General features: G+C 64.7%; 49 protein-coding genes and 5 pseudogenes (1 of these 54 only partly in view). 25 read left to right on the top strand and 29 right to left on the bottom strand.

Annotation, left to right across the window (positions count from 1 at the left end; all coding sequences use genetic code 11):
• Window positions 1–713 carry the 3' portion of an NHL repeat-containing protein gene (locus SALMUC_RS22760; RefSeq protein WP_020041060.1) on the top strand. 133 nt of this gene lie to the left of the window's left edge, so only the last 713 of its 846 coding nucleotides appear in the window; its start codon lies off the left edge, out of view; it ends in the stop codon at window positions 711–713.
• 264 nt (window positions 714–977) lie between these two features.
• Here SALMUC_RS22760 and SALMUC_RS22755 read toward each other — a convergent pair whose 3' ends face one another.
• From SALMUC_RS22755 to SALMUC_RS28515, 7 genes are all read right to left on the bottom strand, one after another.
• Window positions 978–1,610: a phosphoribosyltransferase family protein gene (locus SALMUC_RS22755; protein ID WP_020041059.1), complete on the bottom strand. Its 633-nt coding sequence runs from the start codon at window positions 1,608–1,610 to the stop codon at window positions 978–980.
• Complete coding sequence (locus tag SALMUC_RS22750; protein WP_020041058.1) at window positions 1,607–2,287, bottom strand: energy-coupling factor transporter transmembrane component T family protein; 681 nt, start codon at window positions 2,285–2,287, stop codon at window positions 1,607–1,609. The genes SALMUC_RS22755 and SALMUC_RS22750 overlap by 4 nt, the downstream gene beginning before the upstream one ends.
• Complete coding sequence (locus tag SALMUC_RS22745) at window positions 2,287–3,819, bottom strand: ABC transporter ATP-binding protein (RefSeq protein ID WP_020041057.1); 1,533 nt, start codon at window positions 3,817–3,819, stop codon at window positions 2,287–2,289. The genes SALMUC_RS22750 and SALMUC_RS22745 overlap by 1 nt, the downstream gene beginning before the upstream one ends.
• Window positions 3,820–3,828: 9 nt before the next feature.
• On the bottom strand, window positions 3,829–4,395 hold the full coding sequence (locus SALMUC_RS22740) for a hypothetical protein (protein WP_020041056.1): 567 nt from the start codon (window positions 4,393–4,395) through the stop codon (window positions 3,829–3,831).
• Between the two features lie 419 nt (window positions 4,396–4,814).
• On the bottom strand, window positions 4,815–5,348 hold the full coding sequence (locus SALMUC_RS22735; RefSeq protein WP_020041054.1) for a DUF2236 domain-containing protein: 534 nt from the start codon (window positions 5,346–5,348) through the stop codon (window positions 4,815–4,817).
• 313 nt (window positions 5,349–5,661) lie between these two features.
• On the bottom strand, window positions 5,662–5,955 hold the full coding sequence (locus SALMUC_RS22730) for a nucleotidyltransferase domain-containing protein (RefSeq protein WP_020041053.1): 294 nt from the start codon (window positions 5,953–5,955) through the stop codon (window positions 5,662–5,664).
• 81 nt (window positions 5,956–6,036) lie between these two features.
• Window positions 6,037–7,155, bottom strand: coding sequence for an AAA family ATPase (locus SALMUC_RS28515; RefSeq protein ID WP_020041052.1), 1,119 nt, complete (start codon window positions 7,153–7,155; stop codon window positions 6,037–6,039).
• A 748-nt stretch (window positions 7,156–7,903) separates the two neighbouring features.
• On the opposite strand from SALMUC_RS28515, the gene SALMUC_RS22720 reads away from it, so the two are divergent.
• Window positions 7,904–8,305 (top strand): MbcA/ParS/Xre antitoxin family protein, encoded by a 402-nt coding sequence (locus SALMUC_RS22720; protein WP_020041051.1) that lies wholly within the window; start codon window positions 7,904–7,906, stop codon window positions 8,303–8,305.
• Window positions 8,306–8,535: 230 nt separating this feature from the next.
• Here SALMUC_RS22720 and SALMUC_RS22715 read toward each other — a convergent pair whose 3' ends face one another.
• Entirely contained in the window at window positions 8,536–9,132 is a 597-nt protein-coding gene (locus SALMUC_RS22715) for a plasmid pRiA4b ORF-3 family protein (RefSeq protein ID WP_020041050.1), read from the bottom strand.
• A pseudogene (locus tag SALMUC_RS22710) lies at window positions 9,129–9,386 on the bottom strand (transposase domain-containing protein); the annotation flags it as partial. The pseudogene SALMUC_RS22710 and the gene SALMUC_RS22715, both read right to left, overlap by 4 nt.
• A 258-nt stretch (window positions 9,387–9,644) precedes the next feature.
• On the opposite strand from SALMUC_RS22710, the pseudogene SALMUC_RS22705 reads away from it, so the two are divergent.
• Window positions 9,645–10,834, top strand: a pseudogene (locus tag SALMUC_RS22705) (IS110 family RNA-guided transposase).
• Here the strand turns inward: SALMUC_RS22705 and tnpC are convergent.
• The 5 genes and pseudogenes from tnpC to SALMUC_RS22680 all read right to left on the bottom strand — a co-directional run.
• A pseudogene (tnpC, locus tag SALMUC_RS29265) lies at window positions 10,814–12,244 on the bottom strand (IS66 family transposase); the annotation flags it as partial. The pseudogenes SALMUC_RS22705 and tnpC sit on opposite strands and share 21 nt — an antisense overlap.
• 60 nt (window positions 12,245–12,304) lie before the next feature.
• Complete coding sequence (gene tnpB / locus SALMUC_RS22695) at window positions 12,305–12,655, bottom strand: IS66 family insertion sequence element accessory protein TnpB (RefSeq protein ID WP_020041047.1); 351 nt, start codon at window positions 12,653–12,655, stop codon at window positions 12,305–12,307.
• The gene (gene tnpA, locus SALMUC_RS22690; RefSeq protein ID WP_020041046.1) at window positions 12,652–13,053 is read right to left on the bottom strand and encodes an IS66-like element accessory protein TnpA; all 402 of its coding nucleotides are present in this window, start codon (window positions 13,051–13,053) and stop codon (window positions 12,652–12,654) included. The genes tnpB and tnpA overlap by 4 nt, the downstream gene beginning before the upstream one ends.
• A gap of 262 nt (window positions 13,054–13,315) precedes the next feature.
• Complete coding sequence (locus SALMUC_RS28505; RefSeq protein WP_020041045.1) at window positions 13,316–14,131, bottom strand: metallophosphoesterase; 816 nt, start codon at window positions 14,129–14,131, stop codon at window positions 13,316–13,318.
• Window positions 14,132–14,926: 795 nt separating this feature from the next.
• The gene (locus SALMUC_RS22680; RefSeq protein ID WP_020041043.1) at window positions 14,927–16,087 is read right to left on the bottom strand and encodes an MFS transporter; all 1,161 of its coding nucleotides are present in this window, start codon (window positions 16,085–16,087) and stop codon (window positions 14,927–14,929) included.
• 89 nt (window positions 16,088–16,176) lie between these two features.
• Between SALMUC_RS22680 and SALMUC_RS22675 the strand changes: the two genes are divergently transcribed.
• From SALMUC_RS22675 to istB, 4 genes are all read left to right on the top strand, one after another.
• The gene (locus SALMUC_RS22675) at window positions 16,177–17,514 is read left to right on the top strand and encodes an aminotransferase-like domain-containing protein (RefSeq protein WP_020041042.1); all 1,338 of its coding nucleotides are present in this window, start codon (window positions 16,177–16,179) and stop codon (window positions 17,512–17,514) included.
• On the top strand, window positions 17,511–18,422 hold the full coding sequence (locus SALMUC_RS22670; RefSeq protein WP_020041041.1) for a dihydrodipicolinate synthase family protein: 912 nt from the start codon (window positions 17,511–17,513) through the stop codon (window positions 18,420–18,422). The genes SALMUC_RS22675 and SALMUC_RS22670 overlap by 4 nt, the downstream gene beginning before the upstream one ends.
• A gap of 121 nt (window positions 18,423–18,543) precedes the next feature.
• The gene (gene istA, locus SALMUC_RS22665) at window positions 18,544–20,031 is read left to right on the top strand and encodes an IS21 family transposase (protein WP_021120852.1); all 1,488 of its coding nucleotides are present in this window, start codon (window positions 18,544–18,546) and stop codon (window positions 20,029–20,031) included.
• Window positions 20,028–20,792: an IS21-like element helper ATPase IstB gene (gene istB / locus SALMUC_RS22660; protein ID WP_020041039.1), complete on the top strand. Its 765-nt coding sequence runs from the start codon at window positions 20,028–20,030 to the stop codon at window positions 20,790–20,792. The genes istA (SALMUC_RS22665) and istB overlap by 4 nt, the downstream gene beginning before the upstream one ends.
• 429 nt (window positions 20,793–21,221) lie before the next feature.
• Here the strand turns inward: istB and SALMUC_RS22655 are convergent, their stop codons facing one another.
• From SALMUC_RS22655 to SALMUC_RS22645, 3 genes are all read right to left on the bottom strand, one after another.
• Window positions 21,222–21,752 (bottom strand): hypothetical protein, encoded by a 531-nt coding sequence (locus SALMUC_RS22655; RefSeq protein ID WP_156883625.1) that lies wholly within the window; start codon window positions 21,750–21,752, stop codon window positions 21,222–21,224.
• Entirely contained in the window at window positions 21,752–22,852 is a 1,101-nt protein-coding gene (locus SALMUC_RS22650; protein WP_020041037.1) for a DUF3500 domain-containing protein, read from the bottom strand. Before SALMUC_RS22650 ends, SALMUC_RS22655 begins: the two co-directional genes overlap by 1 nt.
• A gap of 66 nt (window positions 22,853–22,918) precedes the next feature.
• On the bottom strand, window positions 22,919–23,512 hold the full coding sequence (locus SALMUC_RS22645) for a cytochrome b (RefSeq protein ID WP_051155992.1): 594 nt from the start codon (window positions 23,510–23,512) through the stop codon (window positions 22,919–22,921).
• An 89-nt stretch (window positions 23,513–23,601) separates the two neighbouring features.
• Here SALMUC_RS22645 and SALMUC_RS22640 point away from each other — a divergent pair, with 89 nt between their 5' ends.
• Window positions 23,602–24,138, top strand: a complete 537-nt coding sequence (locus SALMUC_RS22640; RefSeq protein ID WP_020041035.1) for a MarR family winged helix-turn-helix transcriptional regulator — start codon at window positions 23,602–23,604, stop codon at window positions 24,136–24,138.
• Window positions 24,139–24,163: 25 nt separating this feature from the next.
• Here the strand turns inward: SALMUC_RS22640 and SALMUC_RS22635 are convergent, their stop codons facing one another.
• Window positions 24,164–24,919: a class II aldolase/adducin family protein gene (locus SALMUC_RS22635; protein ID WP_020041034.1), complete on the bottom strand. Its 756-nt coding sequence runs from the start codon at window positions 24,917–24,919 to the stop codon at window positions 24,164–24,166.
• A complete protein-coding gene (locus SALMUC_RS22630) occupies window positions 24,916–26,046 on the bottom strand; it encodes a TauD/TfdA family dioxygenase (protein WP_021120848.1) in 1,131 nt (376 codons plus the stop codon). The genes SALMUC_RS22635 and SALMUC_RS22630 overlap by 4 nt, the downstream gene beginning before the upstream one ends.
• 113 nt (window positions 26,047–26,159) lie before the next feature.
• Between SALMUC_RS22630 and SALMUC_RS22625 the strand changes: the two genes are divergently transcribed.
• Window positions 26,160–27,080: a LysR substrate-binding domain-containing protein gene (locus SALMUC_RS22625; protein ID WP_020041032.1), complete on the top strand. Its 921-nt coding sequence runs from the start codon at window positions 26,160–26,162 to the stop codon at window positions 27,078–27,080.
• A gap of 351 nt (window positions 27,081–27,431) precedes the next feature.
• On the opposite strand, the gene SALMUC_RS22620 is transcribed toward SALMUC_RS22625, so the two are convergent.
• From SALMUC_RS22620 to SALMUC_RS22605, 4 genes and pseudogenes are all read right to left on the bottom strand, one after another.
• Complete coding sequence (locus SALMUC_RS22620; RefSeq protein WP_020041031.1) at window positions 27,432–28,082, bottom strand: class I SAM-dependent DNA methyltransferase; 651 nt, start codon at window positions 28,080–28,082, stop codon at window positions 27,432–27,434.
• 746 nt (window positions 28,083–28,828) lie between these two features.
• Window positions 28,829–30,026, bottom strand: a pseudogene (locus SALMUC_RS22615) (IS91 family transposase).
• A gap of 562 nt (window positions 30,027–30,588) precedes the next feature.
• Window positions 30,589–31,446, bottom strand: a complete 858-nt coding sequence (locus SALMUC_RS22610; RefSeq protein ID WP_020041029.1) for an SMP-30/gluconolactonase/LRE family protein — start codon at window positions 31,444–31,446, stop codon at window positions 30,589–30,591.
• Window positions 31,446–32,348 (bottom strand): SDR family NAD(P)-dependent oxidoreductase, encoded by a 903-nt coding sequence (locus SALMUC_RS22605; RefSeq protein WP_020041028.1) that lies wholly within the window; start codon window positions 32,346–32,348, stop codon window positions 31,446–31,448. The genes SALMUC_RS22610 and SALMUC_RS22605 overlap by 1 nt, the downstream gene beginning before the upstream one ends.
• Before the next feature lie 102 nt (window positions 32,349–32,450).
• Here SALMUC_RS22605 and SALMUC_RS22600 point away from each other — a divergent pair, with 102 nt between their 5' ends.
• The 3 genes from SALMUC_RS22600 (at window position 32,451) to SALMUC_RS22590 (ending at window position 35,109) form a co-directional block, all read left to right on the top strand.
• A complete protein-coding gene (locus tag SALMUC_RS22600; RefSeq protein ID WP_198014657.1) occupies window positions 32,451–33,305 on the top strand; it encodes a LysR family transcriptional regulator in 855 nt (284 codons plus the stop codon).
• A 216-nt stretch (window positions 33,306–33,521) separates the two neighbouring features.
• Window positions 33,522–34,145 (top strand): LysE family translocator, encoded by a 624-nt coding sequence (locus tag SALMUC_RS22595; protein WP_020041026.1) that lies wholly within the window; start codon window positions 33,522–33,524, stop codon window positions 34,143–34,145.
• A 166-nt stretch (window positions 34,146–34,311) separates the two neighbouring features.
• Entirely contained in the window at window positions 34,312–35,109 is a 798-nt protein-coding gene (locus SALMUC_RS22590) for a metallophosphoesterase (protein WP_020041025.1), read from the top strand.
• A 307-nt stretch (window positions 35,110–35,416) separates the two neighbouring features.
• Here SALMUC_RS22590 and SALMUC_RS22585 read toward each other — a convergent pair whose 3' ends face one another.
• Entirely contained in the window at window positions 35,417–35,752 is a 336-nt protein-coding gene (locus SALMUC_RS22585; protein ID WP_020041024.1) for a YegP family protein, read from the bottom strand.
• Window positions 35,753–36,073: 321 nt separating this feature from the next.
• Here SALMUC_RS22585 and SALMUC_RS22580 point away from each other — a divergent pair, with 321 nt between their 5' ends.
• The 11 genes from SALMUC_RS22580 (at window position 36,074) to SALMUC_RS22530 (ending at window position 49,152) form a co-directional block, all read left to right on the top strand.
• Complete coding sequence (locus tag SALMUC_RS22580) at window positions 36,074–36,358, top strand: hypothetical protein (protein ID WP_156883624.1); 285 nt, start codon at window positions 36,074–36,076, stop codon at window positions 36,356–36,358.
• A complete protein-coding gene (hxsB, locus tag SALMUC_RS22575) occupies window positions 36,355–37,767 on the top strand; it encodes a His-Xaa-Ser system radical SAM maturase HxsB (protein ID WP_020041022.1) in 1,413 nt (470 codons plus the stop codon). Before SALMUC_RS22580 ends, hxsB begins: the two co-directional genes overlap by 4 nt.
• Window positions 37,764–38,843: a His-Xaa-Ser system radical SAM maturase HxsC gene (gene hxsC, locus SALMUC_RS22570; RefSeq protein ID WP_020041021.1), complete on the top strand. Its 1,080-nt coding sequence runs from the start codon at window positions 37,764–37,766 to the stop codon at window positions 38,841–38,843. The genes hxsB and hxsC overlap by 4 nt, the downstream gene beginning before the upstream one ends.
• The gene (locus tag SALMUC_RS22565) at window positions 38,840–39,367 is read left to right on the top strand and encodes a peptidoglycan-binding protein (RefSeq protein WP_020041020.1); all 528 of its coding nucleotides are present in this window, start codon (window positions 38,840–38,842) and stop codon (window positions 39,365–39,367) included. Before hxsC ends, SALMUC_RS22565 begins: the two co-directional genes overlap by 4 nt.
• Window positions 39,342–39,740, top strand: coding sequence for a TIGR03982 family His-Xaa-Ser system protein (locus SALMUC_RS22560; protein ID WP_198014655.1), 399 nt, complete (start codon window positions 39,342–39,344; stop codon window positions 39,738–39,740). The genes SALMUC_RS22565 and SALMUC_RS22560 overlap by 26 nt, the downstream gene beginning before the upstream one ends.
• 40 nt (window positions 39,741–39,780) lie before the next feature.
• The gene (locus tag SALMUC_RS22555; protein WP_020041018.1) at window positions 39,781–40,950 is read left to right on the top strand and encodes a His-Xaa-Ser system-associated MauG-like protein; all 1,170 of its coding nucleotides are present in this window, start codon (window positions 39,781–39,783) and stop codon (window positions 40,948–40,950) included.
• A 20-nt stretch (window positions 40,951–40,970) separates the two neighbouring features.
• Complete coding sequence (locus tag SALMUC_RS22550) at window positions 40,971–42,524, top strand: cytochrome-c peroxidase (RefSeq protein ID WP_156883623.1); 1,554 nt, start codon at window positions 40,971–40,973, stop codon at window positions 42,522–42,524.
• Between the two features lie 997 nt (window positions 42,525–43,521).
• A complete protein-coding gene (locus SALMUC_RS22545) occupies window positions 43,522–44,199 on the top strand; it encodes a hypothetical protein (protein ID WP_020041016.1) in 678 nt (225 codons plus the stop codon).
• Window positions 44,199–46,346 (top strand): Mu transposase C-terminal domain-containing protein, encoded by a 2,148-nt coding sequence (locus SALMUC_RS22540; protein ID WP_020041015.1) that lies wholly within the window; start codon window positions 44,199–44,201, stop codon window positions 46,344–46,346. Before SALMUC_RS22545 ends, SALMUC_RS22540 begins: the two co-directional genes overlap by 1 nt.
• Before the next feature lie 3 nt (window positions 46,347–46,349).
• On the top strand, window positions 46,350–47,321 hold the full coding sequence (locus SALMUC_RS22535; RefSeq protein WP_021120842.1) for a TniB family NTP-binding protein: 972 nt from the start codon (window positions 46,350–46,352) through the stop codon (window positions 47,319–47,321).
• Window positions 47,314–49,152, top strand: a complete 1,839-nt coding sequence (locus tag SALMUC_RS22530) for a TniQ family protein (RefSeq protein ID WP_020041013.1) — start codon at window positions 47,314–47,316, stop codon at window positions 49,150–49,152. The genes SALMUC_RS22535 and SALMUC_RS22530 overlap by 8 nt, the downstream gene beginning before the upstream one ends.
• A gap of 603 nt (window positions 49,153–49,755) precedes the next feature.
• On the opposite strand, the gene SALMUC_RS22525 is transcribed toward SALMUC_RS22530, so the two are convergent.
• From SALMUC_RS22525 to SALMUC_RS22515, 3 genes are all read right to left on the bottom strand, one after another.
• Window positions 49,756–50,154 carry a hypothetical protein gene (locus SALMUC_RS22525; protein WP_156883622.1) on the bottom strand — a complete coding sequence of 133 codons (399 nt, stop codon included), beginning with the start codon at window positions 50,152–50,154 and terminating at the stop codon, window positions 49,756–49,758.
• The gene (locus SALMUC_RS22520; RefSeq protein WP_020041011.1) at window positions 50,144–50,494 is read right to left on the bottom strand and encodes a hypothetical protein; all 351 of its coding nucleotides are present in this window, start codon (window positions 50,492–50,494) and stop codon (window positions 50,144–50,146) included. The genes SALMUC_RS22525 and SALMUC_RS22520 overlap by 11 nt, the downstream gene beginning before the upstream one ends.
• A gap of 313 nt (window positions 50,495–50,807) precedes the next feature.
• A complete protein-coding gene (locus tag SALMUC_RS22515; protein ID WP_020041010.1) occupies window positions 50,808–51,221 on the bottom strand; it encodes a hypothetical protein in 414 nt (137 codons plus the stop codon).
• 229 nt (window positions 51,222–51,450) lie between these two features.
• Between SALMUC_RS22515 and SALMUC_RS31745 the strand changes: the two are divergent.
• Window positions 51,451–52,503: pseudogene (locus SALMUC_RS31745) on the top strand (UvrD-helicase domain-containing protein); the annotation flags it as partial.
• Here the strand turns inward: SALMUC_RS31745 and SALMUC_RS31740 are convergent.
• The gene (locus tag SALMUC_RS31740; protein ID WP_342663051.1) at window positions 52,468–53,445 is read right to left on the bottom strand and encodes an ATP-binding protein; all 978 of its coding nucleotides are present in this window, start codon (window positions 53,443–53,445) and stop codon (window positions 52,468–52,470) included. The pseudogene SALMUC_RS31745 and the gene SALMUC_RS31740 overlap by 36 nt on opposite strands.
• Window positions 53,446–53,477: 32 nt before the next feature.
• Window positions 53,478–54,779 carry an IS21 family transposase gene (gene istA / locus SALMUC_RS22505; RefSeq protein WP_084514063.1) on the bottom strand — a complete coding sequence of 434 codons (1,302 nt, stop codon included), beginning with the start codon at window positions 54,777–54,779 and terminating at the stop codon, window positions 53,478–53,480.
• A gap of 202 nt (window positions 54,780–54,981) precedes the next feature.
• Here istA (SALMUC_RS22505) and SALMUC_RS22500 point away from each other — a divergent pair.
• A partial coding sequence (locus SALMUC_RS22500) for an IS5/IS1182 family transposase (protein ID WP_037372424.1) occupies window positions 54,982–55,316 on the top strand: 335 nt, incomplete at its 3' end.

The raw sequence follows: 55,316 nt of genomic DNA, 5'->3' as shown, positions 1-55,316 counted from the left end.
TGATTGTGAGCAATGTGGTCGGCCAGCCCGATGGTCTCGACGGGGAGGGTTATCTGTCGTTAGTCGGGTATGACGGGAGCGTGATCGACCCCGTCTGGGTGAGCCACATGAATGCACCGAAAGGTATGGCACTCCTCGGCAGTCATGTGCTGGTCGCCGACATGGACACCTTGCGTGTCATCGACGCAATCACAGGCGAAGTGGTCGAGGCTCACTCGCCGGACGGCGCCGTGTTCCTGAACGACATCACGGTTGCTGGAGACGTCGCCTTCGTGACCGACATGATGACGCATACGATCTGGCGCTATAAAGGGGGCGAGATGAGCCCTTGGCTCACAGAGCCGGCTCTCTCGCATCCGAACGGAATTCTTTCCGATGGCGGACGGCTTATCGTGGCCTCGTGGGGGCAGGGGCTAGCTCAGGATTTCACTACCGAGAGGCCGGGCGGGCTCCTTTCGGTGTCGCTTACCGATCAGGCAATTTCGCAGATTGCACCGGACCTCGGTAACATCGATGGCATCGCCGGCTTTGGAGAAGTTCTCGTCGTGAGCGATTGGATCACGGGGGAACTGCACATGGTCGATCCCAAAACCGGTGCCGCCGAAACTGTCGCGACGTTGTCAGCGGGGCTTGCTGACATCTCGGCATTGGACGGAATCGTCTACTTGCCAAACATGATGTCGGGAAAGGTCGGAGCGCTCAACCTGAGGTGAAACAGTCCAGGTTGGGTGGACTCGGGTCGCAGGGCGATGACTCCGTGGCGACCAGTGTCGGCGACTTGCCCGATCGGCGCCACACTCATCTGCCGAGAGGTTCACCGGACCTCGAAATCAGTTCTCGTGTCTGGCTTCCGAAGAATCGGATGCGGATCATTTCGCACTAGGGCTCCGGGGACGGAGAATGCAGACTGACGCTCCCGGTGACCCGATTCCCGGTGGCGACGACAAACAGCCAACTCGAAGGCTCGGCCGCCTCACCTACCGGAAGGTGGCCGGATCGGGCTCCCAGCCGTTGGGCCCGCGTGAGAATTGCGGGATATGCGCCAGCGGGACGATCAGCTCGGCATCCGCGCCGAGCGTCTCTTCCCAGTCGCGGGCCTCGGTCAGGATCACGCCGGCGGCGACGACGGTTCCGCCGGCCTGCCGGACCAGCTCGATCGAGCCCTTCAGGCTCGAGCCCGACGCGACCACATCGTCGACCACGGCGACGCGCCGCCCCTCAAGCAGCGGGACGGCCCTGCGGTCTAGCAGGAGACGCTGGTCGCCGGTCGAGGTGATTGATGTGATCGTCTGCGTCAGCGCATCGCCGAGATGGATCTTCGGCGATTTCTGCAGGATCACGTAGTTGTCCAGCCCCAGCGCCCGCGTCGTCTCGATCGCTACCGGGATGCCCAGGGTGGCCGTGCCGACGATGATCTCAGGATCATGGGGGCGCAGCTTTTCGGCCAGGCGTGCGCCGACATGCTCGCCGAAGCGGACGCCCACATCGATGATCATCAGCAGCGCGATGGCCAGATCCTCGGAGATCGGGACAATCGGCAGGTCGATCTCCCGCCCGTCGACATCGACATTCCAGGTCTGGTCGGACGCGGCTGGCAGAGGCAGTTTCATGGATCATTCTCCTGGACGTGTCGGGGCGAGGGGGAGTCAACCAGCAGCCCGACTTCGCGCCATGTCGTGCGCTTTCGGCCCAGGTCGAAGCCGCCGAGTTCGAGAGTGAGGGAAATCGCATGGGCCATTCGGATCGCCTGGACCAGCAGGGGCACCCCCCGGGCCAGCGCGAAGCGCAGCCTCTGCAGGAAGCCGACCTCGTCGATCTCCATCCCGCGGGCGCGCTGTGCGTCGGCAATCCGCGCGAAATCCTCCTGCAGCATCGGGATCACGCCGAACAGCAGCGAGAGGGTCAGGGTTGCGATCGGCGGCAGCCGGGCGGCACTGCAGGCGGCAAGGATCGCGCCGGGCGAGGTGGTGGCCATGATGAAGAAGAACGCCGCTGTCGTGGTGACGAGGCGCGAGGCCAGCTTGATCCCGGTGGTCAGCGCCTCGGACACCGGCACGCCCTGAATCGAGAGGTTGACCAGCCAGCTGGCCATGACAAGCAGGACCAGCAGCGCGGCCCCCCGCAGGTAGCCGCGCAGCCCCGGCGTCCCCACAAGCCAAAGGGTGATCAGGACGAGGGCCGAGAGCGCTGCACCCGCCCACCACTCGGGAATGAGCCAGGCAAGCGTCGACAGGACCAGCCCGACGCCGATCTTGAGGAAGAAGTTCGCACGGTGGATCGCTGTCATCAGGCGCGCTCCGGAACCGGTGCAGGCGTTCCGGGGGCGGGCGCGGGCCAGTTCAGGGCCCCGAAGCCGGGGCTTGACCAGCCGTCCCGCGTAGGTCCGTCGAAGGTGATCCGTCCCGCGTCGAGCACCAGCAGGCGTGGGCAAAGGGAGTCGATCATCTCGAGGTCGTGGGAGACCATCAGCACCGCGCGCTCGTTCTCGCGCGCGGTTCGGAGGAACCGCTCCAGGTGCGCCCGGCCGGCGATGTCCCGGCCCAGCAGCGGTTCGTCCAGGACGGCGACCGGCGCGCCGGCCGCCTCGGCGCAGACCAGACCCAGAACGGCCTGTTGTCGCGCGGAGAGCGCGAATGGGTTGGTCTCGGCATGATCCGCCAGCCCGTAGCGGGCCAGCACTTCCGAGCATCGAGCCGCGACGTCCGGGTCACGGGCCATGCCGCTCTTTGCGGTCATGGCAAAGGCGATCTCTTCAGCCACACTCATGTTGAACAGGATGCGGCGCATTTCCTGGGGGAGGTAGGCGATCGAGCGGGCGCGCCGCGCCGGGCTCCACTCTCCGGCGTCCTGTCCACCAAGGATGATGCGCCCATGCCGCGCCTGCGCAAGGCGGAGCAAGGTGCGGATCAGCGTCGTCTTGCCGGCGCCGTTGCGCCCGACAAGGCCGACGACCTCGCCCGCCCGGAGCGAGAAGCCAACATCTCTGAGCACGGGCTGCCCGTCATTGCGGGCGAGCATGCTCGCCAGGCCCGCCACTCCAAAAACCTCGGCGCCCGGCTCCGGGGCGGGCGGTGGCGACGGCGCGTGTCGTGGCGGCAGGATGCCGGCGGCGCGCCAGCGGTCGTCCTCGGGCCAGAGCGTCGCGGCCCGCTCAGGGGCGTTTGTGGTACCGCCGGAGAGCAGCGTGACGATGTCCGTGCAGGACCTGAGTGATCCGGGGTCTTGTGCGCTCATCAGCAGTGCGGCGTTCCGCAGTTCGGGCCCGTTCAACACGGCGACAAGCCGGGCACGTGCTTCCGGGTCGAGGCCGGTCGTCGGCTCATCGAGGACAACGAGGTCCGGACGCGTTGCCAGCGCCGCGGCAAGTGCCGCCATGCGGCGTTCCCCGCCGGACAGGGTCAGGACACGCCGGCCCGAGAGAGGGCGGAGTTTAAGGCCGTCGATCAGCTCACCCATCCGTTCGCGGAGCCGCGCGGGTGGCACGGCACGGTTCTCGAGCGGAAAGGCGATCAGGTCCTCGAGCGACAGGTCCCAGAGCTGATCCTCCACCGACTGCGCCACATAGCCCACCCGACCGAAGATTGCCTCGGCATCGGCGGTGGCGGTCGCCGCGCCACCGATCCGGACCTGCCCGGAGATGCGCTCGGGCGTGATGAGGCGCGGGATGATCCCGGTCGCGAGGTGCAGGAGCGTGGTCTTGCCGCTGCCCGCCGCCCCGCAGACGAGGTGGCGCGTGCCCGAAGAAACGTCGAGACTGGCCCGTTCAAGGGCATCGCCGCCGCGGGCATAGGCCACGGCAGCGTTTTCGATGGTGAGCATGACCGGCCTTCAGAAGCGTGTGAAACCCGACGGATGCGCCGCGTCGAGGATGCGCAAGGCGGGCTTCACCAGCACCGGCGTTCCGATCAGCATCGGCACGATGTCCGACAGACCGAGGTAGAGAAGCGCCCAGAAGTAGGGGAATATGCCGAGGACGGCGAGGCTGGCCGAGACGACCGCGACCATGACCAGCCCGGTGACCAGGCAGACGACGGCGATCCGGAGAAGCGTGTTGCGATCGAATGTCGTGGTGCGCGGGTTGAACATCCAGCCGGGCACCGCGCCGGTCAGCCCGACCATGATGCCGTCGACGATCAGCGAATGCGCAGGGATGAAGGTGCCGGCCAACAGCGACCAGACGATTGTGCCCAGGTAGCCGCAGATGAAGCCGCTCTTCCAGCCGAGCAGGATGCCGATGAGCGGCGGAAGAAACGCGAAGATGCGCCACTGGATCACGCCGGGGACCAGCTGGATGGGGTTGGCATAGGCCCAGAGAACCCCCGTCGCCGCCGCCGCGACGATTGCCAGCACGATCGGGAAAAGCCTCGATCCTTGGGTGATTGTTGCATCCTGCATGGCAGCGCTCCATCCGTAGGTTGTTGCCTATAGGCTGGGTCTTCGGTCGCTCCCGCGTCAAAATTGTCAGAGGTCGACCGGGGCCCGCAGGTGTCGTCGCCGCGAATTTCAGCGCGAATGGTCTGCGGTCGCCCGATTCGTGATCGTCCAACGCGTTCTGACGCCGTTGGGTATGTCGCGAGCTTGATCGAGGCGGCGCGTGGTCTGGTGGACAGACGCAGATAGTGCCTGCCCTGACGATGGCAGTGGAAGCAATCAGGCGCGTTCAGGACTCAAGGCGACTCTGGCGAGCGTCATCGGTGTGGCACGGAAGTCCCAAGGCGGCCGCGATGCCATTCATGATCTCGAGTGCGGCGAAGACATTGTCGGCTGGCGCGACCTCCTCGCCCAAGTTCCTCGACGCTGTGCGTGAAGTTACACTACGCTGCCAGCACCTCGCAGCAGCATTGACTCGTGAGATCGGCCCCATCGATCGGACACAGCACGGATTCCCGCCGGCAGATCTGGATCGAGCTCTCCACGACGATCTCGCGCGTCGTGGTCCCGTCCGCATGATCGATCTCCTCGATCGGCATCAGCAGGAACTCGTAGCGGATCACCGGACCATCCTCGCAGTGGGTCACCCAGCGCAGGCCCCCCGTGCTCCAGACTTGAGCCCAATTGCTGAGCTTGGCGATGACGTCCTCTACGCCCAGGCCTAGATGATCGTGGGTCGCGTCCGGGATCGAGACGATCATGAGGGCCGCAACCGGCCCATTGGCGGGCAGGGGTACATCGATGGAGGCGAGGACCTCGGCCCATGCGAACCTGGCGCTCTCCGGATCCGGCGCGATTTCGTCGAAGTAGGACCAGAGATCGTGGGGCGTGGTGAGCGGCTCGATGTCCACTTCGACGGGACGGTTCCACGAGTAGGGGTCGTCGGTGGCGGGGTTCCAGCGGGTATCTTCTTTCATCAGGGGCCTCCTATTGGCTGGCTTCAGATAGAATCCATATGGGACGCACCGATGCGCGGGTCTCGCCGAAACCCGTCGTAGCTGGAACTCAATTGTGGATAATCGACCCGCTGTTGGAAGTCCCGGAAGCTGGGGACCCTGATGCCGACGATCGTTCCGTGGGAGTTGAGCGGAGGTCCAGGAGCAGGCCTCGAGCACCTCGGCGGTCGTGCTCGGTTTGGCCATGGGATCCTCCATCGCTAGTCGTGACTCGCGGTGCGTTTTCCCGTGTCGAGGCGGACCCCCTCCCTCGCCACGGCGTAGGAGAGGGTGTTCACCACTGACCGGGCCCGAGGAATTCTGCGCGTCGCACTGCGAATAGGTCGGCATTAGCGCCGGACCGTCGACGAAGCTTGTAGAGCGTCATCGGATCATCGGCCTCCGGCGGCGCGCCGTCGGGAAGGATTGCCAGGAGGTCGTAGTCGCTCTCCTCGCGATGATTCCCGCGCGCTCTGCTGCCGAACAGATAGATTTCGAGAGCGCCGAGCTCTGCCTCGCAGAGGCCGACGAGGCGCTCGACTTCCCGTGCGAGGTCGAGCCCCACTTCGTATGGCGGATCCTGTCCCATCGCGCTCCTCCCGCAAGTTGATCGACCGGCTGCCTGCTGTGCCTGGCACGCCTTCGGGCGCACGCGGTGGCGTTCTCTGGATCAGTGCAGGACGCGCCCCGAAGGCCGCGAGACATCCTCGAGGATGCGCCGGATGATCCGCAGGCTCATCTTGCCGCAAGCGGCCATTCGCATGACCTCGCGGCGCACCAGCGCGAAGGTTTCGACGTCGAGCTGCGGAACGTCCCGGGCCATGGCGTCGACCATCATCCCAGCCACCTCCGGGGTCACCTCGGGCATGAGGAAGATGCGGCAGCGGTCGCGCAGCACCGCAGGGATCTCTTCCAGCACGTTCGCGGTGAGCACCCAGTTCACGCGGGACAGATTGAAGGTGACCCGCAGGGCAGGGCACTCGAAGACCCTGGCAGTCGAGGGCTCCAGCAGAGTCAGCAGGGCCGTGATCAGCGAGCTCGGGTTGCCGCTGGTCGAGTAGATCGTGCCCGCCTTGTCGATCTCGTCGACAACCATCAGCGGGTTGGCGACCTTGCGATCGAGCACGGTCTCGGTCGGCACGCCGCTCTGGCGGCTCGACCAGCCCTTCTCGGTGCCGGCCAACCGGTGTGCGGAGGTGCCGGAGCCGACATCGATCTGGCGAACCGGTGTGCCGGCCAGTTCGCCGAGCTTGCGGGCGTAGTGCGACTTGCCGCAGCCGGGCGGACCGACCAGGATCATCGGCGACACCGCGAGACCAGCGATCCCGGCACTTGCTGTCGCGCGCATGGCCTTCATGAGGTGCGTGCCCACCTCGGACATCCAGGGGCTCTCGGCATGCAGCGCCGCTGCCAGCTCGTCGGCGTGATGCCCGGTTCGAGGGCCGTGGAGCGCACCACCGCTTCGAGCCAGGCGCTTGACTTGCAGAAAATCCTCATGATCCAGGCGCGACAGCCCCAGTTCGGCCACGCGGCGACGATAGGCCGTCTTGCCGAGGAAGCTGGGGCGATACTCTTCTCCGGAGCGCAGCGCGCCGCGGTTCGGGTTGAGATTGCGCTTGAGCTTCAGGGCGAAGGCCTGGAACCGGGCGATGTAGGCGTCCTGCGAGTCCAGGTTCAGGTCCGGTGCGAGGACCGGAAAGCGTGGCGGAACGTGGCCGTGCCAGTCGAAAGGTCGCGTTGCGATCGACGATGCCTCGTCGGCGCGAGGGGTGATGTTGTCGTCGTACATGTCGTGCTCCGAGGCGAGGGGGCGGTCGTACGGGGCTGCCTTGGAGCGTAGCGCTCCCGGATCGGTCGAGCATGTCTGGCAGGGAAGCCGAAATGGCCGCACGGATCATCCGCAGCCCCGGGCGTCGGGGTCAGTAGGTATTAGATACCTGGCGTATGAGGCGGCGTACGGTCACGAGGAGGTCCTTTCGACACTGCGAGCTAGGCCGAACCGCGACAGCGGGTCAAGCGCGATCCGCCGGCTTCCTTGTCGAAAAGGCAAACCGGCTTCGCGGCTCTAAAATTTTCGCACATGCGAATGTTGACGGAAGTGCAGGCAGGGCTTGGAGATGCCTAAGCGGCGGTGGAGCTTTTCGCACAATTACGCTGTAGGGACGGCGGCACGGCGTGGGAGCGATCGCCCCGCCAGCGGAAGGAAGCGATAGGACGATCCGCATGAATGGGCTTGGATGGGCACCACGAAGACGAGGTCTTGTCGTCCGATTCGAGGGTCATCAAGTGGGCGAATGGAATGCCGGAACTCGACGTTCACACCCGAGCTGGTGGGCAGCGCATACGGGCGGAGTGGTGCCCCGCCGGTAACGGGGCGCGACCGCGTCGGCAAGTCCGCGGGCACGGCAAGGCGTGCGGCGCTGCCCTGAGACACGTTCGAGCCCGGACGATGGCTAAGCCGGTGAGGCGCCCATGGTGGTGCTCCATGAGCCCGGGAAGCCCCATTGAACCGAGCAAGCGTCACGAGGGGCGTAGGCATGACCGATGAAGCCAGTCCTGCGGGCGAAGCGCCCAAGCTCACCGAGGAAGAGGCACGGGCCGCAACCCGCACCATCTTCCGTCTGTTCATGGTCTGGGACCTTTCGGAGAAGGAGAGCCGCGAAGTTCTCGGTGGGCTCACCGAGCGTGAGTTTCAAAGCCTGCAGGAAGGCGAACTGGTTCCGACGACCGGTGACTTGGCCGAGCGCCTTGGCCTACTGCTGGGCATTCATCGGTGCCTGAGGCTGTTGTTTCGGTCGGCGGCTCGGAGAAAGAGGTGGATCCGCGCTCCGAACCGGGGTCTGGGTGGTGAGACGGCGCTCGCCGTCATGTCGCGGTCGGACATCTCCGGGATGTGGAACCTGGAGAGGTACCTCGAAGCCGTCGTTCAGCAGGGCTAGCCACTACCTCACCTCCTATCACGTCATAGCCGGTCGCCGCTGGTATTGAGCCGTCTCGCGAGAGGCATCCATTCATACCTCGCGAGATGAATTATCGACCTCGGGATAATTCATGATAATTCAAACTTTTCGGGGGCATAGAGGCTCTCTCTGGCGGGTTATCTCCTGACGCTGAACTGCCTGGTAAGTAAGCATGCGGGCTGGACCGCGGACGTGGAGCGGTCTGGCGCTTAGGTGCCGGGTGCTTTGGGCTTGCGGGCCCGTGGCGCCCACTTCTTTGCCAGCAGCGCCAGCCGGTGCTCAATCCGGTCTATTCGCGGATCGTTGGGATCGAAGGGGCCTCCAGCCCAGCGGATCATGTCGTCGTGCTGCTCGTGGTCGGGTTCGGCTATCGCTTCGAGGAACTCCTCGTAGCCCCAGGCGCCGCCGACATCTTCCGGAGGACAGGCGCCTGTCGCCTTGAGAAGGCGGGGATACGAGGTGTCGGCGGCGTCATCATCGAACCGTTCGATGCGGATCACGTGGTCCCAGTCGTCGCCATAGTCGTAGATGTATTGCAGTGTCCTGCTTCCGGTGTCCGTCATGACATCCTGAAGCGTCGTCTTCTTCGCCGGCAGCGGGCCATCGAAGAAGCCCTCGGGGTCGGGTTCGCCCCAACCGATCCCCTCCGCGCGGAACTCGTAGAGATGGCTATCCGTCCAGCCCATGGCGGCCTGCACGGCTTCGTGCAGCCGGTCGAGCCTGATCTTCAGGGGGACCTCGATCTGGCGCACGACCTGTGGCTCGACGTCGTTGAGCGTGATCCGGAGACGGGCGATCTGGGTCATGCGGCCCTCCTGTCTTCGGATGAAGCCGAGCGCCAGTGCCAGGGAAGCAGATCCGGCACCTGCGAGGCGGTCATCTCGGGCAGCCGGGCGAGAACATCGGCCAGCCATGCCTGGGGATCGATGTCGTTCATCTTCGCGGTGACGATCAGGGAATACATGAAGGCGGCACGATCGCCGCCGCGCTCGGAGCCGGCGAAGAGCCATGACTTGCGACCGAGGGCGATGCCGCGCAGTGCTCGTTCCGCCGCGTTGTTATCGGGCATGCTGTCTATGGCGCTTCGATCCAGCGGTCCGTTCTTTCCTCTGTCGTGGTAGAGGGGTGCTGCGGGACAGGGGCGCTGGAGTGCGAAGACCCGGGCAGGCCGAATTGACTTTGAGCTGCGAGCTCGCGTTGTTATCTGGCCGCCCCTGCGACCAGCCCGTGTGCGCCGAGAGCGCGTATCCGTAGATGTCGCACAGCCCGAGCACTCCCCTGACAACGACTGGGAGAGCGAGGAATGAGATCGATCGGAATGGACGTTCACCGGAGCTTCGCGCAGGTCGCGGTCCTCTCGGACGGGGCGGTGACGGAAAACTTCAGGGTCGACCTGGAACATGACGCTGTCGTGGCCTTCGGCCGCACCCTGCGGCCCGATGACGAGGTCGTGCTGGAAGCCACGGAAAACACGGCGGCGATCGTGCGACTGCTGACGCCGTTCGTCGCGCGGGTGGTGATCGCCAACCCGCTTCAGGTGAAGGCGATCGCGCATGCGCGGGTGAAGACCGACAAGGTCGACGCCGCGATCCTGGCGCAGCTGCACGCCGCGGGCTTCCTGCCGGAGGTCTGGGCGGCCGACGACGCCACTCTGGCATTGCGGCGCCTGGTGTCCGAGCGGGTGGCTGTGGTCCGATCGATCCGGCGAGCCAAGAGCCGTGTTCACGCAGTGCTGCATGCCAACCTGATTCCGAAGTACGAGGGCCATCTCTTCGGCAAGGGCGGCCGGCGCTGGCTGGAGAAGGCGCCGCTGCCGAAGTCCGAGCGCGATCTGCTCAGACGGCACCTCGACGAGCTGGATTGGCTCAGGGCGCGGCTCGAGGGCCTTGAGCGCGACCTCATCGCCTTCGCTCTGGACGATGCGCGGACCCGCAAGCTGATGAGCGTGGCGGGCATCAGCGCCGTCATCGCCACCGCCGTCGTGGCATCCATCGGCGACATCGAGCGCTTCGCCACGCCGCAGAAGCTGGCGAGCTACTTCGGCCTGACGCCGAGAGTACGGCAGTCCGGCGCCGGCCGAGCCATCCACGGTCGCATCTCCAGCATGGGAACGCGACGGCCCGCACCATGCTGGTCGAGGCGGCGTGGTCGGCGGCGAGCGCTCCGGGGCCACTGAGGGCGTTCTTCCTGCGCATGAAGGACCGGAAGGGAGCGAACGTCGCCGCCGTCGCGACGGCGCGCAAGATCGCCACGCTGATTTGGCATCTTCTCAAGAAGGACGAGCCCTACCGCTGGGCGCGACCGGCCTTCGTCGGGATGAAGATGCGCAAGCTGGCCCTGCGCGCCGGGGCGCCCAAACAGCACGGCAACAAGCCCGGTCCGGGGCGCGACTATTGGATCAAGGAGATCCGCCATCGAGAGATGGAGCTCGTCGCCAATGCCGAAGAATCCTATGCAAGGATGGTCGAAGCATGGAAGGACAAGCCGCCAAAGCCAAAGCCGTCGTGAGAATGGTCGAGAAAGGGGCTTCTCAACATCATCCGTCGTCAGACAGACCCGGCCATCCTCGAGGAAGCGGGTAAAGGCCTCCCAGCGGTCCGCCTTGAACATGTAGGCGATCGCCTTGGCCACTGGATTGTGCTTCGACATCGTGTCGCGCTCGCTCTGCATCCAGTCGCGCAAGTCCTCCACCAGTGGGCGTGACCGGTGGTGTCGGACTTCCAGCCGCGAGCCCGCATCCAGACCGTTGATCTCACGCTCGATGTCGAAGATGGCATCGATCCGCTTCACGGCTTCCAATGCGACGGGCGAGATGTCGTGGTCCGGCTTCCTCTTGCGGGCCTTCTCCTTGATGTCAGCAAGTTCGAAGAACTTCCGGCGGGCATGGCTCCAACACAGCGCGCTGCTCACCGGACCGGGATCGCGATTGCCACGATAGAGATCGTTGTATCCGCCATAGGCATCGGCTTGCAGGATACCCTGCCATCCCGCGAGATGCCGGTTCGGATGGGCCATCTCCCGGTCGCACGAAAAGTGGAACAGGGCTGCGGGCGGCGCGCCGCCCGCGAAGGGGCGATCGTCGCGGACATAGGTCCAGAGCCGCGCCGTGCGCGTCCCGCCCTTTGCCAGCAGCGGCACCGTGGTGTCGTCCCCGTGCAGCCGCTCGGCGCGCAGGACGTGGTCGCGGATCAGCGCATGGACGGGCTCGAGCGCAGCGGTGCAGGCACCGACCTGGTCGGCCAGGGTCGAGAGGCTGAGCTCGACACCTTCCCGGGCATAGCGCTCGGCCTGCCGGTTCAGGGGCTGATGCTGGCCGAACTTCTCGAACAGGATCGTCGCCAGAAGGTTCGGCCCGGCCCATCCGCGCGGGGTCGCGTGGAAGGGCGCCGGCGGCTGGCTGATCGCCTCGCAGGCGCGGCAGGTGACCTTCTCGCGAACGGTCTGGACCACCTTCCACTGCCGCGGAATGACCTCCAGCGTCTCGGTGATGTCCTCGCCCAGCTTCGCGAGACGCTCGGAGCCGCAGCACGAACAGGCCGATGGCGCCTCGATCACCACCCGCTCCCGTGGGAGATGTTCCGGGAAGGGCTTGCGGGCCGGACGGCGGCGCTGGAAGCCCGCAACAGGCGTGGACTGTGCCGCAACCTCCGCGGCGAGTTCGTCCTCGGTGGCGGCCGCCTCGAGCTCCTCGAGCTGCAACTCCATCTGATCGATCAGGCGAGCGCGGCGTTCCGAGCGATGGCCGTATTGCTCCCGCCGTAGCTTGGCGATCTCGAGCCTGAGATGCTTGATCATCGCCTCGGAGGTCGAGACCACCGCGCGGGCCTGCGCCAGCTCACTCTCGGCGGTCTCGGCACGGGCCTCCGAGGCCGCGAGCGCGGCACGCAATCTGGCGATCTCCGAAGCGGCATCCGGCATGGCAGAGACCTACCATGCGGCACTCTTGATGCCCATGAAAATAAGGCCTGCGAGGCTGATTTATCCGGCCTTCGCAGGGCGTTGTGTCCAACGCGGATTGCGCCAGTCGATCCCCTCCAGGAGATAGCCGAGCTGGGCCGCGGAGACCTGCACCGCTTCGCCGCTGCGGCTGACGGGCCAGATGAATTTGCCCGCCTCCAGCCGCTTGGTGTAGAGCGACATGCCGACCCCGTCGTGCCAGAGCAGCTTGACCAGGTCGCCCTTGCGGCCGCGGAAGCAGAAGATCTCGCCGGCATGCGGGTCGCGCCCGAGACCCTCCTGAACCTGCAACGCCAGCGTGTTCATACCACGGCGCATATCCGTCACCCCGCCCGCGATCCACACGCGCACCCCCGCCGGAAAGGCGATCATGGCCCGTCCACCACCGGCAGCAACCGGGCCAACGTCTCCGGCACTACATCGACCGGCACTACGAGGCGCCGCCCGTTCACCAGCACGATCTCCATGGTGCCCTGCGAAACCGGCGAGTGCGAGCCTTCGGCGGCCGCGCCGCGAGGCTCTGCTGCAAGCGCAAGCGGCGTAAACGCCGGGCCCACGCCTCCCAACTCCCCCTCCCGGTATTGCCGTCGCCAGGTCGTCAGCAAGGAGCGCGAGACACCGTGGCGCCGCGCCGTGGCACTCGCCTGCCGGTGGCCGAGAAAGCTCTCCTCGACGATCCGGAGCTTGTCATCGTCGCTCCAATAGCGGCGGCGCACCCCATCGGCAGCGGATAGGACTTCGATCTCGGGTTCGAACGTAAGGTCGGCCATAAGGTCGGACCTATCACTGCCCTCAGAGCCGCGTCAGGCGGCTCTCACCGGAGCATTACCCTGGTAACCTCGTCTCTTCGAGCGATACAGCGTTGTGCTCCGCGAGGTACTTCAAGTGGAGGGGGCTCGCTTCCGGGCGCTGGGACGCTCCTGCTCGCCGCGACACACGCTTCGTCGCCGATTCAGTCAAGGAAGGTGCCATTGGAGCATGAAGGCGTTCAGCGACCTCCCTTCCGGTTAGAGTTCGAAAAATCTTCTGACGTTAATTTCCGTCGCTTCCCTGAGCGACATGAAGACGGTGATACCATCCAGCAAACTCGACTGCCGCGACCTGTGGCACCGCCGCGGCCCCGGCGTCGACGCAGATGGCGGCATGTTCCGTCACCACGTCGAGGTATCGCTCAGCTTGCTCCTTGTCCTCGAACAGTCGGGTGATGGCCGGCGAATGTCCATGGACCACGAGGCGCAGACCCAGGTGCTCCCATCCGCCCTCCCAGCTTAGGAAGGGCTGCCGGATCCATGCCCAGTGGGTGTCGCCTACCTCGAAGCGCGGCGCGGCGAGGAACTCGTTACGGTCCATGTGAGGATGCAGGCCGGCATGCACGAACAGACAGCCGTTGCGCACGAGATGGGTGGGTCCTGTCCGCATCAACTCCTCGAACCCCAAGGGGAGGGCCGCCCGAAACGCCCTGAGCCTTTCCGGGATATCGAGTGCCTCGCGCGGATCGACCTGCTTCAGGGCGGTGTTCCCGCCGTTGGCGAGCCAGTTCCGGAGCATGAAGGGATCGAAGTCGAGTGCGCTGACCATCATGAGTTCGTGGTTCCCGGGCAGGAGCGTTCCATAATCAAAACGGTCGAGCGCCTCCCAGGCGCGCTGGATCGATCCCAGGCTGTCGGGTCCCCGGTCCGTCAGGTCGCCGGCGAAGATGATCTCGCGCACGCGGCCGTAGACCGGAAGATCTTCGAGGTGATCGAGAAGCTGGTTGAGGGTCGTTGCCCGTCCATGGACGTCGCCGATGGCGAAGGTATGCCGCAGGAATTCCGCGCCGTTGTTGGGCCGCCAGTCGGTCGTGATCATGGCGCGAGGCTGCCTGAGGAGTCGGAACCGAGCAAGGCAGCGACAGAGGGCGAAGCCGGGATCCACCGAGCCTCGTCATAGGACAGGACCCTTGCCTGAGCGGCAGGAGTCGGGACGGTACTGCCGTTCGCTGCGGCATGCTCGAAAGTCCGTTTATGTCGCCCCCCTCCGCGCCGGCGCCATGACGAATCAAGTGATACGGCACCCCACGACAGTGTGCGCGCGAGCAGAACGAAGGCCGAGAGCGTAGCCAATCCCAAGGCCCAAGGACGGATCGCACCACGTTCGAACCGCTGGACAAGTGGGCAGAACCCAAAAAGCGCTACCACCGCGACCGTCAAACCGACGGCGAGCAATACGATCAGGGCTAGAATCACGGGAAGCATGTCAGTGCCGACGATCAGACGCGCGACAGAGGCCGCGATGATTGCGCCGATGACGCGGCCGGGAAGTCCCGGGGCCAGATTAGGAGCGCACGACCGCATCGCGCCTACCCATGAACGCCCCGAGACCGATAACGAGCCCGAGGAGGAGGATCTTCCCCGGAAGAAACTCGGGGGCGAAGATCACAAAAGTTGGCGCGGCGATCATCCCGAAGCCTGCGCCAGACAGCCTCTGGAGTACAGTGCCGCAAAGAACCGATGCGGCGCATGCGGTCCATGCGCCGAAGTGAGGGAAAAGATGACCGGCAGCTTCAATCATTAGATCTCGGAGTGTTGGAGATTGGCAAACGACGGAGGACGCGCGGGGTACCTAACTGCACCGACCCGACGCGTGGCGGAATAAGCGAAGAACTCATGTCGGCTGCTCCACTGGTGCGGTCGATCTCGCCGTCAAGAAACCGGCCAACGCAATAGAGCCGACGATGAGCAGACCGAGGAAGACAGCCATTGCCGGGACCAGCCCCATGGTTTCGGCAAGCACGCCGCTCCCGATGACCGGCAGGGAAAACCCGGCATAGGCGTAGACGAAAAGTCCCGCGGTGGCGCGGGACCTGTCCTGGCCTGCGCGGTCCGAGACCTCTGAGAGCGCGGCGAGGAAGACGAAGCCGTAGCTGGCCGCGCTCGAAAGGGCCGTTCCGATCAGGACGGGTGCAATCGCTTGCATCCAGCTCCCGAAGAGGATGAGGCCAAAGCCCGACGGGATGAGGGCAAGTCCCAGTGCGAGCGATGCCTTGTCGCTCAGGCGCTTGGCGACAGGCTGGCACAGAAAGCCGACGAAGATCGCGAGGAAGATCACCGGACCGGTCCATCCAAACAGGCCGTGCATCGCGAGTTCGAGCGGGACGACGGCAATGATCATGCCCGTGGCCGACCAGGCGAGCGCGAGCGTTGCTCCGAAAATCCACGTGCCTCGCGGAAAGACGGGAAGACGCACGAGGGCACCGCCTTGCGCCTGCGCACCTTTTGGCGCGCAGATCATGCAGACCGCCAAGAGTGGTGCCAGGACGAAGAGGATCGCGAAGCTCGCGGGAAAGAACGACGGGCCGGTCAGCGACAAGCTCATCCCGGTGGCGAGCGCACCGCCGCCGAAGCCGAGCGAGGTCGCCGATGTGACCGCCAAGGCCGCGCTGCGGCTCCGGTCAGCGCCCATCAGTTCGACCATGAACGCTGTCCCTGCTGTGGTGGCGAGGCCTGTCCCGACCCCGAGGAGCATGCGGGCGACGACGAGCGTGGTCCAGGAGGGCGAGACGACAAGCAGGGCAGTCGCCGCCGCGCCGAGAAGGAGCGCCATCGCCAGTGGAATGCGCCGTCCGATACGGTCCGACAGCCCGCCGAGACAGAGCAGCGTCGGCATCAGGCCTGCCACATAGGCCGCGAAGGCGATCGTGACCGCGGCTGGCCCTCGCCCGCTGGCCGCGGCGTAGGCGTCGTAGAGCGGCGCCTGCAGGTTGACCGCGTAGGTGACGAGAAAGAGCGAGACGGCAAGGCAGAGCGCGGCGGCGGGGCGGGACATGGGCGATCTTTCGGCTGGTTGCTAGCCGCTCGTTGACACCCGACACGATTCAATACAATATTTTTATTGTACTAGATACAGTTGGCCCCATGCCCCGCACACAGTTCATCGACCTCGCCGACAGGGTTGCGGCACAGATCGCCGACGGGACTCTGCCGCCCGGCGCGAAGCTGCCGCCACACCGCGCCTTTGCCGAACGGCACGGCGTCGCGCTCGCGACCGCGACGCGCGCCTATCGGGAGCTCGAGCGCCGCAATCTGATCGTCGGAGAGCGCGGCCGCGGTATGTTCGTGCGGGACGCCTCTGTCCCTGCGGGCGTCGGCGTGGAGCAGGCGGCCTCGGACGGCCTCATCGATCTCGTTTTCAACATGCCGGGGAGCGCCGCCGACGCGGACATGCTGCGCGCAGGGCTGAAGCGGCTCGCTGCGGGCGGTGATCTCGACGCGATGCTGCGCTACCAGCCGCATGACGGCCGGCCACACGAGCGGAAAGTCCTTGCAGACTGGGCGTCCGCGCGCCTCGGACCGGTAGCGCCAGAGACCCTGCTGGTCACCTCGGGGGCGCAGCACGCGCTGTCACTGATTATGTTGGGCTTGTTCGGTCCCGGCGACGCGGTCGGGACGGATCCGCTCACCTATGCGGGGATCAAATCGGTCGCTGCCCTGCGAGGCACGTCGCTGGTCCCTGTCGAGGGCGATGCGGGCGTGATGGACCCGGACGCACTCGATCACGCGTGCCGGTCGCACGGATTGCGCGCCGTCTACCTGATGCCGACGGTGCAGAACCCTCTCGGCGCGGTCATGAACGAGGCCACGCGGCGCCGGATCGTCGAGGTGACCCGGCGCCGCGACCTACTGATCATAGAAGACAGCGCCTACGCCTTCCTCGAGACCGATCCGCCCCCGAGCCTTCGCGAGCTTGCTCCGGAGCGGACGATCCATGTTGGTGGAGTCTCCAAGAGCCTCGGAACGGGGCTACGCGTCGGCTTTCTGATCGCGCCCGAGACGCAGCTTGGCCGGCTGACCGGCGCCATCCGGGCGACCACATGGAATACGCCCGCGCTGATCACCGCACTTGTCACCGCCTGGATCGAGGATGGGACGCTGGGGGCGAGCGAAGATACACGGCGGCGCGACGGGGCCGAGCGCCAGCGCCTCTGCCGGGAGACGCTCGCCGATCTCGCCCTCGTCGCCCATCGCAACGCGGGCTTCGCCTGGATGCCGCTGCCCACGGGGCGCCGCGCCGACCCGCTGGTGGCCCGGCTTCGAGAGTGCGGCGTCGCCGTGTCCCCCGGCGCCCCCTACGCCGTCGGAGATCCGCCGCAGGCCATTCGCCTCGCCTTCGGTGGCGTGCCCCTCTCTGATCTCACTGCGGCCCTGACGACGATCCGCCGAGAACTGACCCACGCGCAGGAGACGCTACCATGACCCTCTTTCACGGCCTCTCGGCCTTTCCGATCACACCGGCCGATTCCGAGGGCCGCGTCGATGCCGAAGCGCTCGGCCGTGTGCTGGATCGCCTCGTCGCCGCAGGCGTGGACTCCGTGGGCCTTCTGGGCAGCACCGGCGGCTACATGTATCTCAGCCGCGCCGAGCGGCGACGGGCCATCGACACGGGCGGCCGGCTGGCGGGCGCGATCCCGTTGATCGTCGGCGTCGGCGCGCTTCGTACCGACGCGGCCGCGGCGCTGGCGCGGGATGCAAGAGACGCCGGAGCGGACGGGCTGTTGCTCGCCCCCGTCTCCTACACGCCGCTGACGGAGGACGAGGTCTTCGCGCATGCTCGCGCCGTGGCGGAGGCCGGGGAGCTGCCGCTCTGCCTCTACAACAATCCCTCGACCACGCATTTCACCTTCACGCCGGACCTGATCGAGCGATTGTCGCGGTTGGACCACGTCGCGGCGGTCAAGATGCCCCTGCCCGCGGATCGCACCATCGCCGACGAGCTGGACGACCTCCGCGGCCGTGTGCCGCGCGACTTTGCCATCGGCTACAGCGGCGACTGGGGCTGCACAGAGGCACTTCTGGCCGGCGCGGACGCCTGGTTCAGCGTCCTCGGCGGCATCCTCCCGGGTCCGGCCATGCAGATCACGGAGGTGGCCCGGAGTGGCGACGCCGAGGCGGCAATGGCTATGGACGCACGGCTCGCACCGCTCTGGGATCTCTTCCGCGCGTTCGGAAGCCTCCGCGTGGTCTACGCCATGGCGCACGAGATCGGCCTCACCGACGCTCTTCCTCCGCGCCCCGTTCTTCCGTTGTCGCCTGCCGATAGCGTAAAGGTCCGCGTGGCCCTGCAGGCCATCGACGGAGTTGATGGTCCGTCCCCGGTGGTATGAATGTGAGAACGGCGGTGAGAAAGTCGGCCACGGTAGCGGCGGGGTGACCCTGCTGCGGGCGGCGTAAAAGTCGTCCACCTTTACCCTTTCTGGCGGCAGGGAGGGCGGGAGGATTTTCACCGTGGACTTGTATCGGAAGGTGCGACTGGCCTGTGCCGAGGGGATGAGCCAGCGAGAGGCGGCCCGGCATTTCAACGTCTCGCGCGACACCGTAGCCAAGATGATGGCGTTCTCGGTACCGCCTGGTTACCGGCGAACGGCCCCGGTGAAGCGGCCGAAGCTGGATGCCTTCACGGGCATCATCGACGGCTGGCTGGAGAACGATCGCGGGGGCCATCGCAAGCAACGGCATACAGCCAAGCGGGTGTTCGAGCGGCTCCGCGATGAGCACGGGTTCACCGGCGGCTACACCATCGTCAAGGATTACATGCGGGAGCGGGAACGGCACGGCCGCGAACTGTTCGTGCCCTTGGCGCATCCGCCCGGCCATGCTCAGGCCGACTTCGGCGAGGCGGTGGTCATCATCGGCGGGGTCGAACAGAAGGCGCATTTCTTCGTCCTGGACCTGCCGCACAGCGATGCCTGCTTCGTGCGGGCTTATCCCGCGGCGACAGCGGAAGCCTGGGTCGATGGCCACGTCCACGCCTTCGCGTTCTTCGGCAAGGTGCCCGCGTCGGTCCTCTACGACAACGACCGCTGCCTGGTTGCGAAGATCCTGCCGGACGGCACGCGTCAGCGAGCCACTCTCTTCAGCGGGTTCCTGTCCCACTACCTGTTCCGCGACCGCTACGGCCGCCCCGGCAAGGGGAACGACAAGGGCAACGTGGAGGGATTGGTCGGCTATTCCCGCCGCAACTTCATGGTGCCGGTCCCGCGGTTCGCGATGTGGGACGCATTCAACGTCCGCCTTGAGGGTCAGTGCCGCAGGCGTCAGGCGGACGTGCTCCGCGGCCAGTCAGAGACCATCGGGGAACGGCTCGCGCGGGATCTGGCCGCAATGTCCGACCTTCCGGCGTCGCCGTTCGAAGCCTGCGATCAGGCTACGGGGCGGGTCAGCTCCCAAGCGCTGGTGCGCTACAAGACCAACGATTACTCGGTGCCGGTCGCTTACGGCCACCGCGACGTCTGGGTCAGGGGCTATGTCGACGAGGTCGTGATCGGCTGCGGTGGCGAACTCATCGCACGCCATCCCCGCTGCTACGACCGCGAGGACATGGTCTTCGATCCGGTCCACTACCTTCCGCTGATCGAGCGGAAGATCAACGCCCTGGATCAGGCAGCTCCCTTGGCCGAGTGGGATCTGCCACCCGAGTTCGCAACCCTGCGCCGCCTGATGGAAGCGCGGATGGTCAAGGCCGGGCGCCGGGAATACGTCCAGGTCCTGCGCCTGCTCGAGACCTTCGACATCGACGATCTCCACGCGGCGGTGAAGAAGGCGCTGCAATTGGGCGCGGTCGGCTTCGATGCCGTGAAGCACCTCGTTCTCTGCCATGTCGAGAAACGGCCGCCGAAGCTGGACCTCGATATCTATCCCTACCTGCCACGCGCAACTGTCGGGACCACCTCGGCGGCCAGCTACATGTCCCTGCTGTCGCGGGATGTGGCATGACCGACACCCCGAAGATCCTGCTCGCGGATCATCTGAAGACGCTGAAGCTCCCCACCTTCCTGCGGGAATATGAGAAGCTGGGCCGCCAGTGCGCGGCCGAGGGGGTGGACCATGTCCAGTTCCTGGCCCGTCTGGTCGAGCTGGAGCTGATCGATCGTGAACGGCGAATGGTGGAGCGCCGCATCAAGGCCGCGAAGTTCCCGGCGACCAAGAGCCTCGACAGCTTCGACTTCAAGGCGATCCCCAAGCTGAACAAGATGCAGGTGCTGGAACTCGCTCGCTGCGAATGGATCGACCGGCGCGAGAATGTCATCGCCCTCGGCCCGAGCGGCACGGGCAAGACGCATGTGGCCCTCGGGCTCGGGCTGGCCGCCTGCCAGAAGGGCATGGCAGTCGGCTTCACCACCGCCGCCGCACTCGTCAACGAGCTGATGGAAGCGCGCGATGAACGCCGCCTCCTGCGCGTCCAGAAACAGATGGCCGGCGTCAAGCTGCTGATCATCGACGAGTTGGGCTTCGTGCCGCTGTCCAAGACCGGCGCCGAACTCCTGTTCGAGTTGATCTCGCAGCGTTACGAGCGTGGCGCCACGATGATCACCAGTAATCTGCCATTCGACGAATGGACCGAAACCTTCGGAACCGAGCGCCTCACTGGCGCTCTCCTCGACCGGCTGACCCACCACGTCAACATCATCGAGATGAACGGCGAGAGCTACAGGCTTGCCCAGAGCCGCGCCCGAAAGGCAGAAGCCCCAACCTGATCATCCACAACGGGATTGGCCCTGCGGGCCAATGCGCCATGGCACGCGCCAGCTATCTGGGGAGCGCGCGCGCCATGGCGCCTCGCGCCCCGCCACTGGCCTGGTATTGCGCCGCCACGTGGCCGGTTTTTGCTCCGCCGTTGACATTTGGCCTTCGCGACCGCAAGACCGCGACCGCGAACATCCCCCGGGAAAATCTCAGCCCGATCGTCTCGGTTCCCCTCGGGGGCCGGTCAGTCCACCATGTGCTCAAGACGCTCAAGGCGCATGGGGTCGCGGCCTCCGTCCGGGGAGAGAACTTGCGGCTTTCCCCACACTTCTACAATGATCAAAGCGACGTTCTGACCTGTGTCGACGCCGTCTATCGGGCCCTTCGATAAGCAAGGATGCACCCTGCCGCGCGGTTGTGCCGTAGGTATCGTCGACTGGTCACCGTGCCACTGCCGGGATCGAGACCGTCAGCGCGTTGGGCGCTCGCTCGATCCGGGGCGATGCGCCGTCCGCGAGGTTCTCGAAATAAAAGGGCTGGATGAACCAGTCTTCCGAGAACTCGGAATAGCTGACCTCGACCGACAGCGTGGCGAACGACTCCGTTGGCAGCACCAGGTTCGACCGTGCAGTCATTTCAAGCCTGCCCGCGTCCTGGCTGATGGCGGTCGCGTCCGGCACTATCGCCTCGCTCTCTGCCAGGGCGACCTCCTCACCGTTCACCGACAGCAAGGTCGCGTCGACAAGAGCCTGCGCGAATGCGGCACGTTCCGCTTCGTCCAGTGCGCTGTCGCCATCAAGGTCGAGATGGGCGAGAAGATGACCGGCCTGCTCGGCAGGCGGCACAATGATCCAAGTCAGTTCCGCCATGTCGCGGCCCAGGGAAAGATGCAGCTGCTGCTCCACCGTTCCGTGAGGGTGGGCGTCGGCGAGCGCCGGAAAGAGCGCCGCGGCGAAAAGGTAGTATTTCATCATTCTGCTCCGACCCAGGCGCTTCCGTAATCGTTCGTCGGGTCCCGGTACATGTTGTGCGTGTGCTCGGTCCCATCGCTCCCCATGCTCTGCGGGGAGTATTCAAGCATGATCGTCGGGCCGACCACGCGAAGGTAGGCGGCCCCGAAGGGCTCTTGAGGCCCCCACCACCCGAATGTCGTCTGGTCCAAGGTCTCGCGGACTTTGTCCATCACGGCACCGGCGTCGCGGTCGTTGAACTGGCCGATCCGCGCCTCGATGACGGCCAAAAGCGCCTCCTGCTGGGCATCGGAGAGGTCCGCGCCCGAGATGCCTTCAGCTGCGATGGTGGTCCCGTGCGCTCCGGGACCGAGTAGGAGCTGGGCCGGCTGATCGCTCACAATGGCGGAGTCGCGCTGGTCCTCATCGAGCGTGGCGAGGAAATCCCGGGACGCCTGGACCTCCTCCCGAGTGATGTAGACGGTTTCGCCATCGTAATCGACGGTCAACGGCTGCCCGCCTGTCAGCATGGGCGAAAACGAAGCTTGGCCGCCTGCGAAGGTCGCGTTGATGGCGAGGTGGTGGCCGCCATATTGCAGCATCCACGGCGCGTCGGTCTCGGGCTGCCCGAGGATCGATACGTAATAGAGGTCTTCCCCAAACTCGAGCGTGTCGCCGTTGCCGATGGGGCCGCCGTCGGTCAGCTGGCCGTCAGCGTGGCGCTGCAATGTCTCGTTGCGGACGCCGTCGGCGCTCAGCACCTGAGCCAACAAAGAGTCGAGAGCGGCGCGTTGATCTTCGCTCATATCCTCTCGGCTCAACCCCGCACGCGGGGAAAGGCTGTCTGGCAGGTTCGACCAGCGCGCGCGCTGGGTGTTGTCGTCGAAGGCGAATATCACCGACTCTCGCTGGTCCGCTTCGAGCGTGTCCAGAAAATCCTGCGCGGCCGTCACGATGGCCTCGGCGGTGGCGTTTGCAGGTGCCAGCTCCGCCACGTCGGCGAGGGGCAGCGCGACCGTTTCGCCGGCGGGTGGTTCAATAGGCTGGGCGCTGGCGGTCACGGCCGAGATGGCCAGTGCGCCGGCCAAGGCGGAAGCGGTTAGATGCAGTTTACAGGTCATTTCTGGTTTCCGGATGTCGGTATGGAAGCAGAGCGGCGGAGTGCCGTCCGCAATGAGAACAAGGCATCAGGCGCGGATGCGGCCTGATGTCATGCGGGCCAGCGTGGCATCGTGATCGATGAAATGGTGCTTCAGCGCCGCTCCGATATGGAGTGCCAGCATAGCAAAAACCGCGAAGGGAAGTTGCGCGTGAACCGCTTCGGCGGCGGTCTCGAGCCAGCCGATCTCGCCTAGGGATGGCAGCAGGGTCACGCCCCAGATGCTCAGCGCGCGGCCCGAGGATACGGTCATCAGGATCCCCGAAAGCGGCATCGCGAGGATCGCGGCGAGCAGCCCAACATGGACCGCTTTCGACGCCGCGATTTGCCAGGCGGGTGTTTTGGAGGCGGGCGGCGGGAAGCCTTTCGCAATGCGCCAGCCGACACGCCAGAGGCCGTAGGCGATGGTCGCGACGCCCAGTGCCTTGTGCCAGCCCATCAGCGCGCCGACGCTTTCGCGCGGCAATCCGCCATAAGCCATCACGAGGCCTAGGCCGAGTGCGCCGATGAACAGGGTGGCAGTGAGCCAATGGTTGAAACGGGAGACGCAACCGTAGGAACTGGGCGCGCTTCGGCGGGACGGAGAGGAGCCTTGGCGGGGCGAAGAGGAAGAGAAGGTCATTGGCGTGCATCCTTGGCGGCATTTTATCTTTCTGGAAAGATATATGGGTGCTATTTATCTTCCTTGCAAGATAAACTTTGCTTGCTACCATGACGGACATGAAAACGGATGCCTTGGACAAGATATCGGAGATGCTGGCGCTCCAGCGAGAGAACTGGCCTGGCATGGCTGCGGAGCATGCGGGCGTGAACATAGCGGTCCAACGGCTTTCACGGTTGCTCGAGCGTGCGGCGCAGGTGGGGCTGGGGCCATTCGATCTGAGCCTGACGGAGTTCGAGCTGCTGTGTGCGCTGCGCTCTCAGCCCCCGCCGCACCGTCTGACGCCCTCTGCGCTTTATGACGCGATGCTGATCTCCTCGGGCGGGTTGACGAAGGTGCTTGGCAAGCTCGAGGAGCGCGACCTGATTGCGCGTCCGTCCAGCACCGGCGACCGGCGCTCAAGGCCGGTCGCCTTGACCGCATTGGGCACCGACCTGGTCGAGCGCGCGATGGCGGCCGTGCAGCGCGTCGAGCGTCCCATGATGACCGCCATGGGCGACGCCCTGGGTGAAGGGGCCAGCCCATGCGACGTGCTGGTGTCGTTGGCGCTCAGTGCCGAGGTCGCCGGACTGGACGAGACGGACTGATCCGCCTCGCGTGCGCGGCACGATGCTATCCGCGCCAGTCGGGCTCCTCCCGGTCGAGTGTCGATTTGAGGTATTCGAAATGGCGCACGCCCATGCCCCGGTAGGCGCGCCACCCTTCGGCAGTGTTCATGGCGATGGTATCGTCCAGGATCGAAAGCGGCTGTCCAGTCGAGCGGGCCAGGACCAAGGTCTGTGCGGCCTTCTCGAAGAAGTAGAGGTCCTCGAACGCATCCGCCACGCTTTCGCCAGTGATGGTGACGCCGTGATTGCCCATGACCAGAACGGATTTGTCACCGAGTGCCTTGACCAGATGCGCGCCTTCCGCATCGCTGTCGGAGATGCCTCCAAACTCCAGATCGTAGCCCACACGCCCAAAGAACCGCGCAGTATTGTTGTCGATAGGAAGAAGGGTCGGATCCTTGAGGCACGCAAGCGCCGTGGCGTAGGGCGAATGACAGTGCAGCACCACACGCGCCTGCGGCGCCTCGCGGTGCAGCGTGCCATGGACGGCCCAGGCAGACCGATCCGGCGCGTCGGGTCCGTCCATGTCCGGCGGCGCGTCGACGTCCAATTCGAGCAGGTCTCCTGGCTTGATCGTCGCGAAGTGCTGCCAACGGCGGTTCAGCAGGAAGCGGCGGCCATCGTTGGAGATGGCCGCGCTGAAATGATTGCCCACGGATTCCGACCAACCGAAACGGTGGCACAGCCGGAACGCCGCGGCGAGATCCTGCCGCAGGGCGGCAGGATCGGTGACGGGCTCGAGGGGACTGGCCATGTTCATCGCTTGAACCGCCCTTCGCTCACGAGGGCGCGGTAGGTTGAGCGCATTTCGGCGCGGTCGGTGTAGCAGCCCCGGATGTAGCGGTCGCCGCTCGAGGCGGTATAGCCCGCCCGGCCGTGTACGATGCGGTGGTTGTCGAACACGATGCACTCGCCGGCCTGCAGGGTGAAGCGCATGATGTACTTGTCGTCCTGCAGCAGCTTGCCGAAGCGGCAGAAGGCCGGGTACCAGTCATCGAGGAACTCCTGCGGCAGATCCATCAGGTCCAGCATGTGCTGGCTGAAGGTCAGGCCCGATACTTCGCCGTGCTGATCGAGCTCGATGATCCGCTGCCACGAGCGCATGTCGTAATCGTCATGCTCGCAGAAGAACGGCACGTCGGTCTCGGCCAGAAGGCGGAAGCCCTCGGGATCGATCTCGCGATAATCATTGGCCGCCGCCACGCCGTCGCCGAAGAGGTTACGGCCACCTTCCACGGTATTAGCGCGCATGTGCAGGAGCTGAATGCCGGGGGCATGTTCCTCGGCGGGAGTGTCTGTGTGTAACTCCAGCGCCGAGGCCGTGTAGGCGGTGTTCGTCGGGTTGATATGGGTCTTCACGTCGAAATAATCGCCGAAGAAGGTGGGCCGCACCTGTCCCATCACGCGGGCCAGTTCGGTCAGACCCTCGTCGCTATCGGGCATGTCTTTGATGACGGCGAGGCCTTCCACGATCATTGCCTCGAGCCATGCGCGCCGTTTGGTGGGGTCCGACATTACCTCGGTATGGGTGAAGCGGGCGACATTGGGATAGTGGTCGCCGTACCACGGGCGGCGCGGCAGGTCGGCAGGATCGGGGCGACGCGTCCCGTCGGCATAGGCGTCAAGCCAGGCCAGCGGCATCCGCGTGATATGATCCTCGTTGGCCCAGTCGATGACGAGCGCATCACCCTCGACGCTGGCGCTCTTCGCCACCGGGGCCTCTGCCAGGTGGAAGATGTCGAAGCTGCGCTCGCGCGTGTCGGCATTGAAGCTCGTGGGATCGTTGTCCCGCAGCCAGTAATAATTGAAATAGGCGCTCCGGTTCGAAACGGGCAGTGTTAAGCCCTTCTCCCCCAAGGAAATTGCCGCTTCTGTGGTTTGGGTCATAACGTTCATCGGAGGCTCCGGTGGCAGGTCGTTGAATCTGGCTCGACCATCAACCTCATGGACCTCGGGAAAAAGGCGGATATCTCTGACTCCAAGTTAAGCTAGGAGTTTACATGGAGCGCCTGCCGCAGCTTCGCCTTCTGACCACGTTCGACACCGTGCATCGGTTGGGCTCCATGCAGCTTGCCGCCGCCGAACTGAACGTCACACGGCCTGCCGTGACGCAGGCGCTGAAGACGCTCGAGGCGGAGCTCGGCGTACCCCTGTTCGACCGCAGCGCCAAGCCTGCCCGGCCGACGGAGGCGGGGGATCGGTTGGCACGCGCGACGCGAGCGGGACTGGGCCAGATAGCTTCCGCCATCGAGGATATCCGCGCCAGTGCCAGTGCGGCCGAGCGCCAAGTCACGATTTCCTGCACCATCGGGATGGCAACCTACTGGCTGATGCCGCGGCTTTCCGGATTCTACGCGCGCTTCCCGGATGCGATGGTCAGCGTCCAGACGCCGCCATCGGATATGCCTGCTTTTTCCGCCGGGATCGACATTGCCCTTCGCTATGGACCAGGGCGCTGGGACGACGGCGAGACCGTGAAGCTCTTCGACGAGCGCGCGTTTCCCGTCGGCCGGTCGGATCGGATCACAACCCTCGAAGGAGAGCTTCGGGAGCTTCAGTCGTTTCCGTTGATCCATGTGACGACGCCGAAAGCCAGCCATTGGCCGGAATGGCGGGATTATTTCGAGGCAAAAGGCCTTGGCGATCCGAACAGGCAGCGGCAAACTTTCGACAACTACGTCCAGGCGACGCAAGCGGCACTTGATGGCTATGGCATCATGCTTGGCTGGCGATCAATCAACGAAGCTATGCTGGCCGAAGGCCGGCTCGCGCCCCTTCCGAACGGCGACCATGATTTCGGGACAGCCTACTGGGCGACGGCAATCCAGAACCGGTCGCAGAATTCATTCGTCCGCGGCTTCCTCGACTGGGTCATCCAAGCTGGCGAAGACTTCGATCGAAACGGCAAAGCTGTGGCGTGACTTCCTCTTCAAGGACGACCCCGCCGGTGTCGAGCGCGACGTGGAGCTCAGCAGGCAAGCACGTGTACAGAGTGAGAAGCTAGGATTTCTTCCTTGCGTATACTCGAGATTGTTACAGGCTCTGTATAAGTGTGGATCGGTACCCAATCGCGACCCTGTCCGAGCGGAGGCTAACTCGTTGGCTTATTGCAGATCTTGAAGATCGTAGCGGCGTCACGATCGGCGTCGACCGTGACCACGCCCCCGATGCAGTAGCTCCCTGTATTCATTGGCTTGAGCGCGGTTCGGTCTGGGTCGCAGTTGGGTACCAATCCGTACAGCTCAGCTAAGGAATGCATTGCGCCGCTCGCGTCAGATTACCCTGCAAATGGTATGGATGATCTTGATGTCTGGGCCGAAGTCCTCGTTCCCCGGAAGGTAGTCGTGGGGTTCGCTCATCTCGAGAACGGTCCAGTGGCCGTCCTGGGCGATCTGCTCGACCGTCTTGCCGAAGTCGAGATCCGCCCAGCGGTCCGTTCTTTGGGTGAAGGCAATTACCCCGCCGGGACCGACGCATCGGCACAAGTCGTGGAGCATGTCCGATACGTTCTCAATGTAGGTGAGCACGCCGATGGAGGCGGCAGCAGCCAGGGAGTTGTCCTTAACGGGCAGCGGCAGCTTCTGGAGGTCGTGTTCGATCAGCCGGTCGTAAAGATCGAGGCCCTTCGCCAGACGCAAACTCTCCGTGGAGATATCGAGGCCGAACAAACGGAACGCGCCGTGGTTCGCCAATGCCTGCCCGAATAGACCTGTGCCGCAGCCAACATCGAGGACGGCATCCCCGGCCTTCAGGTACGGGGCGAGACGTTGGGCGGCGTCCGAGGGCGCCTGGTAGTTCCAAGACTTCAGCGTGTCGTCGTAGGTCGAGGCCCAGTCGTCGTAGTAGCCTGAAACGGCCGCTGCATTGGTCGTGCCGCTCTTGAGGTCGAACGATTGCTCGCGCTTCGAGGTGTCGGATGTCATTCGATTGGTCTTTCGATTGCTTCGGATTGACCCAAGCGTCACACGCGAACGAGTGGGCCGCAACACTTGCAACCCAGGCACGTGGCTGGAATGATCCTGCCCCGCTTGAGTGGACGCCCCTGATAGGCTTTCGAGCCAAGAGAAGCGAAGATTACCGGCTTCGACAGCTTTCCGCTGGTCCTTCAGGCGGCGGTGGCGGGCCAAGGGATCGCGCTCGGGTGGCGCGACACTGTGAGGGGGCTCATCGCCGACGGCAAGCTCGTGAGGGTCTGCGAGTAGGCCGACTTCCGCCCCGCCGAGATCTCGGTCTTCCGCGGTCCCCGAGGCGGGAAGCACTCATAGACGGATGCCCTGCTCGCGTGGCTTCGCGAGGAACTGGCCGAGTCTCCGGCGGAATGACCGGTTCGTCGGAGGTTTTTCGATGTGGGCCGCGGCGTGATGGCGGTGTTCTGCGCGGTGGCGGCCCACGTTGGAAAACCTGACAAGGAGGAAGCCGCGGGGGTCTGGCGGTGCCCTATGGAGAAAGCGGCACGGCGTCGTTGGCGGTTTGGGCCGAGCGCCGGGTCTCGATCTGGTTTCGGACAGCTTTCCTGCGTTCCATAGGGGGTGTCCGTAGTCGGCAGAGGGTGTGCGGCGACGCTGCGGTGGCACCGTTTCGGCCTTGGAGTACGACCGGCGCACGGCGTCCCTGTGTCCGGAACGAGGTAGCGTTCCGGATCGGGGTCGGGGTATGGCTGGCGCTGTCATCATGCAGCGGCCTTTCGAGGCGGAGCGCGGGTCACGGGGCGTTCGCCACGCCGGAAGGTCTCGACGATCCGCATTGCCCCGCCGCACTCGGGGCACGGCTCCCTGAGAGTGAGTGGTTGGGGCGGGATCGGTGTCCGTCGCTTCGGTCGCAACAGGCGCCTCGGCGCCGAGCAGAGGGCGGATCGCCTCGACATTGCGTTTGCAGGCGCCACTGGCGAGGAAGCCGTAATGCCGGATGCGATGGAAGCCGTCCGGCAGGACGTGGATCAGGAACCGGCGGATGAACTCGTCGGTCGAGAGGCGCATGACCTTCATCCGATCTCCGCGTTTGATCCTGTAATCCTTCCAGTGGAACGCGACGATCTCGGCATTGGCGCTGACAAGGCGGTGGTTGGATATCGCAACGCGGTGGGTGTAGCGGCCGAGATAGGCCAGGATGGCCTCGGGCCCGCCGAACGGGGGCTTGGCGTAGACCACCCATTCGGCCTTGCTCAGCGATGCGAGCCAGGCGGCGAATGCGGCAGGGTCCGCGAGGTGTGCGAGGTCGCCGAATAAAGACAGCTTGCCGGCCCGGTGCAGTGCCGAGAGCCCGTCCAGGAAAAGGCGCCGAAACAGCCGCGACAGGCCCCGGACGGGCAGAAAGAAGCCCCTGCGGCAGGATATCCATCGGGCGCCGTCGGGCGACAAGCCGCCGCCCGGCACGATCATATGGACATGCGGATGGTGAGTGAGCGCCGAGCCCCAGGTGTGGAGCACGCTGGTCATGCCGACCCGGACTCCGACACGGCGCGGATCGGCAGCGATGGTCGCGACTGTCTCGGCCGAGGCGCGGAACAGCAGCCCGTAGACCGCCCGCTTGTTCCAGTAGGCGATCCGCGCGATCTCCGCCGGCAGGGTGAAGACGACGTGGAAATACTCCACCGGCAGCAAGTCCTCGGCCCGCGCGGCTATCCAGTCCCGCGCCGCCGGACCCTGGCACTTCGGGCAATGACGGTTCTTGCAGGAATTGTAGGCGACGTGCTGGTGCCCGCACTTAGTGCAGGCCGCCACGTGTCCGCCGAGCGCCTCGGTTCGGCAAGCTTCGATGGCCGACATCACCTTGAGCTGGGTCAGGCTGACATGCCCCTTGTTGGCCCGCCGCCACGCAGGCCCATGGGCACGGAAGATGTCGGCAAGCTCAAGCGTCGGCCGGGACATCCCCGGCGCGATCTACTCCGGTCCCGGCCGTTGGGGGCGCGCTCTGTCCGGCGACTCCCGGCCAGCGCCTCGAAGGGGCTGACGATGTCGCGGATCGTTCTGGTCGCGACATGGGCGTATCGCTGGGTCGTGGTCACCTTGGCGTGGCCCAGAAGGACCTGGATCACCCGGACATGGGAGCCTCCGATCTGACGTTTGAGAAGGTCTCAATCGTCAGCCCGAAGAACGTGATCGGAGAAGCGCGGAGTGCGGTTCAGTCTCGAACAGTCGGACCGGGCACCCTGCCGCGATTAATCCAGGTCCGCAGTGCCGACGCTCGGCAGAGCCGCACCCAAGGTCGGTAACGATGAAGATTTTCCGATGCGGGCCGGAGTGCGAGGTTGATGGCCGGACCGACGGCGGCCCGCGTTGGAAAATCTTCATCGAAGCGGAGTTTCACTGTGGGTGGCCGGAACGACGGCAACGCGGACTTTCCGACCGTTCGCTGCACCATACCATGTTCAAGGTCCGCTTTGGTTGTCGGCCGCGCAATTCGATGCGATGGAAATGAGCGGTGCGCTCTTCATCGGACGGCGTCATCGTAATCCAATTGCAAGAGTGAGCCGGACAGAGAAGCGTCTTCGAGCTGCGCGTCCGATAGCCCGATGCGAGCGGTCGTGACGAACAGCGTTCGGCCATCGCCGCCGAAGGCGCAGCTTGTCGGGCGCGGCACCGGCAGGGGGACCAATCGTTCAAGCGGCCCGTCCGGTGCGAGACGGGCGATTGCTGAACCATCGAACAGTACGCTGAGGAGGTAACCCTCAGCATCTCTCGTCAGTCCGTCCGGCTTGCCCTCGGCCGGGTCCATACTGAAGAACAATCGCCGGTTTTCGATTGCGCCTGAGGCGGCATCGAAGTCGTAGGCGTAGATTTCTCCCTTGTGCGAGTCCGTAAAGTAGAAGGTTCGACCGTCACGGCTCCACTCCAGGCCGTTGGGCAGGTCGAAGCCGGTATCGGCGACATTCCACGTTCCATCGGGATCGAACCGGTAGAGGATACCGCTCAGCTTCTTCCCTTCCCTGCTCATGAGCCCGGTCCACAACCGGCCATGCGCATCGAACTTCCCGTCGTTGAAGCGGAAGGCCGGATTGGCGTGCGGAGCCCCGGCGAAGCGCTCGATCTTACCGTCAGCGCCCAAGCGAGCAAGCCCATCCTCAAGGCCGAGGACAAGGTCGCCTGACGGGTCCTCCGCAAGGAAACCGATACTGGAAGGAGTCGTGACGACCTCGCTGGTCCCTTCCGCGGGATCGTGGACGTGGAGCTGTGTCCCAGTGATGTCGATCCATAGCAAGCGCTCGTGCCGCGCACTCCATACCGGGCTTTCTCCAATCGTCGCGTCGGCGCCAGCCGCTACGTCAACTTCTAAACTGGCCTCGCTCATTATCTTGCCTCCGGTGCGGCGGATGCGATCTTGTCCCACGCAGCGGCCACCGCGCCCGGGCTGTCGGCGGCAACCGCGCTCAGGTTGCGAGGATAATCGACACCCTCCGCCTCGACAGCACGGGTGGCGTGAAACTGGCCGTTCGCCGCTCGCAGCACCCAGCCTCCTTCCGTGCAGGCGTTGGAGGCCAAGAACGCGACACCGGGTGCGACGGCCGATGGCTTCAGGTCTTCCGGCTCACCCTCGACGCCCCACATGCGGGTCTTGGCGACCGGAGAGACTGCGTTGACGACAATTCCATGCTCGGCGCCTTCGTCGGCCAGGACATTCACGACCCCCACAGCGGCCATCTTGGCGGCCGCATAGGAGGTAAGGCCTTTCTGGACGTATTGCGGATAGAGGGCGCGGCAGGAGGTGGTTATGACGATTCTGCCATAACCGGCGTCACGCATGCCGGGCCATGCAGCTTGAACGAGCCAGAGCGGCGCCTTTGCCGTGACCGCCATCATGTGGTCGAAGGACGGCTCTTTAAGATCCTCGACCCGTTCGTAAGCGACCCAGCCGGCGTTGTGGATCAGCGCATCCAGTCGGCCGCGCACCGCGATGCAGTCGTAGACAAGCGCACGGCACCCGTCCGGCGTGTCGATCGCGCCCGCAAAGGGATGGGCGTCGATCCCTTCCGCGCGAAGCGCGGCCGTTGCGGTTTCTGCGACCTTGCCGTCCCGGCCGCGTCCATCGGACTCCGCACCTACGTCATGCAGCAGGACCGTCGCCCCGAGCTGACCGATATTGCGGGCATAGGCGAATCCCAAGCCCCGGCCGGCGCCGGTAACGAGTACGGCCTGTCCTTTGAAATTTGGTTCTTTCATCATGGCATCCTCCATTGCGGGGAAGATGGCCATGTCGGTATGATACGTCCAATATAAATCATGGCCTGATTCAATATGCCTGACATATCAAAAATTGTGCCTGCACTCGGGCGCGGAATGATTGATCTCCGGAAGATGGAGCAGTTCGTCGCCGTGGCCGAGGAGCGTCATTTCCACCGGGCCGCCAATCGGCTCGGCATGTCGCAGCCTCCCCTGACGGTCGCGATCCGAAAGCTCGAGGAGGATCTCGGCGTCGGCCTGATCGAACGAGGGCAGAACCGTGTCCTGGGACTGACCGCGGCCGGCCTGACGTTCCTCCGAGAAGCCCGCGAGACGCTACGCCAAGCCGACCACGCGATCACGACAGCGCGTGAGACAGCCGCAGGCCGGACGGGGCTCATCCGGCTCGGTTACGTCGGGAGCGCGCTCTATGGTCGGCTGCCTGACACCATCCGGGCGTTCAGAACGGCGCGACCAGACGTTCGGCTGGAATTGCGTGAGACAACGACGGCCAGCCAGGTGGCAGGGCTACGGGATGGCACTTTGGATGCCGGTGTCGTAATCCCCCCGATCGCGCAGGTCGCAGGCATCGATCTTCACGATTTTGACCATGATAGGCTCTGTATCGCCCTGTCATCGGACCATCATCTGGCCGATAAAGTTGATCTTTGCCTATCCGACATTGCGGACGAGGATTTCGTGCTGTGGCCCATGGTCGAGGGCCGTGGTTTTCACCTCCAGGTCATTCGCCTGTGTGCGGACGCCGGGTTCGTGCCGCGGGTGGCGCAGGAGGCCCACGGAATGCATGCCGTCCTGTCGCTCGTCGCGGTCGGCGCAGGCGTGGCGGTGGTCCCTGAAAGCATGAGGCCGTTCCGGCCGGAACAAATCACGTATCGATCCACTGCTGCAGACGGGGCGGACTTCCCGCTATGTCTGGCCGTCCTTGAGCCAAGCCCTGCGGTGGCGGCGTTTGCGGAGATCGCCTCTTGAGACGGCTCCGCGTACCTACACAGAGGGTCTCTGAGAAAAATGTACCATTCGTGCGCTCTGCGGCATTCGGTAGAATGGGCTCTCAGCCATCCCCCGGCTCTTCTGGGCGACGGCACCGTGGGACGAAGGTGCCGTTCGGTCATCGGCTGAGGCGGAGCCTTTGCACTCTGAGCCGCGATCACTCATACCGTGGGGAAAAACGAGGATATGTCTACCATGCCCGATCTGCTCCTGTTTTTGCCCGCGTGCTTTGCACTGAACATCGCATTCGGTCCGAACAACCTTCTCGCCATGACCCACGGGGCGCAAAAGGGGGTCCCCTTTGCGTTTACGGCAAGCCTTGCCCGCCTGGGTATCTTCGTCCCGATGATCACGGCAAGTGCCCTGGGACTCGGCCTCCTGCTGTCGGCCTCGGCACTGGTCTTCAACGCGGTTAAGATCATCGGCGCTGCGTACCTCGTCTGGCTGGGCATCAGGCTGCTAATTAGTGCGCCGGGAAAGGCAGATTGGGACGCCGAAGCCATGAAGCCGACGCTTCAGAAAGCGTTCCGGGGCGAAGCCCTTGTGGCCGTCAGCAATCCAAAGGCGATCCTGATCTTCGCGGCCTTCTTCCCCCAATTCATCGATACCTCGAACTACTGGACGAGCTACGCGCTTCTTGGTGCGACCTTTATTTTGCTCGAAGCCGTCGCTATCCTCATCTATGCGACAGCTGGGTGTTTTGCGGCAGCCTTCGCTTCAACAAAGCTCCATTGGTTTCAGCGAGCCTCCGGGGGCGGTATGATTGCCTTTGGACTGCTTCTTCTTTTCAGCCGCCAACCCGGCCGAGGTGCCGCATAGCGTTTGATCAACGTCTGTTGAGGGCTCGAAGCGGTCACGGGGCGCCGCGGAGATTGGCCCTGCGACCGGCACGGCGCAGTCGATCCTTTGTCTGATGTCCCGTACTTGACGGGTCGCGGCGTCGTCCGGGTAAGTGTGCTCCGCGAAAGTCACGAAGGAGTGCGCCTTGCCCGTCCTCGTCGTCGCCGATCTCCATCTCGACCTCTGGCTGGAGCATGGCCGCGACCCGCTGGCCGCGGTCTCGCCGGACATCTGGCTGCGCCTCGATGCCCTGATCCTCGCGGGCGATCTCACGAACAAGCCGAAGGTCCGCTGGCCGATCATGTTGCGCCACATCGGACGGTACATGCCGCTCGACCGCGTCCATGTCTTCCCCGGCAATCACGACTACTACCATCACGTCCTCGATGGCGATGACCGCCTGGCCGAGCTGGCGCGCGCGGAGGGCGCGCATTTCGCGCAAAAGTCCGAGTTCGTCATCCGCGATCACCGCTTCCTCTGCTGTACGCTCTGGACGGATTTCCGTCTCGGCGGAGGTCGCGCCGAGGCCATGCGCGAAGCACGCGGACGCATGAACGACTATCGCTACATCCGAGTGGCCTCCGATGGCTACCGGCGCGCGAAGCCGACCGATACCGAACATGTGCATGCAAACCATCTGTCCTGGCTCTCGGACCGACTATCCATGCCGTTCGACGGCAAGACGATCGTCGTGACCCATCATTGCCCGCACCCGGATCTCGTTCCGGAGCCCGCGGACGCTGTCGCTCCCGCCTATGCGTCCGATCTACGTGCATTGATCGGGGAGTTTCAGCCCGCGGCGTGGCTGTTCGGACACACGCATTGGCCCGGCTCGGCAGTTGTCGGGCGCACGGCGCTGCGAAACTGCTCGGTCGGATACCCGGATGAAGCTAAAGGTCGGCAGGACGAGTGGTTTTCGAGTGGGCTGCTAGAATTCTTCTGACGGGGCTGCTTCGCTTCGCTCCTCCCGTTGCCGGAGTAGTCGACGTCGCCAACTAGCCGAAGGCCAGTCTTACGGCGTCACTCCCCAATCGTGATCGTAGGAATGAACGCCTTCGCTTCGCGGCTTTATCGTGCGGGATCGCTTGGTGGTTGGCGACCGACGATGTTGCGACCGCCGGAGTTCCTGTCAGTGATCTGCACCGAGGCCGGGTCGATCCTGTTCTGCATGATCGGCTTCCCGTCGGGCACCGTCGCTGTTGCGGCGGGCGTGGCGCTCTGCTCAGAGCGGCAAAGCGCCGCGCGGGCTTTCAGTCGGTCTGGTCGTCGAGCTTAGCGTCGGGCGCGTTCGACTTCACCGATGCGATGCCGTTGTCGCGCGCCGCTACGCTGCTATAGGCCTCGCTGGTCCCGATGACCTGGCCGTTGCTGGCCTTGAGGTTGAACATGGGGTCTCCACCTGAGTTGGTCTTGCGCTCGTAGCGGTCGTCCAGCGGCGCGTTGGTGCGCACCGAGGCGACACCGTTCTCGGCGCCGGCCTTTTGCTTGTAGCCTTCGCCGACCAGGATGATTTCGCCGTTTCCCGCCTTCAAACGAAACCGGAACTCTCCCGCCTTGTCCTTGTAGAGTTCGAATTTACCCGCCATCCGATCAATTCCTCCGAATGCCTTGTTGCCGGTCGAAATTGTCAGGTCCGATGCGGGATTGGCAAGAATGGATTCTCTCGCGTCGAAAACTTCGTCGCGGCATGCCGCGCGTCGCGCCTCGGCTGGCGTGATCGGAGGACACTTTCGCTCCCGCCCGCGGCACGCCGAAGGATCGGATCGCGACGGGCGGCAGCCGAGTGATGCAGCTCGACCACCCTGAGCCGAAAGATGTCTCGATGCGAACTCCTTTGACGCCCTAGGCTTGAATTTCGCCAAATTCTGCGCGCATTGATCAGCATATCCGCGTTATGCGCCAGTTTCTTGTCAGCAGGATCCGAGATCACCGATATGCCCGCGAGCCACGTACTCGATATCTCGATAGACCCGGCATTTCACCCCTACATCCCCGCGTCCCTCCTGCGCCTGAGCTACCTCTATCCTGAGCTGGACTTCGGGGCGTCCGAACAGGGCGTGAACGTGAGCGGCACGTCCGGCGCCGATCCCGCGCGGCTCGAACGCGAGGTGACCTACCAGATCTATCGCGAGAAGATCTTTCAGCAGACATTGCCCATGCGGCAGAGCCTTTACGAGATGCTGACGACGTGAAGCAGGTCTGGCCGCTCCGGTTTCGCGATCTCGATGATCGCCGGACACTCCTCGCAGATGAGACAGGGGCCTATTTCCTGGCCGACGGCGATTTCGTTGATCGCTACGCCCGGGACGCGCTGACGCTCCCTGACGAACGGTTTCTGCGGGAGAGGGGCCACGCCTTCGATCGGACAGGCGATCTCGCCCATACCGCTTTTTTGACGCGGTGGTCACGACGTCAGCATGTCGGTGGCGGGTTAGCCTATGTCATCCTGATCCCGACGCTGCGCTGTGACCTGAAATGCTCCTACTGCCAGGTGTCGCGGGCCCCGTTCGCGTCGAAGGGCTTCGACTGGGATGAAGAGACCCTCGAAAGGGTGCTGGGATTTCTCGACACATTGCCGGTCGAGGAGATCCAGATCGAATTCCAGGGCGGGGAGCCGTTTCTGAGACTAGATCACCTGGAGGCTGTCGCCACATTCGCGCGCCGACGATTTCGGAATGTCCGCTTCGTGGTCTGCACCAACCTGCAGAACCTCGACGATGACATCCTCGCCTTTCTCGCACACGACGACGTGCTGATCAGCACTTCGCTCGATGGGCCGCACCAGGTCCACACCCGGAACCGGACCGGCGACACGGAGCTGACCCGGACCTTCCATCGAAATCTCGAACGGGTGATCGACCTGGTCGGGCCTGATCGCGTCTCCGCCCTGCCGACCATCGATCTGGAGGATCCGCCAGACCCCGAGGCGCTGATCTCGGCCTACGAGGCGTTCGGCTTCACCTCGCTGTACCTGCGCCCCGTCAACTACCAGGGCTTCGCCCGTAAGAACCACGCTTCCGCCCGATCCTCGACCGACTGGATCGAATACTACGGTGGATTCATCGACACGCTGATCGCGAGGAACGCGCGGACGGGCCGGGTGATGGAAGAGTTCTACCTGGCCCATTGCCTGAGACGCATCCTGGCTCCCGGCGTGGACAGTCACACCGACCTCCGGAACCCCAATTTCCCCAGCGGCGCGAACGCGGTCATCGATTTCGACGGGCAGATCTATCCCAGCGACGAGGCCCGCATGCTCGCGCGAATCCGGCAGGTCGATCTCGCGATCGGCAACGTGACGGACGGCCTGGATCCCGAGAAGATCGCTGTTCTGGCGCCGGCCCACATCAACAGTTTCGATCCCGACTGCATTCACTGCCCGTATCAGCCCTTCTGCGGCACCGATCCCATCGACGATCTCTCGCGCAGCAGCCGCATCGATGTGCCGAGGCAGGAGAGCTGGTTCTGCCAGCGCCACCTCGCCCTGTTCGATCTCGCGATGGAGCTGCTCTACAGCAGGGAAGCGGCGGTCGAGTTCACCCTGTCCCGCTGGTTGGGGCTCGAAGCTCTTCCCGAAGCCTTGAGACCGGTCGCGCCATGATCCAGCTCCGCCTCAGATCGGACTGCGACGGCGCGCTATCGCCATTCGTGACCCGGATCGCCAATGGCGAGCCGCGATGCGCGGAGGACGCGGTTCTTGCCTGGCAGGAGGCGGGCGTCCTGGGATTCCGAACCGGTTACGCGGACTTCCGGCTTCGGGATGTCACGCCTGCGGATATCGCGGGCGATGTGCTGCTGATCGACCCGCGTCGACAGGTTGCCCATCGTCTCATCCGGGCGGCCTCGCCGCACAATACGTTTCTCATCACCGAGCAATGCGACCAGCTCTGCCTCATGTGCTCCCAGCCGCCGAAGCCGCATCACGAGGACATGTTCGGGCATTTCCGGACCGCCGCCCGGCTTGCGCCGCCGGGGGCGCAGATCGGCCTCTCCGGCGGTGAGCCGCTGCTGCACAAGCGCGGATTGTTCGACTTCATCGATGCGGCGTTCGCCGAGCGCGACGATCTCGGCTTCCACATCCTGACCAACGGACAGCATTTCGAGCGCGAAGATCTGCCCTGGCTGCGCAAGCATCGGGAGCGCCTCCTCTGGGGCGTGCCGATCTATTCCGACAATGCCGCGACGCATGACGAGATCGTCGGAAAACCCGGCGCCTTCGCAGAACTCTCCGAAAAGCTCTCGCTTCTGGGCCTCGCCGGCGCGGCGCTCGAGCTCCGAACGGTCGTTCTGAAGCAGAACGCGTCAGGGCTCCCCGGCCTTGCCGATTTTATCACGCGGCATCTGCCATTCGCGGCAACCTGGGCGATCATGCAGATGGAGCGTATCGGCTATGGCCGGATGAACTGGACCCGCTGCTTCTTCGACAGCAGCACCAACTTCGCCGACCTCGGCGCGGCGATCGACCTGATGCGAGCGCGACGCCAGAGCGTCGCGCTCTACAACTTCCCGCTCTGCACGGTGCCTCCTGCATACAGGGATCTCGCAGCCCGATCGATTTCCGATTGGAAGCAGAAATACCTACCGGGCTGCGAGTCCTGCAGTCTCCGCGCGCGCTGCGCCGGGTTCTTCGAGTGGTACCGCGACGAGGACGGCTTCATGGAGATACAGCCGCAATGAAGAAGATCGGAAAGTTCGCAATCACGCTCGCGGCGGCCGGGTACTTGCCGCAGACCGCGCAGGCCGTCGTCGCGCCACCGCGGCTGGATCACGACGACGACCATTCGCCCTCGCTTTTCCAGATCCTCCGGGGCGAGCACAGCTACGCGCTTGCCGGTCACCGGTCGCATTCGAGCCACGGGTCACATGGCAGTCACCGCTCGTCTTCCGGCGGGGGCTATTCGGGCGGCGGAAGCTATCGACCGTCGCCGCCCTCGAGCAACAGCACGCCCCCCTCCTATGTCCTGCCGCGCGCGCCCCAGGCCCCGAAGACGCTGCCGGGCAACAGCGCGGCCTTCACTGCGATCGTCAAGCGCGTCCAGACGGCGCTCTACACTTACGGCTATTATACCGGTGCGATCGACGGGATCGTCGGGACCGGGACCAAGACCGCGCTCAGCAAGTTCCAGAAGGATTGGGACCTGAAGATCACCGGCACGATCACTCCCGAGGTCCTGGATGCGCTCAATATTGTTGCGAAGTAACCGGGTCCGCTATGCCTTGGTCCTCGCCGGCGGCGTGCTGATCGGTCAGCTCGCTCCGCCGCTCTGGATCTGGGGGGTGATCCTCATTGCTGAACCCTCCTACCAGGAAGCGACCTATCGCTGCGATCGGTCCATGCGCGCGCATCTCCTGGCCAAGCAGAACCTGGAGGCCGCCCCCTCCGAGGAGACCGTCCGGGAGCTCGAGGCCAGCGAGATCGCGCTGATAGATTGCCAGGACTACGATCTGCTCCGGAAGCGATTGGTGCTGCTCGGTCTCGACGAGGCGGCGCTCGGCTACATGGCGCTCAGGGCCATCGAGGCAAAGGCCACAGATCTGCAGGATGTGATCGGAATCCATGAAATCCGCTACTAGGCTCCTGATCGCGCTCGCCCTGGGCTGCGCCGTCCCCGCCATGGCCGAAACCATGCGCGAGGCCGTTCTGCGAGAGGCCGTGCTCGAGAACGGCCTGCGTCCCGCCGAAGAGCTCTGGCCCGAACTCGACCCGGAAAAGGCGGCGGCTGGTGAGCGCCTCTTCGAGAGCGAACTCCTGTCGTTGACGCGAAACGTCTCTTGCCGCAGCTGCCACCTCGACGAGTTCGGCTCCGCCGACGGCTTGCCGCTCGGCCATGGCGCGGGCGGTATCGGCAAAGGAGTCGAGCGGATGAAGAGCCCGGCCGGGGTACTCTCGCGCAACACGCTCGCGCTCTGGGGACGCGGCGGGATCGGCTTCGATGTCTTCTTCTGGGATGGCCGGGTGGATGCCAGCTCGGGCGAAATTCGGAGCCAGTTCGGCACGATGGCACCGTCCGACGATCCGCTGGTCGTGACCGCGCATCTGCCGCCGGTGGAATTCCGCGAGATGATCGGGGAAAGCGATGATACCGAATGGCTTCGCCAGGGCGAAGTCGGTGCCGCGGCCGAGGTTCACCAGGAGATCGCCCGCCGAATCCGCGCCAGCCCAGAGATCGCCGCGCCCCTGTCCGAGGCGTTTGACCTGAAGGTCGATGAGCTGACCTACCTGCAGATCGCCGAGGCCCTCGCCGCCTTCATACGATCCGAATTCCGCGTGCGGGACACGAAACTCCATCGCTTCGTGTTCGACGGGCAGAGGCTGACGGATCGGGAGCTGGCCGGCGGTCTGCTCTTCTATGGGCGCGGGCAATGCGCCGCTTGTCATAGCGGTCCATATTTCTCGGATCTTACCTTCCACGCGATCCCGTTCGCGCAGTTCGGCTTCGGCTTTAACGGGTTCGGGATCGATTACGGCCGCTACAACTTCACCCAGGACCCGCGGGATCGCTACGCCTTCCGCACGCCGCCGCTTTACAACGTCACGAAGACCGCGCCCTATTCCCATTCCGGCATCGAACCGCACCTCGCCGGCGCGATCAGCGCCCATGTCGATCCCTTGGCAGAAATCAATACCAGCAAGTTGTCGGCCCGCGAGCGGGCGGAACTCTATCAGAAGATCGCGCGGTGGTCGGGGGAGCCGAGCTATGCGGTCGAACTCAGCGACGAGGAGGTCAAGGACCTAGTCGCGTTCCTGGCGACGCTGGACTTCGATCCAGAGCATGATCGGTGAGACCGGTGCGTCTTCGCGCCGTGCTCGACATCCTGTTCCGGATCGCCATCATCGGCGTTGGCCTCTCGATGCCGATCTGGCTGTACCTGGCAGAGCTGCGTCCGCGGGTCCTGATGCACCGGGCGGGAGATGACCTCCGTGCCCTTGCCGCCGCCTGCGATCAGGCCCTGCGCACCGCGGATGCTTCAGCGGAGACCCGGGATCGTCTCGATGCGGCGCAGGCGTCCCGGTTGGAGCACGCCCTCGAGATCGGCCGTCTGCCGTGCAAGCGCTATGCAGCGCTGACCGAACAGCTGCTGTCGGAGGGCGTGTCGCGGCATGCGCTCGCGGCTCTGCGTCTCGCCGCGACCGCGGATCCGTCCTACCCGGACCTTCGGGCGGGGCGTGCCGATGTGGAGGCGCTCGATGCGCATCTGCGTGTCGCGGCCCGGTTGTACGGGCTCGCGCCGCTGCCGGTGAAGGAGGATGTCCCTGACCCGAAGTTCCGGCTCGGAAAGAGGCTCTTCTTTGATCCGGCGCTTAGCGGGCAGGGGGAGCGCTCTTGCGCCACCTGCCACGGGCTTGCTGCTGCGACGGCCGGCGGCGCGGCATTGGAGGCACGTCTGGACGTGTCGCCGGAGTGGTTGCCCAACGTGCCGGCGCGCAACGTGCCGGATTTGTGGAACCGCGATCACAACGATGTCTCGGCGATGCTCTGGGACGGCCGCCTGCAGGCCCTAACGACCGCAGGTCAGGGCGCGTTCGTGTTGCCCGAGACGCTCGTGACGGGGAGGTTCGAGAACCTCATGGCGCTGCAATCCGTGCGGCCGATCTTCGTCCCGGTCGAGATGCTCGGCGAGCCTGGCGCGTCCAACGCTCTCGCCCCTGATGCTGCAGGCACGCCGGCACCGGAGGCAGTTCTCGCCCGCGTTGCGCGCCGCCTTTTCGGCGACGACGCGCGCGGGCAATCCGAGGCGGAAAGTTACCGGGCGCTGTTTCGCGAGAGCTACGGAGTTGCGACCGCCGACGAGGTGCGCCCTTCCCATCTCGGCAATGCTCTCGCGCATTACATCGAGATCGAATTCCAGTCCCGGGACACGCCCTGGGATCGGTACCTCGCCGGGGATCTGTCCGCGATCTCGGAGGACCAGAAACGCGGCGCGCTTCTCTTCTATGGCATCGGCAAATGCGCGGTCTGCCATTCCGGTGCCATCTTCAGCGATTTCGGATTTCATTCCGTCGGCGTGCCCGATCGTCGCGACGAGAAGGACTTGGGCCGGGTCTACGCCACCGGCATGCCCGGTGATCGCTTCCTGTTCCGGACGCCGCCCTTGCGAAACGTGACGCTCACGGCGCCTTACTTTCACAATGGGCAAGCCGGAACGCTCGTCGAGGCCATACGGCAGCATCTCGATCCCTATAGGAATGCGCGTGTCTATGCCGAGGACGGGGCGCACCTGATGGAGCCTGCAGAGATCGATGCGATATCGCCGATCCTGGCATCACACGCGCTGATCACTGATGACCAGATAGAGCTGCTGATCGACTTCCTGGAGTCCCTGGAGGATCGCGGCGCTGGTGCGATGTCCCGCTGACACGCTCCATCCGGCAGCGACAGAGCGCAGGCGCGGCTCGTGCCTCGTGCTGTTGTCTTGGCATGCTGCATGCCCGGCGGTCACCGCCAGCGCACTGGCCGGTGAAGTCATGACGCAACGCGACCGGACTCGCAATAAATTTGCGAAAAACGGTGTTGACCCATTCGAGGGCTATTCAATATGACTCGTTTCATGAGCCTGAACACGCATATCGTCACCACGGTGTACGCCGTAATACGCTGAGCCGCCCCGGCGCGCTCGACGGTGTTCAGCTGCCATCTCGAACAACGAATCACTCCTGAATTGTCCGGTATTCGTCGCCCTGAAGCGTGCGGAATTTCTGGCGGAGCGATCGTGTCATCGAGATTTCTGCACAGCTCTACCGATTGCACGCGAGCCGCCTGACGACTTTTTCGCAGGCGGCTTTCTCGTGTTCGGATTTGCCAGCGGGCCCACTCCAACGACCAATTGTTGGGCTTGATGGATTCGTCAGTACCAGAACTGGCGAAAAGCATTGTGCGAATAATGAAAGGCGGTGGCGTATCGGACAAGTGTATGAAAAACCATAAAAAAACCTTGCTCTCTGTACGCCGCTGTCTAGGCTTCTGGCCACGGAGGGGAAGCGCGACTTGCCCTCGTGGTTTCGCAAATGAAAGGAGCGTCTGATGTAGAGGATAGCCATCTCAATCGAAAACGCCCGATCCGCGGCAACGGATCGAGCGTTCGAAAGTAGGGCGGATCGGAACCCGCTTGGTTTTCATGGAGGAACGAGTAGCAGGATCTGCACTCGACCTCAAGCAAGACCTCCGCCCTCGAAACTCGATCTCCCGGCTCCGTGGCAAAACCGCTTCGGAGAATGGGAAAGATGTGGCCAATCGCGCGCCCCGGACACGGCTAATGCCGTGCAATGCGGCGCCGCGTCTCGGCCGCGTCGATGATCGCTTGCGTCGCCCCGTCCGGGGGCGGCGATCCCACCGATCAACACGAGGGCATATCCATGTCTCTTTCTACCAACCAGGAGGCCGTCCGGCTTCCCGATCCCAGCCTCGCCGATCGCGACGTGGCCATCGCCAGCAAGGGGCACTTCACCGGTCAGATCGTCCTCGGCGACGACCATGGGCGTCTGGTCCAGCTCGAGAGCCATGACGAGCTCGAATGCTGCCTGTGCCTGGCGATCCACCCGCAGACACAGGATCTGTTCGAGCAGGTCGAGCTCGAATGGCATGACGAAGATGGGGAGGTCCATTCTCACTACGTCGACTTCCTGGTCGTGCGACGGGACGGCCGGCGGGTTGCCTACGCGGTCCGCCCGCGGGCGCGCCAGAAGATCGCCTTCCTCGAGGAACTCTCGACGGTCGCGTCGCAGGCGGTGGAATACGGGGCCGTCACCGATTTTCGCCTGCTGACGAAGCACGACTTCGACCCGACCACCCGCCACAACGCGCGCTTGCTCCACGCGGTGCGCGCACGCGACGCGGCGGCCGATGCCGCCGCGGCCGACGTCGTCAGGGAAATGACCGGGGTCAGATCCCTCGCCGATCTCACGCAAGAGATCGGTCTCGGCGCGATGGGCTTCCGCGCCCTGCTGCGTCTCGTCCGCTCCCGCCATCTCGAACTCGAGCGCCACGAGCGCATCGCGCCCGCCTCCAACGTGTTCAACGGAAAGCAAGTCTGATGGATCTGAAGTTCGATCTCGACAATGCCCGCTACGCCCTCGGCACCTACGATCGCGTCACGATCGAAGGCATCGCCTACCGTCCGACCTCGAGCAACGAGGAGGGCTACGTCATGGCCACCGAGGCCGGGGCCGGCCTTTCGCGCCAGTTTTCGCACGCGCAGCTCAGCCGGCTTGGGGCGAAGGGGCGCCTCCGCCACGATCCGGGCTACTTCCTTCCGGACAGGGCCGCAAAACGACTCGTCGCCAGCTCTTCACTGGTCTCGGAGCTCGACCCAAAGAGTGCCGCCCGGGTGTCGAAGAAATCCGCCTATGTCGAGGCCTTCCGCGAGCTGGAGGCCGAGGGAAAGATCAAGCGGACGGACAAGTCGATCGCCGAAAACTCCGAGGTCCTCATGGCGCGCGCGGTCTTCTACGTGCGCAACCTGAACCCGACTGGCGCGGGCGATCCCAGCAAGTCCTACGATTTCCGAGAACAACCGAGCCCCCGCACGATGCGCCGCTGGCTTGGCGCGTCCGAAACCTTCGGAACCGGCGGCCTGATTGATGCCATGCACAAGCGCGGCAACTGCTCCCGCGAGATGGAGCCCGAAGCGATCGGGCTCATGCTGGAGCAGGTCAGAGGGTATCTCAGCCGCGACCGCCCGACGCAGAAGGTCATCCACGAGAATGTCCAGATCGCGTTCCGGCAATGCAACGAGGAACGCGAAGAAGACGGCCTGCCGCCGCTTCGCACACCGAGCCGCGAGACCGTCCGCCGTGCGATCAAGGCGTTGGATCCCTTCGTCGTGAAGGCGGCGCGCGATGGCGAGGACGCCGCACGCAAGAAGTTCCGCCCGGTGGGAGACGGGCTCGGGCTCACGAGACCGCTCGAGCGGGTCGAGATCGATGAATGGACTGTCGACGTCATCACATTGATGCGGGCCACCGGTCTCTACGACATGATGACCGAGGCTGAACTCGACGCGATCGGTTTGGACGACAGCAAGAGGCGGTGGACGCTTACACTCGCGATCTGCGCGACAACGCGCTGTATCCTTGGAATGGTTCTTTCGCCGTCACCAAAGGCCAGTGCAGCCGTCCAGGTTCTGCAGATGGTCACGACCAACAAGGGCAAGTGGTCCGACGCCGTCGGCGCCCTGAGCTCCTGGGACATGCACGGGACGCCCGAACAGGTCGTGACCGACTGCGGCGCCGCCTTCAAATCCGAAGCGTTCCGAAACGCGTGCTCGGATCTCGAGATTGTCTTCATGCGCGCGGCCGCGGGACTGCCGGAGTTCAGGGGGCGCGGAGAGCGCATCTTCGGTACGATCGCTCTCGGCCTCTGCCCACGCCTGGCCGGCCGGACATTCTCCGATGTCGTCAGCAAGGGAGACGCCGATCCCGAGACGAGAGCGTCGCTCACTCTCGAGGATCTTTCCTTCGCGCTCGTCCGCTGGACGGTCGATATCTACCACAACACGCCGCATTCCGGGCTGGGCGGCGAAACGCCTGTCGCTTGCTGGCGTCGCCTGACGAAGGAATGGGGCGTCATGCCGCCGCCGGACATGCGACGGTGCCGCCTCATCTTCGGCCGGCGCGAGAAGCGTGTCCTGTCCAAGGAGGGCATCACGATGATGGGCGTGCGCTACCACTCGAAGCTGCTCGCCGACTGGATGATGCGAAAGGATCCTCACAAGGTGGATGTCCGCTGGCATCCGAAGGACATCGGCACGATCGGTGTCCGGCTCGGCAGCGACTGGTACGAGATCCCGACAGTCTTCCATGGATTGGAAGGTGTGCCCGCGCAGTGCTGGCTCAATGCTGTCAACGACGCCAAGGCCTCCCGGCCGAATGCGACGACGTTCAATCTGGACGCCATCGTCGAGGCCGTACACGCGATCCAGCAACGCAATGCCGAGGCGACGCAGCTCGCAGGTCTGCTCGTGGAAGACTGGGGCGAGGAACGCGTGGCCCACACAGAGCAGAATGTCTTTCTGGGAACAGAGTTCAGCCGGTCCGAGCCCGATCATCCCTCCGACGGTGAGCCCGGCCAGGCGATCCCCGCGCCCACCTCGGAGACCTCGTCGGCACGGCCTTCAGATCCGGCCGCCGTCAAGCCCCGCCCGCGCCGCGGCGGTGGCGGCTTCTCGATCGAGGAGGAGTGAGCCATGCCCGACTTCGCAGAGATCGACCGCACATTGGAGGCCCTTCGGGGCCTCCATATCGGGACGAACCGGGATGCGGACTTCACCACCCAGCTCGATCGCCTGCTCCGCCGCGACGAGGAGGGGCACCTGCTGCCCGACCCGGTGCGGATGACATCCACCGGCGAAAGCCGGGGCGTACTCGTCGTCGATGGCCGGGGGGGCGGGAAATCCACGCTGGTGGCACGCGCGCTCCGAAAGCATCCCGTGCTGGCGGAAGGACAGGACGGGCGACCGCACTACCTCTCCAGCGTCGTGCCGAGCCCGGCCACGTTCAAGAGCATGACGCTCGAGCTGCTGGAGCGCAGCGGCTACCCCGAAGTGTCCTCGCGCCGAGAGGCCTGGGGCATGTGGCAGCTCCTGCGCGACCGCCTGACGATGCTGGGTGTGACGGTCCTCTGGATCGACGAGGCGCACGATCTCTTCTGTGCCGACCGGAATCTCATCCTGCGGGCGGTGAAGGCCCTCATGCAGGGCGACCATCCGATCATCGTGGTACTCTCGGGCACCGAGCAATTGCGCGATATCGTCCGCTCCGACCCCCAGGTCCAGCGGCGGTTCTCCTCCGTTCAACTGCCACCCGTTTCCGTCGTGGCGGACGGCGACACGTTCGATGGGGTGATCGAGCACTTCTGCGCCAGGGCGGGGCTGGAACCTCCGTCCGACGAAGACCTCCTGGACAGGCTGTTCCACGCCTCACGCTACAGGTTCGGTCGCGTGATCGAGACCATCATCGGTGCCATTGAACGGGCATTGATCTCCGACGACGCCTCGCTGGACCTGGATCACTTCGCCGATGCCTGGGCCATGCAGGAAGGTTGTCCCCTCTCGCGCAACATCTTCCGCGCCGACGAGTGGAATCTCATCGACCCGGATCATCGCGAGGAACCGGAGGCTCTCCCCAGACAACGCAAGCGGAGGACCCGTCGTGGCTAAGCTCTACCCCCACCTGCCATTCTGCGATGACGAGACGCCGATCTCCTGGGCCGGGCGACTGGCGGCCTTCCACACCAGCGGTGGCCTTGTCCCCTTCCTCAACGACATCGGCGTTCCGGCGGTGGATCTCGCCCGTGGCGTGGACACGGCCGTGGACCGCCTCTGCGATGTCGCCGACCAGGATTCTGCCCCGGTCCGTCACAACGTCATCAAGTCGCTGGGCGGGCATCTCTACGTGCTGCGGGGCCAGGAGTTCTCGGCCGAGTTCCGGGTCGCCCCGTCGACACGGTTCTGTCCGATGTGTCTCGCGGAAGACGAGGCCGACCCCGGGGCTCCGCACGCGCAGCGGCGTCACCGCGTCTCCTGGGCGCTGGCGGCGGTCAGCACATGTGAGCGTCACGGCATCGCACTGCTCGATCGACGGACCGGGCGATGGGACGACACTCTCGGCGAACTGCGCCAGCAGGTACCGGAGGATCGCGACTCGCTCCTGTCGCTGGCGCGCTCATGCGAGAGCCGTTCTGTTTCGCCGATGCAAACCTATATCCTCGGGCGCATCGCGGGGCAGGCGGGGCCCGACTGGCTCGACGCGCAGGACATCGAACAGGGCTGGCGTGCGAGTGCATTTCTCGGCGGTGTGCTCGCGTTCGGCCCCGACAAGCGGGCGGGGGAGATGTCGCCGGAAGACTGGGAACTCGCTCAGCACGCCGGCTGGTCCGCCGTCGCTGAAGGCCGGCAGGGGATCGATTCCGCTCTCGACAGCCTGCTGGTCCAGGCCCGGACCAGCGGTAGCCGGGGGTACCGCCCTCAGGGCGCTCTCGGCATGCTCTACCGGTGGCTCTCGTGGCACAAGATGGCGAAGGACCCGGGGGCGATCCGGGCGCTCGTGCGCGACAAGATCCGGGACGGCTTCCCGCTGAAGGCAGGGCAGACGCTGATGGGCGAGCCTGTCGAGGCGCCGCGGCTTTCCAGTGTCGCCGCCATCGCCAAGACCGAGCACGTCGATCCGCGGACGTTGCAGAACATGCTCGTCAGTCGTGCCGTCGTCCCGGCAAGCGAGAAGGATCACTGGGCGGGTGACGTGGTTCTCGACTATCAACAGGGCGTGGAGGTCGCCGCCGCGATGAAACGCGCGGTGTCGGTGTCGGCATTGCCGGACCGCCTGAATGCCTCGCGGCCCATGGTGCGGGCGGTGATCCGGCTGGGATACCTGAGACTTCTCGGGGATGTCGAACTCGCCGGCAGCAAATTGAGCCGGGCCGTCGACCGGATCGATGTCGAGAAATTCGAGGCGCGGCTGCAAGAGCTCGGCGAAGAGATCGACGAATGCCCGCGCGGGATGGTTCCGCTTGCGAAAGCCGCGGAAAAGACCCGCCAGAAAATCGGGGTCATTCTCCCGGCGCTGTTCGATGGACGTTTGAAGCGGGTCTGTCGGATGTCCGATATCCCGGGGATCGACGGAGTGGTCATCGATACCCTCGAACTGAAATCCGTGCTCTCCGGCTGTCGACCTGGAATGACGGTGGAGCTCGCTCTCGCGATGCTGGGGATCGGGAAGAATGCGACGAAGAACCTGATCAATAATCGGGAGGGCGGTCCGCTTCTCGATACGATCGAGACCGATGATGGAACGTGGGTGACACCGGAGGCGATGGGCAGGTTTCGGAAACGGTTTGCCGTAAAAACACGTCTGCCGCTCGAGACCGGACTCAAGAAATACCGGGTCGAGCAGATTCTGGCGCGGCACGGGGTGGAACCCGTATTCGATCCCAAGCCCTTCGGAGTCGCGCTCTATTTTCGAAAGGATCTGCCGGTGGCATGGGAGGTCTAGGTACTTCGCGATCTTCGATCAGTCGAAATGCCGCCCATCGGGCGGCATTTTTCGTTGGAATTGGCATACCGGGCGCCGGAAGCCGATGGACAAGAAATGGTTGTAGGATGGACAGGGAGCCCGCCGGATGACGATTCGGAGCCCAGTAAAATAAGGGAATTGCCGTGGTCGATGGCCATTTGACGGTTGGTCCGACATTATCGCCACTACCAATTAGTGGCCACCGGCGGGCTTATAAGGTCCATTTCGCAAGCGAATAAGGTCAATCGGGCGTAGGCGCCCGATTTTCCGTTTTTTCGGCCTTTTCTCGCGGGAACGAGGGTTCGACTCTGTCCTGAGGGATATAGGCATCAGAAGCAGGCGGCAGAAACGATTTTCGTAAACTTTCTCGGGCTTGATCGTGGCCGTGGCGTTCTTGGGTTGGCAGCGTAGTTTCCGCCGCCGGTTATCGCGAGCCACTTCTCCGGAACGAGCACAACAGCGACTTTTTCGAAGTCTGGCCGTGAAGTTGATGTACAATGTCGGCATGCCTTGCACCAACGAGCGCAAGGCATGCAAAAAGGGCGGCTTTCGCCGCCCTCGTCCGAGATGTCCGAGTATTTGTTATTGTGATCGCCAGAGCTTCAGCGCGTCTTCGATGCGCGTATAGGCTTGGATGACTTCGTGCTTCGAGTGATGGCCGTCGCAAAACTGATGGCCGTAGGTGTCTGCGCGGGTATCTTCGATCCTGTAGCCGAGCGCGAGAAACGCCTCGTGCGCCGCCTCGGTCAGTCGCGCTGGATGGCGCGGCGAAGTGATGACAGTCACGCCGGCGATCTCCGGTCCGATCTGCGTGTAGTGCCGGTCCACCCAGACGTGAACACGAGACAGGCTGTGCTTCTCGATGAGCCACAGCGTCACGTCGCAGATGTCCTGCTCCATCCCGAACTGATCGGGATGGACGCTCAAGCGGCGCCGGCGCGCCAGCTGAAGGACACAGCGTGCCCCGGTCTCAGTCGGCATGGCGGAATCGCCCGAGAAGCTCGCTGACGCGCGCGCCATGCCACCGGGTCATGTCGGAAGCTGGCAGGCCCCTCTCATGCCCGATCCTGTCGAGCGACGTCGGCGCCTGGTCGGCCAGGATACGACGGATATCGCGCAGCGCGGCCTCGACGGCATCGGCATCCGGGATCGGCTGCCCGAAGGCACCATGCAGATCGCAGAGCGCCGCGAACCCACTCGGATCATCGAGCGCGTCGAGCAGGTCGCAGAGGCTCGCACCATGGCGGCGGAGGTGCTGCTCCACCGCATAGGCGGCGCCAAGACGCGCCTCGGCGGTGTCGAGTGCGGTGGTGTTGAGCATGATGATCTCCCTTTCATGCGGTGGCGGAAACGGTGTGCTGGTGTGCCTGATTCATCGGCGTCATGTTCCGTCGCGGGGAGACGCGGGGGCGTTGGCAGGGTCCTTTCGGTTGGTTGCGAAGCTGGTCTTGGGTGCTGGTGACGAGAACATTGGTCGTTCATCGGGATGACGAAGAGGAAATCTGCTGGGGGCATGATTTTTTCTGTTCCTGGGCCGTGCCGCCGCCGTCGGTGCCCTGTCGGAAGACTGCGCTTTGCGGTCATCCCGGAGCATGACGCCGACCGTGCAAACTGCGCATGGTCGGCGCCGCAGTTCAGGCCGCGTCCTGCACCGGGAGGGCAAGTGCCAGCGCATCCCGCTCATCGTCCAGTTCTCCGATCTCGACCAGGAGGTCGTAGAGCCGGTCAGTTAGAAGGCAGAGCTCTTCCACCTCCGGGCTCGCGGGATCGAGAAAAACCCAGGACGAAAGGTCGGGTTCGAACTCATCGATGACCGGGTCGAGAGACAAAAGGCGGTGCAGATCGACCAGCCTGCGGCGCGTCGCCCAGTCCAGGCGCGCGGCTTCGCGCAAGCGGGATATGAGGCGCAGGACACGGGCCGTTCCGGCGTCGCCGTCGATCAGGCCCGCGGCGTTGCACAGCGCGGATCCGTGCTTGTCAAATTGCGCGCGAACGGCAGCGAGTTGCAGATCTGCGGACAGGGTCTTCGTCGGGAACTTACGCAGCATGGTGGTCCTCCTTGGTTGCGCGTCTGCCGTTCGTGGCAGCATCAAGCCTGTCCGCAGTCGTTTCCGGGGGGCCTCCTTCTCATCTCTTGGGCTCGCTGGTCTTTGTGTCGGTCCTCGAAATGGAGATTGGCCAATAGTCTGCGGGGCGAAGAAAAAAGTTCGCCATTGCCCGTGGCAATCGGGTGTCCCGGCCCAGCAAGTCGCCGGTCAGATGCATTCTCGGAAATAAATGAACAGGGCAGGCACCCATTCGCGTTTGAAATGGGTCCGGAAAGGTTCCCGGCTGTCCGAAATCTGCTACACCTTGGAAAAGACTGGTAGTTTGGTGCAAATGAACCTCGCCTCAAAACCTTTCCTGAGGTTCCTGGTTGACCCTCTCGGCCGACATCCAAGGTCCCTAACTCTGCAAGACAGGGGCATTGCGGCACGCGGGGCGGGTTCGCCCCGCATAGGGTTTGACGCTCTCGCAGCGCGACCCTCAGTGAAGAAAGGCCTTCTTTCGTCGTCGCTATCGCTCGATCTTGGTGGCGGCGGCAACCTGACCTTGCCAGCGGTGGATGCCTCTGCGGCCAGAACCTTCGCAGAGGCGGTTACGACCGCCTGGACGAATTTCAATTGGGCGGAGCTGCAAAAGGAAGACGCAGCGGTCCGGCGCATCCTTCACACGCTCGATGCGCTCAAGGTGCCGGATGTTTATCCTGCCGCATGCCACGTAGCGCCGCTGGCGCGCGACGCTGCCGATCTAAACAGCCGTGTGCTTTCCAAGCTGAACGCGGAGGCCGTCGGCAACGAGGTGATGTCCCGGATCGCCCCTATCGTGGCCTTCGCTGCCGATCCGAACACCGTCCGGGACGCGGCTATCGAGACGTTCGTGGAAGCTCAGCTGCTTCGGTGGAAAGACTTCTTCGACACGGTCGAATCCATGCCGCTGACACCGGAGCAGCGCCTGTCGGTGGTCGTTGACGAGGACGCAACGTTGGTTCTGGCCGGCGCGGGGTCCGGCAAGACCAGCGTTATCACGGCCAAGGCCGCATACCTGGTGAAGGCGGAGATACGGAAGCCAAGCGAGCTCCTGCTCCTGGCCTTCGCCAAAGATGCTGCAACCGAGATGTCCGAGCGCATCGAGGCGCGGTGCGGGGTCCCCGTGGCGGCGCGCACCTTCCACGCATTGGCCTACGAGATCATCGGTGAAGTGGAGGGGGAGAAGCCCCCCTTGGCGCCGACCGCGACGGACGACAAGGCCTTCCTATCCCTCATGAAGGAGATCCTTCGGCACATCGTCGCGACCGCCAGTGACATCGCGCAAACCGTGATCGGCTGGTTCGCCGGTTTCTTCGACGACTTCCCGACAGAGTGGGACTTCAAGACGAAGCACGAATGGTATGCGCAGATCGAAAGCCGCAACCTGCGGACGCTGCAAGGCGAGACGGTGAACAGCTTCGAAGAGCTTCTGATCGCCAACTGGCTGTTCCGGAACGGCATCGCCTACGAATACGAGCCGAACTACGAGCACAAGCTCCAGAAGACCGGGCGTCGCGTCTACACGCCCGATTTCCGGCTGATCGAGAGCGGCGCCTACATCGAGCATTTCGGCGTGCGCAAGAAACGCGGCAGGGATGGTAAGGAGGAGTTGACCACGGCGCCCTATATCGACCGCGATGAATACCTTGAGGGCATGGATTGGAAGCGGCAAGTCCATGCCGAGCACGAGACGATTCTGGTCGAAACCTACAGCTGGGAGCGTGAAGAGGGGCGACTGCTCGAGGCTCTTGGCAAAGTGCGCCAGCTTCTCCTCCAGTTTCCCGTCCGCGTGCGCCTTGGCCAGAGTGGCGACCAGCGTCATGGCCGGGACGAAGAGCACGGTATAGCCCGCCACGATCACCTCCCGGCCTATGGCGACAGCAAGGTGGGTCTTGCCCACCCCGGGAGGCCCAAGCAGGAGCACGGCCTCGCCGTTCGCTATGAAGCGCCCGGTGGCCAGGTCGCGAACCTGTCCCTTGTCGACCGAAGGCTGGGCCTCAAAGTCGAAGCCGGAGAGATCCCGCACGAAGGGGAAGCGGGCCAGGCCGAAGCTCATCTCGATCCGCCGCTGATCCTTGCGGGCTATCTCCCTCTCGCAGAACAGCGTCAGAGCCTCTCGGATCGTCATCTCACCACGCCCGGCCTCGTCGAGGAGCCCGTCGAGCTGGTCGCGGATCGCGGTCAGCTTGAGCCGTGTCAGCATCCGCTCGAGATGGTCAGGGGTCTCGAAGGCCATCACCAGGCTCCTCCCGCCACGGCTTCGTATTCGCTGAGGGGCCGCAGAAGCTCCGGCGATACGGGAGCGAGCTCAGCTTCGGTTTGCTCCCCGGCGTTGGTCAGCGGGCCGCCCGTGATGCCTTCGAAGTGGGTCCTGTCCACGATCCGGGCCCGGCGCCCCGGTCTCAGCCGATGGCACGCGACCTCCTGACCGGCATGGCTGACGCGCAGCTCCGTGCCGCTGACCAGAACGCTGACCCTCTCTCCGATCAGCCGCCAAGGCACCGAGTAGGTGTTACCGTCGACCTCGACCGCGCAGTCGGAAGAGACCCGGCGGACGAGATCGCGACTCGTCAGGAAGGCCGGGATACTGTCGGCAGGCTTGAGCCGGTGGGCTTCGTCCCGGGAGAAGCGCAGGGAGGGCGGTTCACCGGTCGTGCCGTGGATACGCACGTCCGCGACCTCCCTGATCCAGGCTTCCAGATGCGCCTCGAGCGCGGCGAAGCTCTCGAATCTGCGTCCGGCGATGGCATTGCGCTTCACGTAGCCCACGCCGCGCTCGTCCTTGCCCTTCGTCCGGGCTCGGTAAGGCGCGCAGGCCCGGACCCGGAAGCCCCAGTGTCGGGCAAAGGCGTGGAGCCGGGCATTGATCGTCACCTCCCGCGTCACCGGATCATGGTGGGAGATCAGGGCGCGGGCGTTGTCGAGCAGCACTTCCTCCGGCACACCGCCGAAGCGGCGGAAGGCTCCTTCCATGCCCTCGAACCAGTGTTCCTGGCGCTCCCCGGAGAAGGCGCGCACGTGCAGCCGCCGGGAGTAGCCGAGAGTGGCTACGAAGAAGAACACCTTCACCTTCGCGCCGCCAATCTCCACCCGTCGCTCACCGAAGTCGATCTGCAACTGCTGACCGGGGCGGGTCTCGAAGCGAACCGTGGCCCGCGCTTCCGCCCGCAGCTCCTGCCGCAACGGCGCGACCGCCCGCTCCACGGTCCGGAGGCTGACCGTGATGCCCTTCTCCGCAGCCAGCTCCTGACGCACCACATCCGCGTTCCCGGCGTGCTGCCGAAAGCGCTCCGCCACCCAATCCTCCAAGCCGTCGAGCACCTTCGCCCGCACCACCGGAGACGGCGCGCGCCAGCCTCCCGCAGCCAGCCATCGCTTCACGGTGTTCCGCGAGCAGCCGAGTTCCGTCGCGATGCGCTTCGAACCCCACCCACGCGCCTTCAGTGCCAGCATCGCCGACACTTCTTCGGGCGTCCGCATCTCGATCCTCCGCGAAACTCGTCCTCGCGAAGAACCCTGCGATATTGCTTCTGTCATGTGACCTCCTTCCGACGAGGGGGTCAGTTCCTCATGTCGTCAGGGGGTCACTTTTCCATGTCGCCCGACACATGCGCGCGCAACGTCTCATCCAGAAGAGGGGGATGCCACGAACCGGGCATTAGTGCAGCAGCAGGGCGTTGTTGCAGAACTCAGCGGGTGAAGGATTCACATCGGGAATCCATGCGATTAGACGAGCAGCATGAGCAAGCCCAAGCCCGCCCGCTACCGCACGACGAACTGGTCCGCCTACAACGCTGCGCTCCGCAAGCGCGGGTCTTTGCTGATCTGGCTGGACAAGGAGATGGTCTGGCACGCGCCGCATGAGGGCCGCCCTGGGCGCCCGCCGGTGTTCTCGAATGCGGCGATCCAGTTCTGCCTGTCGATCAAGGTGCTGTTCAAGCTGCCGCTCAGGCAGACCGCCGGGCTGGTCGCCAGTCTGCTGCGTCTCGCGGGGCTGGACTGGCCCGTTCCGGACTATTCGACCTTGAGCCGGAGGCAGAAGACCCTGAAGGTGCAGATCCCCTATCGCCGTGC

It is taken from the genome of Salipiger mucosus DSM 16094 (genome assembly GCF_000442255.1).
Classification (GTDB): domain Bacteria; phylum Pseudomonadota; class Alphaproteobacteria; order Rhodobacterales; family Rhodobacteraceae; genus Salipiger; species Salipiger mucosus.
This window is presented reverse-complemented; position numbering and strand designations above follow the sequence as displayed.

What these genes read in the sequence shown, in the direction of transcription:
- SALMUC_RS22750 (WP_020041058.1), bottom strand. Translation starts at nt 2,287, where the DNA reads ATGACAGCGATCCACCGTGCGAACTTCTTCCTCAAGATCGGCGTCGGG.
- SALMUC_RS22545 (WP_020041016.1), top strand. Translation starts at nt 43,522, where the DNA reads ATGTCTCTTTCTACCAACCAGGAGGCCGTCCGGCTTCCCGATCCCAGC.
- SALMUC_RS22745 (WP_020041057.1), bottom strand. Translation starts at nt 3,819, where the DNA reads ATGCTCACCATCGAAAACGCTGCCGTGGCCTATGCCCGCGGCGGCGAT.
- SALMUC_RS22640 (WP_020041035.1), top strand. Translation starts at nt 23,602, where the DNA reads ATGACGGACATGAAAACGGATGCCTTGGACAAGATATCGGAGATGCTG.
- SALMUC_RS28505 (WP_020041045.1), bottom strand. Translation starts at nt 14,131, where the DNA reads ATGATCACGACCGACTGGCGGCCCAACAACGGCGCGGAATTCCTGCGG.
- SALMUC_RS22715 (WP_020041050.1), bottom strand. Translation starts at nt 9,132, where the DNA reads ATGACCCAGATCGCCCGTCTCCGGATCACGCTCAACGACGTCGAGCCA.
- SALMUC_RS22730 (WP_020041053.1), bottom strand. Translation starts at nt 5,955, where the DNA reads ATGGGACAGGATCCGCCATACGAAGTGGGGCTCGACCTCGCACGGGAA.
- SALMUC_RS22650 (WP_020041037.1), bottom strand. Translation starts at nt 22,852, where the DNA reads ATGACCTGTAAACTGCATCTAACCGCTTCCGCCTTGGCCGGCGCACTG.
- SALMUC_RS22625 (WP_020041032.1), top strand. Translation starts at nt 26,160, where the DNA reads ATGGAGCGCCTGCCGCAGCTTCGCCTTCTGACCACGTTCGACACCGTG.
- SALMUC_RS22560 (WP_198014655.1), top strand. Translation starts at nt 39,342, where the DNA reads ATGCGCTCAATATTGTTGCGAAGTAACCGGGTCCGCTATGCCTTGGTC.
- SALMUC_RS22605 (WP_020041028.1), bottom strand. Translation starts at nt 32,348, where the DNA reads ATGGCCATCTTCCCCGCAATGGAGGATGCCATGATGAAAGAACCAAAT.
- hxsC (WP_020041021.1), top strand. Translation starts at nt 37,764, where the DNA reads ATGATCCAGCTCCGCCTCAGATCGGACTGCGACGGCGCGCTATCGCCA.
- SALMUC_RS22735 (WP_020041054.1), bottom strand. Translation starts at nt 5,348, where the DNA reads ATGAAAGAAGATACCCGCTGGAACCCCGCCACCGACGACCCCTACTCG.
- SALMUC_RS22525 (WP_156883622.1), bottom strand. Translation starts at nt 50,154, where the DNA reads ATGCCGACTGAGACCGGGGCACGCTGTGTCCTTCAGCTGGCGCGCCGG.
- tnpB (WP_020041047.1), bottom strand. Translation starts at nt 12,655, where the DNA reads ATGATCGCCTTTCCGGCGGGGGTGCGCGTGTGGATCGCGGGCGGGGTG.
- SALMUC_RS22555 (WP_020041018.1), top strand. Translation starts at nt 39,781, where the DNA reads ATGGCCGAAACCATGCGCGAGGCCGTTCTGCGAGAGGCCGTGCTCGAG.
- SALMUC_RS22635 (WP_020041034.1), bottom strand. Translation starts at nt 24,919, where the DNA reads ATGAACATGGCCAGTCCCCTCGAGCCCGTCACCGATCCTGCCGCCCTG.
- istB (WP_020041039.1), top strand. Translation starts at nt 20,028, where the DNA reads ATGACCGACACCCCGAAGATCCTGCTCGCGGATCATCTGAAGACGCTG.
- tnpA (WP_020041046.1), bottom strand. Translation starts at nt 13,053, where the DNA reads ATGGCCGACCTTACGTTCGAACCCGAGATCGAAGTCCTATCCGCTGCC.
- SALMUC_RS31740 (WP_342663051.1), bottom strand. Translation starts at nt 53,445, where the DNA reads ATGCTGACACGGCTCAAGCTGACCGCGATCCGCGACCAGCTCGACGGG.
- SALMUC_RS22600 (WP_198014657.1), top strand. Translation starts at nt 32,451, where the DNA reads ATGGAGCAGTTCGTCGCCGTGGCCGAGGAGCGTCATTTCCACCGGGCC.
- SALMUC_RS22630 (WP_021120848.1), bottom strand. Translation starts at nt 26,046, where the DNA reads ATGACCCAAACCACAGAAGCGGCAATTTCCTTGGGGGAGAAGGGCTTA.
- SALMUC_RS22610 (WP_020041029.1), bottom strand. Translation starts at nt 31,446, where the DNA reads ATGAGCGAGGCCAGTTTAGAAGTTGACGTAGCGGCTGGCGCCGACGCG.
- SALMUC_RS22520 (WP_020041011.1), bottom strand. Translation starts at nt 50,494, where the DNA reads ATGCTCAACACCACCGCACTCGACACCGCCGAGGCGCGTCTTGGCGCC.
- SALMUC_RS22620 (WP_020041031.1), bottom strand. Translation starts at nt 28,082, where the DNA reads ATGACATCCGACACCTCGAAGCGCGAGCAATCGTTCGACCTCAAGAGC.
- SALMUC_RS22540 (WP_020041015.1), top strand. Translation starts at nt 44,199, where the DNA reads ATGGATCTGAAGTTCGATCTCGACAATGCCCGCTACGCCCTCGGCACC.
- SALMUC_RS22595 (WP_020041026.1), top strand. Translation starts at nt 33,522, where the DNA reads ATGCCCGATCTGCTCCTGTTTTTGCCCGCGTGCTTTGCACTGAACATC.
- SALMUC_RS22670 (WP_020041041.1), top strand. Translation starts at nt 17,511, where the DNA reads ATGACCCTCTTTCACGGCCTCTCGGCCTTTCCGATCACACCGGCCGAT.
- SALMUC_RS22755 (WP_020041059.1), bottom strand. Translation starts at nt 1,610, where the DNA reads ATGAAACTGCCTCTGCCAGCCGCGTCCGACCAGACCTGGAATGTCGAT.
- SALMUC_RS22535 (WP_021120842.1), top strand. Translation starts at nt 46,350, where the DNA reads ATGCCCGACTTCGCAGAGATCGACCGCACATTGGAGGCCCTTCGGGGC.
- istA (WP_084514063.1), bottom strand. Translation starts at nt 54,779, where the DNA reads ATGACAGAAGCAATATCGCAGGGTTCTTCGCGAGGACGAGTTTCGCGG.
- SALMUC_RS22645 (WP_051155992.1), bottom strand. Translation starts at nt 23,512, where the DNA reads ATGACCTTCTCTTCCTCTTCGCCCCGCCAAGGCTCCTCTCCGTCCCGC.
- SALMUC_RS22585 (WP_020041024.1), bottom strand. Translation starts at nt 35,752, where the DNA reads ATGGCGGGTAAATTCGAACTCTACAAGGACAAGGCGGGAGAGTTCCGG.
- SALMUC_RS22680 (WP_020041043.1), bottom strand. Translation starts at nt 16,087, where the DNA reads ATGTCCCGCCCCGCCGCCGCGCTCTGCCTTGCCGTCTCGCTCTTTCTC.
- SALMUC_RS22515 (WP_020041010.1), bottom strand. Translation starts at nt 51,221, where the DNA reads ATGCTGCGTAAGTTCCCGACGAAGACCCTGTCCGCAGATCTGCAACTC.
- SALMUC_RS22655 (WP_156883625.1), bottom strand. Translation starts at nt 21,752, where the DNA reads ATGAAATACTACCTTTTCGCCGCGGCGCTCTTTCCGGCGCTCGCCGAC.
- SALMUC_RS22720 (WP_020041051.1), top strand. Translation starts at nt 7,904, where the DNA reads ATGACCGATGAAGCCAGTCCTGCGGGCGAAGCGCCCAAGCTCACCGAG.
- SALMUC_RS22675 (WP_020041042.1), top strand. Translation starts at nt 16,177, where the DNA reads ATGCCCCGCACACAGTTCATCGACCTCGCCGACAGGGTTGCGGCACAG.
- SALMUC_RS22740 (WP_020041056.1), bottom strand. Translation starts at nt 4,395, where the DNA reads ATGCAGGATGCAACAATCACCCAAGGATCGAGGCTTTTCCCGATCGTG.
- SALMUC_RS22565 (WP_020041020.1), top strand. Translation starts at nt 38,840, where the DNA reads ATGAAGAAGATCGGAAAGTTCGCAATCACGCTCGCGGCGGCCGGGTAC.
- SALMUC_RS28515 (WP_020041052.1), bottom strand. Translation starts at nt 7,155, where the DNA reads ATGTACGACGACAACATCACCCCTCGCGCCGACGAGGCATCGTCGATC.